The following is a 44,296-nucleotide window of genomic DNA, read 5'->3' on the forward strand; positions in this document are numbered from 1 at the left end:
CGAATGTGAGGGCAGGGATAACGTACTGTACAAGGCCGGCGACGTCTTCTCTGTTGGTCCCGGCAAAGTACACAATGGAAAAAATACCGGCACAGTTACCACAAAATTGACGGCGTTCTTCGTGGCCGAGAAGGGCAAACCGCTGAGCGCGCCGGCAAAGTAGTTAAGAAGGTGACCGCCCGTTCCGGCGTCCACGCGTCAGATGGTAACGGTGCATAACGAAACCTTGCAGCGTGGCGCAGGAATGGATTTGCCTGCAAGTATCGAGAGAACAGGCTAAGGGAACCTTTTAGAACCTTTTGGTCAGGTCTCTTTTGTTGCATTTAGTCCGCTGCACTGATGTACGTGTCCCATGCCGCGCCATCTCCGCATAGGATACGCGAAGGAGTATAACCGTCATTGGACCGAGCGCGGGCACGAGGTTGCAGCGGAAACCATCGGTTCGCGCTTCAAGACGAGAAACGGGATATGATGTCAAGAGAAGAAGGCAAAGACGGGGTAAAATCACCCTGCATCAAGAAGTGTTCGCTCGACCGGAACAAGATCTGCCCGGCGTGCTGTCGCAGTATTGATGAGATCGTCTCCTGGCGCGATGCTGACGATTCGCTGAAGCGAAAGATACTTGAAGCCGTGAAACTCAGGCGAACTCAGGTCAAAGAATAGCGTTTGATTCTCAGGACCTCAAGAACATTTATGGGAACCTCGTACGAAGAATCATACGGGATCAACGGGTCAAAACTTCGATATTGACAGGCATGCAACGAATGAAGATTCGACCCCGTTTTCCTCGATCATATCGACTGGATGTTGAAGCAATGAGGCGGGGCAATCTCGTGAACCCCTACGCCAAACGCAGCGAGGCCATCGGGGAGTTCGCATCGTGCGTGGTACTGGGCAAGGGTGGCATTGATCGTGGTCACGCGAACGCGACGCACGGAGAAAGACCTGATCCGGTCGGGGCCTCGGCTGCGGTCGGCGTCGAATTACTCGTCTTCGTCTGGCTCTCCTGAATCATCTGCTTTATCAGTTTGCGGGGGACCGCCGGTCTTAGAAGATTTCGAAGTTGTCTTTTGGCAGGAAAAAATGAATTGATAGTGATAGCGCTCGACCTCTGAGTCAGATTGCGGTACCATCTTGAGGTTGTTTTTCTGGCAGTAGGAGTTCGCTTTTTTAACAACCTGTGACTTTACTTTAGAAGATAACTTCTTGCTTTCATAATAAATGACAAATTGATTTTTACCATACGATTGAGGCTCTTCGAAGCGGGTTTTAACCCGATGATGACAGGCACTAACAAAGATCGCAAGGGTAAGTAAAAGCGCTATTTTTTTTATCATTGTGACCCCCCTTTGTTTGACAATTTTTTTTATATCATGTTTAGAAAAAAATGTCAAACTCATATTACGTGAAGACCGAGGTCTTCAGCATGAAGTCTCGTTGCCCCCGGTCCATGCCCGTCGGGCTCGCTCTCCCCTGTTTGATCGCGCTTCTTTGTTATGCTATGCTTGCCTCGGAGGGAATGTATGATCGTCGCCGACCTCGATACGATAGAGCACCAGATGACGCTGACGCCTGAACTCCGGCAGGCGATCGCTTTCCTGCGCCGGAAGGACCTCCCGGACCTTCCTGATGGAAAGATGACCATCGACGGTACGCGCGTCTTTGCCATTCTCCAGCGGTATCGGACCGCCCGCGTCGACGCGCCGAAGTTCGAATACCACCGGAAGTTCCTCGACGTGCAGTACGTCCTCTCCGGCGAAGAGATCATGGGATGGGCGCCCGCGGCCGAGATGACGGCCTCCTTCGACTACGATGCGGGCCAGGACACCTGTTATGGGCTGATGCAGCCGGGGACGTGGTCGCCCGTGCATCTCAAGGCCGGTCAGTTCGCCGTGCTCTGGCCCGAGGATGGCCACGCCCCCCGGATCGCAGCGGGAAGTCCGTGCCTGGTGAGGAAGATCGTGGTGAAGGTGGCTTTGTAGCCGCTTCGCGGAACATCTCGGGGGCAGGGCATTCATGTCTTGACTTTCTCACGGCTACGAAAGAGCATCCGGCAATACACAGATCTCCATCTCTTTTCTGGACATTTCGACAGGGTTGTAGTACTTTTGCGATAGCGGCTCCTGCCCGAGCATCCTGTTTATTCTCATACCAAACATCCACCCGGAACCGCAATATCCATCCTCGTTTTACCGGAAGAAGCTCAGTGTGCAGCAAAGGCCAAGAACTCACTGCGGCTCAGTTTATGGCCGCGGCTGCGCAAGTGCTGGCTACGTCTCACGGTGAATAAAGGCCTCTATGAGCAAGTTCACGGATTACCTAGATGGTTTGGCCGATGAGTCCTCGATGCTGGCCAAGGAAGAACTTAAAGAACTTATCATTTCAGCCAAGAACGATGAGTCTGAGTTTGTGAGATTGCAGGCGGTAAATGTCGAACACTGGACCGTCATGCTTGCAGCAGGCGCGTTGACACCTGAAGGTTTTAAAAGGCTAGTGACGAATCTGGATGTTTTTACAGAACTGGAGACCATGAAGCTGGACGCCGCGGCTAAAGCCAGTGCCCGGCGTCTTGCAGACGGCATTCAAAAACATGTGATTGACGGGCTCTGTAAGCTGTTATAGGAGCGAGATCGGTGCAGTACGATTTCGGCACATTTATGAACGGGTGGGCATCTTATTTGCTAAATCCGCTGATACCGTATTTCGTATATCAGTCTTGCACCCTCAGTTGCATCCGTACCGCTAATAACATGTTGGCGCGCATGACCAAGACCCGCCTCACGACAGGAGTGTTTCCGTGAGAAAACTCATCGTATCTACGTTTGCGTCGCTTGACGGAATCATGCAGGCACCCGGCGGACCGGAAGAAGACCCCACTGGCGGTTTTACGCTTGGCGGTTGGATGTTCGGCTACGGGGACGAAAGCATGGACATCTCAGCATCAGGTTTCGACGGCAGGGATCGTGAGCTGGTGCTCGGGCGCAGGACCTATCAGATCTTCGAGGCGTACTGGCCTTATCAGCCGAATGACCACCCGATCGCGAAGACGCTCAATGCAGCGAAAAAGTATGTTGCTTCGCGCACGTTGACGATGCTCCACTGGAACAACTCGACCCTGCTCCACGGCGATGTCGTCTCGGCAATCATCGCTCTCAAGGCCCAACCGGGCCTCGACCTGCAGATGATTGGCAGCGGCAATCTGATTCAAACGCTCCAGGCCGCCTCACTGATCGACGAGTACAACGTGTGGACCTTTCCTGTGGTGCTTGGGCGGGGCAAGCGCCTCTTCAGCGAGGCTGCCAAGCCATCGGCGCTGCGGCTCGTTCGTTCTCAGGTTTCGACCACCGGCGTTGTGATGAGTACCTATGTACCAGGCGGCGATATCCAGCCCGGTTCGTTCCCGGGTGCCGAGCCGAGCGATAAGGAGTTGGCCCGACGCAAAAAAATGGCGAAGGGGATGTGGTGATGTGAAGAGGACAGTGCGCGCCAACCATTCATGCAAGCCGACGCCACTTCGCGGCGCGGCTTAATTCAGGCGTTGCATGTCAATCGACCGGCCAAAACATGAGGAGAGTGTATGATTAAGATTGGGTCTCCTGACCAAGAAACAGGAGAATTCAGAGAAAATGATTTGGTATGCCATTGTTTTCAATTTACAAGAAAACAGATAGAGAAAGATTACCTTGATAATGGCCGGTCGGTGATTCTCGAAAAAATTACCTCCGAGAAGAAAGCTGGTGGGTGTGATTGCGCTCAGAAAAATCCAAAAGGTCGCTGATGTTCAGGTGATGTCCGCCAGGTGGTGGATAACATTGCAAAGAGGGCCATATGACAACCGCATCGACTCGGACTGGCAATTCCGCTGCGCTCCATCGCAAGCCGGTTATGCGGACCGTTGTGTCCCGCTTAACATCCTTTTATCCAATCAGCAGATGAGGAGCCGGCCATGATCAACGTCGTAGCTTCGATCCGGGTGAGGACAGGCAAGCTTTCCGACTATCTCGCGATCCTGAAAGCCAATAGTCACGCAGTTCAAAAAGAAAAGGGATGCATCGCATATGTCCCTACGATCGATGTTGACTCAAAACTGCCGCCGCAGGTCTTCGATAAGGATTGCGTCACTCTCCTTGAGAAGTGGGAGAGCCTGGAAGCGCTCCATGCCCATCTCGGATCGCCTCATATGCTGGCATACCGGGAAAAGGTGAAGGACATGGTCGAGAGTGTAACGTTCAAAGTGCTGCAGGAAGTGAAGTAGATCAGCGGACCATCCCTGAAGGGACTTTCGGGATACAGAAGAGCAGTGAGAAGACTGCAGGGGGACAGAAATGAAACAGGGAGACAGCGCATCCGATCGCGGTGATCCCTATGATCTGGGCCGCTTCATCAGCGCGCAGGAAGGGGTCTATGACCGTGCCCTTGCCGAACTGCGGAGCGGGTCGAAGCGCACGCACTGGATGTGGTTCATCTTCCCGCAGATCGACGGACTGGGGCACAGCCCGACGACCAGACATTATGCCATTAAGAGCCTGGAAGAAGCGCGGCGCTATCTCGGCCATCCCGTTCTGGGGACACGGCTCGCGGAATGCGCGGAAGCGGTCCTTGTTGTCCAGGGGCTGTCGGCTGCGGATATCTTCGGACACCCCGACGACTGGAAGCTTCAATCATCCATGACCCTCTTCGCTCTGGTGGCCGGACCGGGTTCGGTGTTCGAGCGCGTCCTTGACAAGTATTATCAGGGAAAGCGGGATGCAAGGACACTTCAGATCGTGGGCAACGGGTCGTAAGAGAAATGGCGGATGCGTGTCTGACGGGGACATTTGGATGCAGTAGTCTCACCATTTTCCGGCATGAGGATCCCAGGGGCGGGTCTTTACTGTCGGCATTGCCCCTTTTCCTGCCATGGGCACCCAGGCAGACCGGCGTTGTTGCCCCGTGCAGGGGAATCAGCCTCAGTGTCGCAGCCCTTGAACTATCACCGTCTGCGTACCCGCCATTGCCGGAGAACGATCTCTCCGGCATGTTGCTTCCGCAGCAGGTGCGATGCCGCGCACAGATTCCTGCACCGGATGTATACTAAGTTCAGGAGGGCAACATGGCGCGGCAGGAAGCACAGCGACTCGATACGCCGTCTCCGGCGGGCGTCGAAGCGCGGACCCGGGAGATCGCGGGAGCGATCTACGCCTTCCTGAAAGAGGAGCAGCCGTCCTTCTTCGCCTCCGGCGGCTGGCGGAAGAGCGTCATCGAATGGTCCATGCGTGACGAGCGGTTCCGCACGCAGCTCCTGCGGTTCATCGACGTGCTGCCGTCCCTCCGCACCGACGCGCTCGTCCTGCGCATCTTCAGCGAGTATCTCCGGGAGGCCGGGGCCCCGGCGTCGGTCCTCCTCAGGAGCGCCGAGGTCTTCTCCCGCACGGTTCCCGCGGTCATCGCGGCGCCGCTCATCCGGTCCGCTGTCCGCACCCTCGCCCGGGAGTTCATCGCCGGGTCCGATCCGGCGGACGCGAAGCAGGCGATCGATCAGCTCCGGAAGGACGGGGCGCTCGTGAGCCTGGACCTCCTGGGCGAGGCCGTGGTCTCCGAGGCGGAAGCGGCGCAATACGGGTCGCGCTACCTGGGTCTCATCGACTTCTTCGGGCGGCATACGGCCGGGCAATCGGGCTCCCTCGATATCTCCCTCAAGCTTTCATCGTTCTACTCCCAGACGGACCCGCTCAACTTCGAAGGGTCCATCGAAAAGATCGTCCCTGCGCTCCGGCCCGTCATCGAGAAGGCCGCTCCTGCCAAGGTCTCGCTCACCTTCGACATGGAGCAGTATTATCACAAGGACCTGGTCATTGCGGCCTTCAAGCGCGTCCAGTCCGAATGGGGCGGGGGCGTGCGGCTCACCATCGCGCTTCAGGCCTATCTTCGGGACGCGCGGGACGACCTCATCGGTCTCATCGCCTGGGCGCGGGGAGAGCGGCAGCGGATCGGCGTCCGGCTCGTGAAGGGCGCCTACTGGGACTACGAGGTCGTGAACGGCCGCCAGAAGGGCTGGCCCGTCCCGGTCTTCCTCTCGAAAGCCGGGACGGACGCGAACTACGAGGCGCTCACGAAGCTTCTCTTCGAGAATCTCGACGCGGTCAGGCCGGCGGTCGCCTCGCACAACCTGCGGAGCGTGGCGCATGCGCTTGCGCTGGCGGAGACGCTCGGCCTCGGGCCGGAGGACCTCGAGTTCCAGTCTCTCTTCGGCATGGGCGGTCCGCTCCGGCTCGCGATGAAGCACGCGGGTTTCGCCTCACCCGTCCGGGTCTACTGCCCCATCGGCGAGCTTCTGCCCGGCATGGCCTATCTGGTGCGGCGCGTGCTCGAGAACACGTCGAACGAGTCCTTCTTCCGCAAGACCTTCAGCGAGGGGCTTTCGCTGGAGGAGCTCACGCAGAAGCCGGTCCCGAAGGAGGAACCTGCGGCAGAACGCATTGATCAATTCCGGAACGAGCCGCTCACGGACTTCTCGAAGGCCGCGAACCGGGAGGAGGTCCGACAAGCGCTTTCGCGGGTCCGGGGGACATTCGGCAGGAGCTATCCGCTGATCATCAACGGGGAGGAGATCTTGACCCGGACCGAAGCGCCTTCCGCGAACCCGGCGAAGCCTGACGAGGTCATCGGCAGGATCTCCCAGGCGACAACGGACGACGCTGACAGGGCGGTCGAAGCGGCACGGAAGGCCTTCTCCAAATGGAGAAACACCTCACCGGAGAAGCGGGCAGAGCTTCTTGTGCTGGCTGCAGAGGAGATGCGGAAGCGGCGCTTCGACCTCACGGCACTGGAAGCCTATGAGGTCGGCAAGACCGTTGCCGAAGCGGACGGCGATGTCGCCGAAGCGATCGACCACCTTGCATACCACGCGAGCCGGATGCGGGAGCTCGGGACGCCTCAGCGGCTCGGCAGCTATCCGGGCGAGATCAATGAATACCTCTACGAACCGAAAGGCCTTGCCGTGATCATCCCGCCCTGGAACTTCCCGCTCGCCATCCCCGCGGGCATGACCTCTGCCGCCCTGGTGGCCGGGAACTGCGCCATCCTCAAGCCCTCGGGCCTCTCCCCGGTGATCGCCTGGCAGCTTGTCGAGATCTTCCGCGAAGCAGGACTCCCTGACGGCGTGCTGCAGTATCTTCCGGGACCGGGCAACGAAGTGGGCGAGTACCTCGTCTCGCATCCCGGGATCGACCTGATCGCCTTCACCGGCTCGAAGGAGGTGGGGCTCAGGATCGTGGAGAAGGCGGCTGTGACCCGTCCGGGCCAGCGGAACGTGAAGCGCGTCGTTGCGGAGATGGGCGGAAAGAACGCGGTGATCGTGGACGAGACAGCGGACCTGGACGAGGCGGTGCGCGGCGTTCTGGAATCGGCTTTCGGGTACCAGGGCCAGAAATGCTCGGCCTGCTCCCGGGCGATCGTGCTGGATCACGTGTTCGATGCGTTCTCGCAGAGGATCTCCGGGGCCGCGAAGAGCATCGAGATCGGCCCGGCCGAGGAGTTCCGCACCTTCCTGGGACCGCTGGTCGACGGGAAGGCCGCAGGCAAGGTCCGGCATTACATCGGGCTCGGCACGCAGGAAGGCAGACCGGTCCTCATCCGGGAGGCAGAGCAGGAGCAGGGCTCCTTCGTCGGCCCCGCGCTCTTTGAGACCGGCCCCGACGCGAAGGTCGCGCAGGACGAGATCTTCGGGCCCGTGCTTTCACTCATCCGGGCAAGGGACTTCGACGAGGCGATCCGGTTTGCGAACCAAAGCGAGTATGCATTGACCGGCGGCGTCTATTCCCGGAGCCCCGCGAACATCGCGCAGGCGAAACGGGAATTCCAGGTCGGGAACCTCTACATTAACCGCAGGATCACCGGTGCGTTGGTGTGTCGGCAGCCCTTCGGCGGGTTCGGCATGTCCGGCGTGGGGTCCAAGGCAGGGGGCCCCGATTACCTCCTGCAGTTCATGAACCCCCGGTCGATAAGCGAGAACACGATGCGCAAAGGATCCGCGCCAATCGGGGACGGCCGGTGAGAGTGGCCGGAGAGTCGTTCCGGTGAGGTCCTGCGGTTTGGAAGCGCTATCATAGACCTGTCATCGATCACCAACCGACAACACGTCACGTCTCAGCCTGTGCGTGATGATACCGGAGCGGATGAAGCTCAGATCGGAGCAGCCATGAATCTGACTCGGGAACAGTACCGCTATTTTCTGAAAGATACCGTGAGGCTGACCATCGATTTCAGCGACACGGATCAGAGCAGGGGGAAACCCGCCCCGCCGATCCAAAAGCCCGTTCCTGCCGGAGCGAAGCGCTTTGATCTGATCCCCGCGCATGATTGGAAGGGCATCGGGAACGTGGACATGACCACGGCCATAGCGGAGCGGCAAAGCATCCGGAGATTCACTGCCGAACCGCTCACGGTCGATGAACTTTCCTATTTGCTTTGGGCGACCCAGGGGGTCAGGGAGGTGGCGTCGCCGTCGACCGCGTTTCGCACCGTGCCGTCAGCCGGCTGTCGCCACAGTTTCGAGACCTATGTGTGCGCGATGAACATCGCGGGCCTTGAACCGGCGATCTACCGGTACCTGCCCTTGCAGCATCAGCTTGTCCTGGTGTCGAGGGTTCCTGACATCGGACCGCGCATTGCGCAGGCCGCGCTGGGACAGCCCTTCGTCGGGAAATCTGCCGCCACATTCGTATGGACCGCGGTTCCCTATCGCATGGAATGGCGCTACGGTCTGGCCGCGCATAAGGTGATCGCGATCGACATCGGTCATGTATGCCAAAATCTGTATCTTGCGTGCGCTGCGGTCGGGGCGGGAACCTGCGCTGTTGCTGCGTATCATCAGGCGGCGATGGATGAGCTGCTGGGGGTTGACGGAGAGGACGAGTTCGCCCTCTATCTTGCTCCCGTGGGGAAGGTCGGGTCGTGACCGATGGAGTCATCGATGAGCAATGAGACCGCCGCTCTGGCGGACAGGACTGAAGGCCGGCGACACCCTCCCCTTGGGGAAGGTCGATGATAACAGGAGGATGGGATGACAAAAGGTAGCAGTGCTGCCGATCAGGGCGACCCCTATGTGGAAAGCGCGATGTCAGGACGCTTCAGATCGTGGGCAACCTTTGAAGCGTGGATGAGTTTCAATCGACATGCGACCCTGCGGGAGTCTCCCGGGGCCGATGCGTCGTGACGATACTGCCGGGTCTTCACGTCTCGTATACTTTAGACGTACCTGCTGGGAACAATGAAAAAAAGACGGTGCTAGACTATACATATACAGGAGAGGTTGCTGTTCAGGATAGGGGGTGTAAAAGAAACGTTCCACACTGTTCCATTCCGAGCCCATTCAAATCGCGTGCGCAGTTTGAAATGGTGGAATGGAGATCCGAGGAAAGGAGAGGGTTAATCCCTGAAAACTGCCATGAAGACCAGAGGACAGATATATAAAGAGATGGAAGAGGCGTTCGGGCTCGTCCCGAGTTTCCTCAAAACCATACCGGACTCGACGCTCGAGAATGAGTGGGAGCTTTTTAAGAAGATTCAGATGGAAGACGGCGCCATACCGAACAAATACCGCGAGCTTATCGGCCTGGGGCTTTCGGCTGTTTCCAAATGCCGTTACTGCACGCTCTTCCATACCGAGATGGCGAAGTTGTTCGGCGCTACTGACAAGGAGATCGAAGAAGCCGTACACTATGCCAAATCTAGTGCCGGCTGGAGCGCATACTTGAACGGCATGCAGGTTGACTATGAGGGATTCAAAGACGAACTGAGGCGTGCCGGAGAGCATGTAAAGGGAAAGATGAAGAAGGCCGCGTGACTCAGCCAGTGGAGCCTCCCCCGGCCGGAGCCGGGGGATCGCAAGTCGCGGGATTCAGTCGTGAAGCCAAAAAGAACCCTGAGCAATTTGCTTTATGTTCAGGGTTCTTTGAGAACCCCAATCCGCGAGGGTCAGGCATTGCGGCCTGACAATCCGTTAATTGCGGCGATTATGGTCGTGCTTCATGGACGGCGCAACGCCACCATAAAAGACCTAACAATCAGGATCTCACGGTTTGCTCATGAAATAGCGGAAGCTGTCATCGTAGGACCGGATCACGTCCTGCAAAGGGAAACCGAGCTGACGCACAAGCCTTTGCACCGCAAGCGCAAGCTGGGCAGACTCGTATTCGTCTAGGCAAAGTTCATTCGCAGCCTGCGTTTCGACCGTAGGTGTTCCCCGCAATATCGGTCTTTCTTCGTCAAGGTAGTGCACCCTCATGAGTGTTTCCTCCCGCATAGGTCTGCCCCTTTCAGAAGTGATGGTTATCTCGGCTGCCTGCGTGACAGAGCAATGAACAGCGGGCAGTCACCATGATCTTCCGTGTAACAATAATCGGCGGTCCAGCGGTGATTGACGGCGACTGGCATTGTCGCAGCGGAACAGTGTTCGAGCACCGAACTGGCGTAGAGACAGACGGCTTTGGGTTCTGCGTGGCGGTTCCTGATCGTAAGGGTTGAAGTTTCGAGTGTCTGCATGAGTACCTCCTTAAGACCCAGTATTGCACAGCCACGTTACAACAATATTACAGATACTATTATTTGGAATTTTGCGGCGGCGTGCCGCACCCGGGTATTCGATACACAATAAAACAGGGGGAAGCACTGATCAGCGCTTCCCCCTGTTCCTCATGAATGACTATCACAGCTCCCCGGTATGAAGGATGAGGGGCTGCTATGATACATGTGCAGTCTTGTTATTATGTTTTTTCCGATAGATGTTCTTGCTCGCCCTGTTCTGCTCCCGGTTGAGCTTTGCCCGCTCCTTGTTCGTCAGTTTTCCGTCCGCTTTCATGCGTTCTTCATTCTGCGTGATCTTTGCCTGCTGCCGATCAAGCTTTCCTGCTTCCCTCGGGGTGAGCCGGCCGCTCTTGACGCCCTGATCTATTCGTTGTTCCTGCCTTTGCTCGCGTTTCTGTATTCCCGGATCATCGGTCGGGCCGGCATACAAGGCGCCAGCCGTCAGCAATACCGCTGAACCCACGCCCAGAGATATCCTGGTGAACCTTTTCATTTTACGTCTCCTTTCCGTCCAATGAATAAGTGTTTCCCATGAGCTATTTTGCGCGTTGTTCTTCCTTATTAGTATTAGTATCACCACCTTCTCCATCCGCTTGATGAATGAGACAGTAGGTAATACAAAAGGTTGAATAGCAGAAGTAACTTATTGTTAATATTGAGAAGTGATGGAAGGGATTTAGACGAAGAGCATCGAGACCCGGCTACTTTGCCGGGGTAGCTCGCTCGGCGCTCAGACCGACCCAACCTGCAGGGGTTATTTTTTTCTGCCGGCTATGACAGTTCTATGAATCCTGTGCAGTTCCAAAAAACTTATCTGCCCGAATGCACAACGATCACGGGGACCGCTGCCTTCAGGATCGTTTCCCGCGCGGTGCTGCCGAAAAAGGCATTGAGCATTGCGTTTCTGCCGTGAGTTCCCATGACCACGAGCGAATAGCCGCTTTCACATTCCTGAGACACCGCGCACAGGGATGTCAGCGCCTTATCTTCCACTTTGTAGCCACAGGGCACGCCGTGTTTCTGAAAGAAGCCGGCTTTCCGTTTCATGGCATCAACGGCATCATCCCGTGACTCGGCGATGATCTCACCGATATTGAATGCGGCCATCCCGGAGTATGCGGTGTTGACCATGATTGCATAGATACTGTCCCACAGGCAATGAAAGAGGGTCACACTCGCTCCCATGCGTTTTGCAAGAGAGAGCGCATATCGCTCGGCTGCCCTGCTGTTTTTCCCGAGATCGGTCGGCACGAGTATCTTTTGCTGCTTCTGACCCGAGATATCCCGGCCCATTTCCTGTGCTGTTGGTCCGATCACCATTACCGGACGTCTGGAGTGGCGGATCACTTCTTCCGCAACACTTCCGAGAAGCAAACGTTTCACTCCTCTCCGGCCCTGCGTTCCCACGACGACAAGCTCCGGGGCTGACCTGGAACGTAATACTTTCAGGATCTGTTCCGCTGGAGAACCGCTTTTTAGGGAACAGGAAACCGGTACGGCAAATTGCCTGCCAAGCGCCTCGAGTCTTTGCTGATGAGCAGAGTGCCATGCCGGGAATCGGAATGAACCGGGTTTGCCCGATGGATAAGCTTTCAGGTCTTCTGAATACAGCAAATCGATGCCGGTTTTGAGCCGTTGAGCCAAAAATGAAGCAGCGCTCCCTATTGCCTGGGAACGTCTTTTGCCGGAGTCGGTCTGATTTTCAATGTCGTCAGCAACTAAAATCGAGCGTTGCGGCATATTTTTTTATCTCCGCGGGATGTCGCTTTGCGCCACGTCGTAAGGGTATGCAGCTGCATTCGAGTTGGTCGATAACGATCCCATGCTTTACATCGATAGCTATAGTATAACTTATCACGTGAATGATGGTTTATCAAGATAGGCAAAAGGATTTCGTGAAAAGAATGTGAAAATGAAGAGCCATGCAGCCGGTTTTGATCGGTGCATCGGAAGCAGTGCTATAATCTTGCTATAGGGGTCTCCCCTCATTGAAATCAGGGAGAGATCGCGGCAGAAACCGATACCTCGCGAGCTTCAGGCTTTTCAAGGAGCTGTTGTATCCTGGCCCATTCTCAGATGGAAGCTTCCACAAAACAAAACACTGCTGTCATCATCCGGAGGGGCAACAATCCGTCTGCAGCCGCGCACATCGCCTGGCTGTGTAAATAGGGAGAACGGCGGTGAAAGGGATCCTCAAAATCGCGTATAAGCTGCTGGTGAATGACAAGGGCAAGTTCGCCGCCCTGCTCGTCGGCATAACTTTCGCGGTTTTTTTGATGGTCATGATGACCTCGATGTTCGCCGGCATCCTGCACCGGTCATCCGCCACGGTCCTCAACGTAGGCGCCAAGCTTTGGGTGATGGACCCGGCGGTCAATACCCCGGCGAACAGCATCCCGATGCCGGATTATATATTGGACGCGGTAAGGAGCATGAATGGCGTCAAGTACGCGGTACCGCTCTATTACGGCGGGGCGCTCGTGAAGCTGCGCAGCGGCGTCTATCAATCGGTGACGGTCCTCGGGCTGGACGACTCCAGCCTGTACGGCAGGCCTGAGCTCATCGAGGGAGATATCGATGATATCTATGCAGAAAATGCTTTTGTTGTGGTCAAGGATGCGGAATTTCGCAAGCTCGAAAATCCCAAGGTCGGGACCGAATTCGAGATAAACGATCACCGGGGAGTCATTGTCGGCATTGCAAAAGTCACTACCAGCGGCTTGTTTGGAGTGCCGACCCTCTACACGACCTATAACAGGGCCATCAGCTATATACCCTCCATGAGATTTACCGCCGCATTTATCCTGGTCGAGCCGAAGAGCAGCGACGCTGTGCCGTACATCAAGGAGCAGGTAACGCAGCTTGGATACCTGGCGCTGACGAAAGACGAGTTTATCCAGAAGACTTCCGATTTTTACAAATACCAGACGGGTGTGGGCACCAACGTGCTCATCATGACGGTGATAAGTTTTATCGTGGGTTTATCCATTTCAGGCCAGACCTTTTACACCTTCATCCTGGAGAACCTGGAAAAATTCGGCGCTTTAAAAGCGATCGGAGCGAAGGGGAAGGAACTCGTCTTTATGATCCTTTTCCAGGCGACATTTACGTCTCTTACCGGCTACGGCCTGGGCATTGGCCTCGCCTCCCTTCTGATCACAATCGCAAAACTCAGGCTGCCGAGCTACGCAGCCAGAGTAACCTATGGAAATCTCGGTTTTGCCTTTGTCATGGTCGTGATCATTGCCGCTCTGTCATGTTATATCGGCGTAAGAAAAGTGCTCAGGATAGAGCCGTTCGACATTTTCAGAGGATAATATGGCCAGGCTGGCGGTAAAAGCTGACGAACTGATCAAATGGTTCGGCGAAGGGGAAACAAAAACGTATGCCGTGCGGGGCGTCAGTTTTGAAGCCGGCTTTGGGGAGATGTTTTACATTGAGGGCCCCTCAGGGAGCGGTAAAACAACCTTGCTCAGTTTGATCTCGGGAATTCTCAGGCCGAATTCGGGCTCGGTGGTGGTCGAGGACAAGGATATCTGGAACATGACGAGCGACCAGATCGCCGATTTCAGGTTGAACAAGGTTGGATTCGTGTTTCAGGATTACCACCTCTTTCCGCGGCTGACAACGGTCGAAAACGTGGCAATCCCTCTTATTCTGAAACGGCATGACTGGAATGAATCCATAAACAGGGCCATGGAGTATCTTGAAATAGTAGGGATCAAAGATCGTGCATTTCTCCAGCCGGTCAAATTGAGCGGCGGTGAGCAGCAACGGGTGGCGATTGCACGAGCGATCGCAAGCAGCCCCGATATCCTGGTATTCGACGAGCCGACCGCATCGCTGGACGGCGACACGGGGAGAAGAATCGTGGATTTCGTCAAGAAAAATGTCCTGAACGAGAACCGGTGCATCATCATCGTTACCCACGACAGCAGAATATTTGAATACGCAGACAGGATCATGAAAATGGAGGATGGCAGGATCATTGGCATCGAAAAAGGAGGTCCCCGTGAGGAATAAGGTGATATTCATCGCTGCGGTCATCGGTCTGCTGATCGGCATCGTGGCCTCCTACATATCCGGCATAGAAAAAAAGCCCCAGCCTCCGGCGTTCAATCCGGCTTCCAATCCCTACGCTAAAGGCATTTATGCCAATGGCATCGTTGAAAGTTATCAGCATAACGGTGCGAACATTAATATATATCCTGAGGTTCCCGGAACGATCAAACAAATCCTCGTTTCCGAGGGACAAAGCATAAAAAAAGATACTCCCCTGATCCTGATCGACGATTCTGTGCAGAGGGCAACGGTCGAGCAGCAGAAGGCGCAGATAGAGTTCGCGAACGCAAGTCTCAAAAGCTCCCAGGACCAGCTGGATAAACTAAGGCAATCATATGCGCTGGAGCCGAGATCCGTGAGCAAAAACGATCTGGATAATGCGGAAAACGTGGTCAACATGGCAAAAGCAAATATCGAAGTAGTGCGGAAACAGTACGAACTCGCCCAAACGCTGTTGTCCAAGTACACTATAAAAGCGCCCATGGATGGCGCGATCCTGTCGATCAATGCTGCGGCCGGCAGTTACGTATCTGCGCAGGGCTCGTACGATACTTATACGCAGGGATTTGCACCCATCCTGGTCATGGGCAGTTCGCAAGCCTTTATCGGGGTCAGATGTTATATCGACGAGATACTCGTGCACAGATTGCCGAAGGCATCGCTGATGAAAGCAACAATGTTCATACGGGGCACGGACATCAGCATTCCCTTGGAATTCGTGCGGGTACAGCCCTATGTATCGCCCAAGATCGAACTTTCAAGCCAAAGGACCGAACGGGTGGATGTCAGGGTATTGCCGGTGATATTCAGGTTCAAGAGGCAAAAAGACATTGATGTTTATCCAGGTCAGTTGGTGGACGTTTATATTGGAGATAAAGAGAAAGAGGCGAAAGGTACCGGCACTCTGCAATGACCGCGAGAAACATTTCCCGGAAAGGTCAATGTCCTTGTTTCGACAAAAACTGACAAGTTGCTCGAAAATACGGAAGACGATAGGCGCTGACAGGGCGGGTATGCGGTCGCTCAGGGGGCTGTGCGTAGTGTCTCTGTTCTGTATGCTCGGTTGTGCTGTGGGGCCGAATTTTGAGCGTCCCAAACCGCCGTCGATCGAGCGCTACACCCCTGAAGCAGGGCCAGCCGCGACGATACCTGCAGACGGCAAGGCGCAGCACTTTGAACAGGGTGCCAGGATCGTTGCCGACTGGTGGCGTCTTTTCAACTCTCCCCAGCTCGACACCGTCGTCAAAGAGGCCATCGCGAACAATCAGAACCTGCAGGCGGCGCAGGCCAGTCTGCGCCAAAGCCAGGATATTCTCCGCGCCGGCTATGGCATTTTCTACCCGCAGATCGATGCCGGTTTTGACGCGACACGCCAGAAGTTCTCCCCGGCCGGCGTCGGTGGCAGTGCCCCGAGCAGCATCTTTAATGTGTTCACCCTTTCGGCGACAGTCGGCTATGCCCTCGATGTCTTCGGTGGCGAGCGCCGTGCCGTGGAAAGCCTGCGGGCCCAGGTCGACGTTCAACACTACACGGTCATCGGAACGTACCTTGCGTTGTCTGGCAATATTGTCAACACTGTCATCGCCCAGGCAGCCTACCAGGAACAGATCACGGCAACCGAGGAGATCATCAGCTTCCAACGGGATCAAATAAAGATCACCGACGCGCAGGCACGAGCCGGGCTAGTCCCCTACGCGAACCTGCTCAGCCTCCAAAGCCAGCTGGCCGCCCTCGAGGCAACGCTCCCTCCGCTCCGGCAAAAGCTCAGCCAGACCGAGCACCTGCTTGCCTCCCTGGTAGGCCGCACACCAGCTGAATGGATTTCGCCTCAAGTCGATCTGGCAGACCTCACGCTTCCCGGCGAACTGCCGATAACGCTGCCTTCCGAACTGGTGCGCCAGCGTCCCGATATTCTTGCGGCTGAAGCCCAGCTGCATAGCGCAAGCGCCGACATTGGAGTTGCCACAGCATCGTTATTCCCGAGCTTCACGCTGAACGGCGCCTACGGCTCGGAGAGCGGTGCTACGAAGGACCTCTTGAAAAGCGGCAGCAATGTCTGGAGCCTGGGCGCGAACGTCACTGCGCCGCTGTTCCATGGCGGGACGCTGTGGTACAAGCGCAAGGCTGCCCTCGAAGGCTACCAGCAGTCCCTGGCCTTGTATCGCCAGACCGTCCTCAGCGCCTTTGCCCAGGTCGCCGATACTTTGCGTGCGCTGGAACATGACGCCGAGTCGGTGCATGCCCAGTCCCAGGCGCTCAGTACGTCGGAGGAAGCGCTGCGGCTGATCTTGGCAAATTACCAGGCAGGCACGGCCACCTATGTTCAGGTCCTCATCGCGAACGGCCAATACCAACAGGCGAAGATCGGTTATCTCCAGTCAGTAGCCCAGCGCTATCAGGATACGGTAGCCCTTTTTGTCAGTTTGGGCGGCGGTTGGTGGAATGATGAAGAAAATGCCGCAGGCACCGTATCGAAAAGAAACTAGGGGCCGCTCTTGCGAGGACCCGCCAAGAGCAGTGGCGGAGAGGAGAGGCTGTGGATCAGACGAGGTGACCGTAAGGCGACAAGGTGACGATAAAGCGAGCGAGACTGTAAAGATCGGCCGACACGTCAGCATCGCTACGCGGTGATGTGGTTGCAGACTTGCCGTGTCAGGCCGCTTTCTTTCGCGCTCTGAAAAGGGCGCCTGCCGTGAAGGGAGAAGTGCGGAAACCCGTCATGCCGGTGAACAGAATGTCTGCAAAGCCCGCCCTCCGGAGCGTCAGGAGATGGTCCCCGACCGGGACCGCGCCGCCGATTCATTGCGACCACGCTTCAGCGCTGCCTGCCATGCCCTGGGGCAGTTCCTGCTCCAGAACCACATCGGCGAAGCCGAGCCTGCCCTCCGGCTTCAGCACCCGGTTGATCTCGCGGAACAGGGTCTCCTTCTCCGGCGAGAGATTGATGACGCCGTTCGAGATGACAATATCGAAGGTGTTATCGTCGAAAGGCAGGCTCTCCGACTCGAGTTGCTGCACCCCGGCCATCTCGATTCCTGCCTTCTTAAGGTTCTCGCGCGCCCGCTCCACCATGGCTTCGGTCAGATCGACCCCCTGCACCCTTCCCTGGGGGCCGGTCAATCGCGCCGCGATGTACAGGTCAAAGCCCGCGCCGCATCCGACATCGAGGACGATCGACCCGGGCTGGATCGGGAACAGGGAAAAGGGATTGCCCACGCCGCAAAAGGATTCGAGCAGGCCTGGATAGGCAGCGTTGACCAGCGCGGGATCATAGCCGAGCAGCTGTGCGCCTTCCTTACCCGTGGGGTAGGAGAACTTCCCGGAGACCGATTGAGCGACCGCGGAATATTTGCTCCGCACCGCGCTCCGGATCTCTTCCGTCTGCAGTCCCTCCTGGCGGCACCCGCCCGTGCCGCTCGCCGGCGCTCAGGACGAGCCAGCCTGGATGTGCTTCTGCTTTTCCTGCATGGGTCACCTCTCGTTTTTCAAATACGCTATGCAGCGGTCGACAGAATTTTTTAAAGACTCCTTGCCGGTATCAACGAGCAGACGATCGGCATTGATCGGTTCCGCTTTATCTCTCAGATCTAAATATAATTTGTACGTTCTGTTGGCGGCAGGATGCGCGCCCGCACGTCGATCGTTCTCGAGCCTTTGTCTGGCAACGGCGTCATCACAGACGCATTCAATGATGACAGGTTTTACCTCGAATGATTCGGCCCGTGACAGGAGCTGTTCCGTCTGGTACGATTGAGAGAATGTTCTCCCGTCAATAACAATGGTTTGTTCCGGGTTTGCTCTCAGCAGATATCCTGCTATGAGATAAACGACCATCATGCAGAGATCATCCTGCTCGCGGGAAAAATCGATCTGCTCATTTGAAAACAACTCTGCGCGGATTTCGTCCTTGCTCAGGACCAGTGCGTGCAGTCTTGTTGCGAGCTGCCGGGCAATGGAGCTCTTCCCTGTTCCAGGCAATCCCGCCATGGCGATCAACAATCTTTTATGTGCTAAAAGTTTATTCCCCATACTTCCGATCGGTCATGGAGTTCATGTTGGCCGGAGCGCAGGAGGTCAGTTGCCGTTTTATGCCTTTCTCATTTCCCCGCCGAACACTTCCACAACCTTCCTCACCAGAGCAGGCAGCGACGGGTCCCGTGCTCCCATGAGAAGAACGCAGTCTTCCGGTTTCGCATCGGCTTTTAACCTGGCCAATAATTCATCGCGGTTGCTCAGCGCTTTTGCATGGAATGCGACGGGACCAAGGCCATTGATGATATCTTCCGAGGAAATATCTTTTTGTGCCGTGCCTCCCGCATAATAGATCGGCAGGAGGTAGAGCGAGTCCTGCCGCCGGAAGACGGTCCGGAAGGTCGCGATGTATTCATCCTTTAAGAACCGCGTCGGACCGAACCCGTGGGGCTGATATACGGCAATGAGGCGCTCCGAAAGGCCCCGGCTGGCGCGGACAACGGCCGCTATCTTTGCCGGATTGTGCGCAAAGTCATCGACCACAGAGACGTTCTCTTTTGTCCTGGTCACGGAAAAACGCCGGGCCACGCCCTCAAAATTCCTTACCGCTTCAGCGAGCGCTTCCGGCTCGCATCCCAGATGTTCGCACACGCAAAGCGCCGCGCACAGGTTCTCAAGATTATGCTCGCCGGGAAGCGGCAGATCATATTCAACGCCGCCTTTGACCAGCTTGACCGAGGTGGGTAGGAGCTGTATATGGTCCGGCCGCCACGAGGACGAACCATTCCGGCCGAAGCGCACGGTTGCGGGAAGGGAGGCGAGGATCGGATCGTCGGCATTGGAAGCTGTCCAGGGTGCGTTTAAAGCCAGCGTCTCGAAAAGCTTTGCTATCTCATCAGTGCTCTTGTGGTCCTTGGAAACATTCAGGATGACCGCGGTCTCGGGACAATATTTGACGAGCGTTCCGTCGCTTTCGTCCGCCTCCACTACCAGGAGATCGGAACCGCCGCCATAGGCATTGCCGAGAAGCCCCTGTTTCTCCAGCCTGCGCAAACCGGCGCCGCTGATGAGGGAGGGCGATTTTTCGCAGGCCGTCAGGAATTCGAATATCATTGCGGTCACCGTGGACTTGCCGCTCGTGCCGGCGACTGCGATCGTCTTTTTTGTCGCGATGATCGCGCTCAGAAGGTCGGAGCGATGGATGATGGGAATGCCGCGGCTGCGGCTCGCGGCGATGTCGGGATTCGAATCTTCGATTGCGGTTGAGACGCAGACGACATCAATATCCTCACGCACGCCCGAGCCGTCCTGGGGAACAATAGCGCACCCGAGCCCTTCCAGTGATCGCCGGATGGAGGCGGTATCCTCGCTTCCATGGAAACGATCGGAGCCGGAGACCGCGATCCCCTGAAAGCGCAGGTACTGCGCCAGCGCGCTCATGCCGCTGCCGAAAATGCCGGTAAAATGGATGCTGCGGCATGGGCGCCCGTTGATAACGATGGCTGGAGGATCGACGTACACGAGCGTGCCTTCCTTGACCATATCAAACAGGCGAATGATGTCGTGATTACGCAGGCACACGCACCCGTGCGAGAGGGGGGTGCCGATCAGGTCCTCCCGGCCGGTGCCGTGTATGTAGATGTAACGCTCGTAGGAATCCACGCCCGCGCCCCTGTTGATCCCCTCCTCAAGGCCTTCGAGCCGGAGAATACGTGTCAGGATGAGGTTGTCTCCGGTTTGATGATGGTCCCAGTCCATGCCCGAATCTTCGCGGTCCCTGAAAATGCGGCCAGCGGGAGCGTCGGCTCCGAACTTCTCCCTGATCCGATGGAGACCGAGAGGCGTTTTGAGCGAGTTCTCCCGATTGCCGTTCCCGAAGCGGGACGTGGAGGCGTTGTATCGCTCGACGATGGTGCTGTTCGCGCAGACGAGGAGTGTTTGCGTCTCGATGGACACGACGAGATAAAGGTCTCCCGGGTCGATCAGGAACTGACCTATTTTATTGTAGATACGGCGTAATCGAGCAGTTTCCATAGATTGCAAACAATGATACTGAAACCACGGGTTCTGCTGCGCAGAACACATTGATATACACAGGTTAGATAAGAGCCAAAAGATTGAATCTGGTTTCACCCTGTGCGACGAAGTCGCCTGTGGTTATACCAACACATAATAATGGCGGCGATGGCTCATGTCAAGACGATAGCGTCAGCCTGGGTGTCCCCGCGGTCGCAGCGGGCGCCTGACCCCGGTCAAGGGATGCCGGCAAGGTCCCTTGTTCTGGAGAGAACCCTTGGCATATTTTTGCCAGGTGAGTTAAAATGAGTGCAGAGGAGCGGGGTATGGTTACGCATTTCCACAAGACCGTTGATCCGGCCAGCGCCGGGAAAGAGAAAAAAACAGCCACGCCGCCAGCGGGGGCAGGCAAAGAAGACACCTGCAGGTGCGAAGAAGTCTCGGAAATGAAGCCCCGGCAGCTTCTCGGGCTCATGCTAAGCGACCTGGCCTTCTGGAAAAAAGCGAAAAAGACGTGATCCTGAAGAGGACAGTAGTAACCACGGATGAACACGGTTCAAACCCAAAAAACGAGAAGAAGGGTAGAGAACATTTGCCAGATGGGTGAGCAGCGGATTTGATTTCTTTTTTTGAAATATCCCTGTTCATCTGTGGTTAATTTCCGGGAACTCAAAGGAGAATTGATCAATGGGTGAGAAGCAGGTATTCCAGCCCCTTACCAGGGAAGATAAAATAACGGTCGTGCTCTACCGTGTTGGTATCGTCATAGCCGCCATCGCGATGATCGGGCTGGCGTTCCTCCTGAAGACGGCATCTTCAAATCCCGACACGGCACCAGGCGGCCTGTCGGCAGACATCTTTATGTATGGCCTTTATGGCTCCGTCGGTATGAGCGTATTTTTCATTCATCTGTATGTGGGCAAGTTCAAAATCTATCTGAAAAACCTGTTCTTCATCAGCCTCGGCTGTCTCGCCGTGCTCCTCTTTATCGGGAAAGGGTCCTTGTCCGGTGCGCTGATGCACGGCCCGTACGGCCCGCTGCTCCTGCTGCCGCTTTCCGGATGCCTGGGATTCGTGACCGCAAAAGAGGCTTTCTGCTTCAAGCTCGTCGAGGGCTACATCCTTGCCATGATCATGCCGATCTACCTGCTTCTTGTCTCGAGCAGCAATCTCACTGGCCAGGGCGCGTCCTATGGCCTGGCCCTGATCGCAGTCCTTTTTGTCCTCTTCACGCTGCGAAAAATATTCATGCCACTCGCCTACGATATCGGCGACAAATCAGCCTATCATTAAAACTAAACAATCAGCAGTTTGACCTCGAAGCACGCGACAGAGATCGGGGAGGGGCGCAGGCTGCCGGTCTCCCAGGTAAAACCGACAGGGCATAAAAAAAGGCCCTCCGAATTGACGGAGAGCCATCTTTGTGCAAACAACAGGGATGTTACTTGTGCTCGGGAGCGGCGGGCGCCGTCGAGGTCATCGTCGACGTCATCGTCGTGGAAGACTGCACAGCGGGTTTCGGAGCCTCCTGCTTCTGGCATCCGGCAAAAGCGAACACCGCGGCGACCATCGCAACGGTGATGATTGCAAAGATCTTCTTCATGATTCTTCACCTCCTTTCATATTAAGTTAAGTGAGTAACAGCAGCGCGCTCGTCTCGATAGAAATGAATTGGGCGAAAAACGCGCAGCCGGAATGAATTGCTCTCGTGCCGGCACTGCCCGGACAGACCAGCGCAAAACGGACGGATTATATGCCTTTTAACAAAAAAATCAAGCAAGAAATATCTGACATTGAATCTTTGTTGTTTGACCTCATCCTCTCCGACGCCTTGCGATTTCTCTATCAAATTTTCTCTCTTTTTTCTCATGAACAACTCCAGAGGGCAGGTTGAAATTGACTTGTCTCTAGACGGTCTGATCATGCTGATACCTTTGCCTGACTTCACGCGCCTCCTTTGCTCCGTTCACATAGCATCTTTCGGCCCCGGAGGCAATCCAGCCATAGATCCAACTTTCCAACCGGTACAATAAGTCGGGATCGGTCACTAGCGTCAGCTTTCTGCATCAGTTTGAATTATTAAAAGCGTGACAACAGGAACATTACCGTGTGCCGCTTCTCCTTTAGCAGCAGGAGAAACATGAGACTTGAAAAAATATAATAAATATGAATATACGACTGGAAAATCCGTCGCTGCTCCCGGGGAGTAGTATAATGTTAATAGGTAGGTAATGCGAACAAAAGGAGGTGTTCTATATGAAAAAGACATTACTTATACTAATGGGAGTGGCCCTTACCTTTGCTCTTGCGACGACCCTCGCAGCAGCTGCGGGAGATATGAGCAAAGAGCCGTCGAACGGGGTCACATGCTTTGGACCGGGCGTAGTTGCGCTCGATGATGCGGCAATCCTTCCGATTCAGCCGCATGTTGAAGCAACGCTTTATGCAGAAGGTTCGGCGGCAGGAGGACCGCGTGAAAGCGTGCTGACCTATAACGGAGCAACGTGTTTCGGACCGGGCGTTGTCGCGCTCGATGATGCGGCAATCCTTCCGATGCAGCCGCATGTGGAGGCGAACCTGGCGGAAGGTTCGGCAGCAGGAGGTCTGCGTGAGGAGAAGTTGCCCTACAACGGAGCCACGTGGTTCGGACCGGGCATTGCCTCGCTCGATGATGGGGCAATCCTTCCCGTGAGATGACGGTCCGGAGAGTTCAGGTGCAGAAGAACCGGGCAGGGAAATCTCAACGAGTGTTACCGTGTCTCGTGTGGGGGTTGGAAGAGAAGGGACCCAGTAACAAAGTCTGATGTGCAGGCACAATGGAAAATCGTAAGCAGGCTGAAGAGGCCTGCTTTTTTAATGATGGGCGGCGCGCGCGGGAGGAGCAGGGTTTCTGGAGGATGCCGAGGCTGCTTGATAAACAGAGTTGGGTCTTTTGAGTTTAACTTCATCCTCTCCGAGCACCTCTGCGATTCTCCTTTCATTTTATCTTTTCATACTCACAAGGCGTATCTTCAACGAGCAGCTCGAAGATGACTTGTCTCTCGTTGGCTTTATTCGGCCGGCACCTTCGCTTGACTTCACGCGCCTCCTTTGCTATGTTCATCACATCTTTCGGCCCAGGAGGTGCTCCCCGTGCTCCCCGACGAATCCCTTTTAAACAGGAACGACACCCTCTGCACGATCAAGGCGCGCCGCAGCGTCCGGACCTTCACGCGGGACGAGGTTGCTGACGAGGAGATCAAGACCCTCCTGCACGCGGCCAACGCCGCCCCATCGGCGCACAACCAGCAGGCGTGGCGGTTCACCATTCTGCGCGGGAACAAGAAGCAGGAGCTGGCCCAGCTCGTGACCGCGGAATCGGCCCGATTTCCGAAGCCGGCAGCCGCGCTTCTCCGGATGGGCGCGAAGAGCGTCGCCTCCGCACCGGTGGTCATTGCCGTGTCGAACACGGGCGACCTGATCCGGCACGGCACCGAGCTGTTCAAGGTCGAGAAGGAGACGGCCCACGATTTCTTCCGGACCATGGAGATCCAGAGCTCTGCAGCGGCGGTGGAGAACATCCTGCTTGCGGCCGCGTCGCTCGGCCTGGGCGCGGTTTGGCTCGGGGTCCTCTACCTCATCAAGGACCCTGTGCTCCGGTTCCTCGGAGAGCCGGAGGGCGAGTTCATGGCCGTGGTGCCGGTCGGCAGGCCGGCGCGGCCCGGGAGCAGTCCGAAGAAGGAGCCCGTGGAGATGAAAGTGCGGATGCTGGAATGATTCCGGCTCAGGGAAGGAGGAGAGAGATGAAGGGATATGGCATGAATTATATTTCTCTGGCAGTTCTTGCATGTTGTCTGACCGTTCTTCCCCCGGGAGCCTTTGGCCAGGAGCACGGCTCCCATGCCGGGGCCGGGCCGGAACCGTCCCATCACAGGGGCGACCCGCTGCGCGAAGAGATGAAGACGCTCGACCGGGTGTTCCGCGACGTTGTGTCAGGCGTTGCCCTGGGTGACGGCGCGCGCGTCCACGGGGCGCTCGAGCAGATGCACGGAGCGATGGAGCATACCCACGAGGGCCTGCGCGAGGGGAGCGTGAAGCTCGGGAAGAACGCGGACCGCGTGAAGGAATTCGTCGCCTGGGACCGGCAGTTCCATGCCAGGCTCGAGGACCTCGCTTCTGCCGCGCACGCCGATGACCAGCAGGCCATGCTGAAGCTGACGAAGGAACTGCTGGACCGGTGCGTGGAGTGCCATCGCGTGTTCAGGGGCCGCTGACAATCACCATCGCTGCCGGAGAGGCCGTATCAGCTCCTCTGCAGGGTCGTCCGGGATCCGGCGCCTTCTCAGTCCGTTTTCCCGCCTCGGAAGAGCGGATCCACGACCTTGAAGGGTAGGTCCAGGATGCCCTCCATGATGTCCAGCACATGCCCGCCCACGGCCTTGGGATCGAGGAGGATGATGTTGGGGTTGTTGAGATCGCCCGACACGCGGACGGGCACGGTGATCAGCTTGTTTGCAAGGACCGATTTCAGGAGCGGGATCTTGCCCAGAATAGCTTCGATGGTCTTGAACGGCGCGACCAGGACCGTCATGTCAAGCTTGCCTGCGGCGATATCGATCTCCCCGTCAGCCACGAGGTTCAGCGTCTCGCCTTCAATAATTGCTTCCTTGAGCGCCAGCCTGCCGTTCTTGATGTCTCCCTTGATCCTGACCGACTTGTAGGCAAACCCGTCCCTCCCCATGTCCGGGAGCTTTCCCCTGAGCAGTTCGGTCAAATTCAAGAAAGCAAATATTCGCGACAGCAACGGATTGGTATAGAATCTTCCGTCCTTCGCGGAAAACGAGGCCCATCCCTCCAGGGAACGCAGAAGCTCCTCGTTATTTCCCCGGGAGTGGAGCCCGCCGAGAAAGCTGTACGTGCCGGTGACCCGCCTGTTGGTGGAGAAGCAGTCAAGCGCCGGTTCGAGCGGCTGGTCGATGACCGCGGGATTCAGGTCCAGTTGCACGCCGCTGTGCAGGATCTCAATGCGGCCCGGAACGGAGATGCCGCAAAGCTTCGACTCGATGACCTGTATGCCGACGCTGCCCCTCTGGTCGACGGAGATCCTGGCTTTCACCGGGCTGAACCGGAACTTGTCGATCGAGAAGTCCTTTGCAGCAAGGTTGATGATGCCCCGGACCGGAACGGCAGGGGCAGCCCCGGCTTTTGGGCTTTCGTTCTTGTTACGGCTGAAGGCCTGCTGGAGCATCGCCAGGGACAGGCTTTCCGCGGCGAGGTTCGCATCGAAGCGGAATCCTCCCTCTGACACGGTGACCGTGCCGGTGAGATCGAAGGGGTGGTCTCCATAGAGAAAGGACCCCTCCTTCAGGGTCAGCACCTTTTCGTCCACGCCGAGTTTGATCTGCCTGGCTGTGACCGCTACGCCGTTGCCGGGCCCATACGAGAGGTCGCCTCCCTCGAGTTCACCCCGCGCCGTGGATTCCCCGGGCTTGTCCAGAAGGATATTGGCGCGCAGGTCTCCCCGGATCCAGCCATGATGACCGGATGATCGTTCGAATATCCTGTTGAACGTATCTTCGCTCACTTTGCCCTGATAGGTGATTTCCATCTGTTCTGACCTTTTCCGCAGTGCCAGCGATGCTTTGTCCTTGCCATCCTCTACGACGAGGCGCTTGATGTCGAGTGCATGAGGGCTTTGGCGCAGGTCAACGGACACACGGGGGCCGTTCTGGATCGTCGCCGCTCCTTGGACGGTATACACCGGCCCCTTTTCCCAGGTGAAGCGAAGGGACTCAAGCGAGAGCGCCGCGCGAGGTATCAAATCAGGGGGCGGGTGCAGCGTGTGTGCTGCCCACACGATGCTGTCGTGCCCGATCCTCCCCCGCAGGGACAGGTCCATTGAACTCATCCCGTGGACCGAGCCGGCGAGCTTCAGCCCCGTCGTGATCGAGGAGTCCAGGAAGTCCGCGTCGAGGTTCTGCAGGGTCAGGGTCTTCGTCGTTGCTTTGAAGGAGCCGGTCCTGATCCGTACGGGGCCGGGGACGAGGGCGGATTGCACCTCGATCCCCTCCAGGCTGCCTGCAGCGTTCATCTCCCACCGCTCCTCGTGCAGCAGCGGGCCCGTGAAGGTCATCTCCGCAATCCTCACAACTCCCTTCATGCCTTGCACGTCCCGAAGCTTGTCTCCCAGGCGTCCCAGCCGCTGTCTGCGTTCGAAAAGGTCCTCGAGATAGATGATCGCCCCGCCCGACTCGATCCTGAGATAGGGGCTCCTTCTCCAGTGGAATGACGCGGTCACGCCCGACAGGGAGGACCGGCCTCCCGCCAGGTAGAGGTCTCTGACCGCGATGCCGCTTTTCCGCGTGAAGATCGCTCCCCTCAGCGATACCGGGCCCAGGTGCAGACCTTTCGCGGTGACCCCGATCTCGAACCCCCCGGGAATGAGGGCGAGGGAGCCGGCAATTTCGTCCGCCCTGATGATCTCGCTCCCGCCTTTGCGGAGAACGATCGTTCCACGGTTCACCTCGGCAACAAAAGCGGGACCCACAGATTCTATCGATGTGGCAGCGGTTTCGATATCGCTCCGCGTTTCCTCGAACAGAGCGCGGGGTTCCTCGGGAGCTGCCTCCGGTTCCTCCTTGAGGTCCATGCTTAAGGCGGGATCGTCCAATTTAACCTTCGCTATCCTGACCCTCCCCGTGAGAAGCGGCAGCACTTCCGGGTAGATGCGGGCACGAGGGATCGTGATGTCCATGCTCCCGGCAACGTTCACGCGGACCTGGTACAGCGCCAGCCGCGGCCGGGGAAGCAGCGAAAGACGCAGGCTCCGGAAAGTTACCATATTACCGGTTCTTTGCTCAACGCCCTGGCGAACCCTGTTCTGGACCGGCGCCCGGTTAATAAGCCACGTTGTTGTCAGCACCAGGATGATCAGAAGAAGGGGGATGGACAGCGCAGTTGCGGCGATCCTCCGGGCAGTCCGGCTCTTTTTTGTGTTCTCGACACTCATGGGAGGAGGTGGTCCTTTATTTTATTACTATACGTCGTCCTGGCCGTCTTTGCAATGCATCGAGTCGAATCGGGACCATCTCCCGCGTTGAACAGGGGGAGGGGCGGTTGTTGCGCCTCCGAGTTCGCAAAAAAAGCCGCGGTGGACGACCGCGGCTTTTGGGGAAGACTGCGAGGAAAACCTAAAAATGGTAAGCGGCACCGAATTGCATGCTGAAGTAATCGTCCGAGATCAGGTGGATGCTTGCAACGGCGAAGGCACTGACCTCGGGACTGATGGAGAAGTCGACCCCGGCACCCGGCGTGATACCCAGATTCACTTCGCTCTTCGAATGCTTCCCCATGAACAAATCGAAGGTGTCTTTTTTATCGACGCTTGTTTCAACACCGGCTTGGGCGAAGAGTTTCAACTGGTCGGCCACCGGGAAATAGTAGCGTGCGCCGATTGTGATCGGCATGCGCGTAAAGTCCAGTCCTATTCCGAAGAAATCCCGGCTGAAATTGTAGTAGCCAAGGTCGATCCGAGCCTGGAGATTCTTATCGATCGAGTCCAGCATATACCCGGCGCCGAAATTGGCGCCGAAGCCGGCATCGAAGTCTCCCGACCCGCTTCCGAACCCGATCGAGCCGTCTATTTCATAGGGGCCCGGTTTGGAGCCTGCCGCTGCCGCGGTCGTGGGAATCACGGTCGTGACCGTCAACACGAGGGCAAGAGTAAGTACTGCGGTGATCGTTCTTTTCATTGATCATTCTCCTTTCAGTGTCAACACCCTGTTTTGGTGAGCACAGTTCCATTTTTTCTCTGCGTGCCTTGAAAAAAAGCTTCTGAAGCCACAATGACCTGCGCAAGATCCTTTCGGACGTCACCAACCAGGTTCACCCCAGGAATGGTGAACGTAACCTGTCAGAAGATAGCGCTCGTTTCTTCTTTTGTCAAGAAATAGTTGTTAGGTTTTTGGCGGCCTATCGGCTTAGATATTTTGACTCGACGTATTCTTTTCAGTATAATAAGCACACAGGAAGTAATGGAGTAATCCCGTTTCGCGCTCACCTAAGGAGGTCCGTATGAAGTTGATCCCGCTGCATGATTGGGCTGTAATAGTGCCGGCGCAGGCGGCTGCCATGACTGCCGGCGGACTGTATATCCCCGACTCGGCGAAAGAGAAGCCCGAGGAGGGCGTGGTCGAGGCGATCGGTCCCGGCGCCCTGGAGGAAGAGAAAACAGGCAGGAAAAAGGTTGCACGGGAGGAGCGGAAATTCATCCCGACGACCGTGAAACCCGGCGACCGCGTTCTCTACGAGCGCTGGGCGGGCAGGACCCATACGCTGGGGAAAGAAGAGCGGGTGCTCGTGCGGGAGCGGGATATCCTTGGCCTGCTCGAGAGGCCGCTCGAGATACCGGCGGTCACTGCTTCGGGAAAGCCGACGGCGATCGTCGCCCGGCCGGTCCCGCCGGTGCCGACGAAGAGGGCGCAGGACCTATTAGCCACGAAGGTCAAGGAAAAGCCAAAAAAGAAGGCGCCGAAGCCCGCCGCAAAAAAGAGCGCAAAGAAGTCGGGAGGCAAGAAAGCAAAGAAAACAGCGAAGAAGGCCGTTGTCAGGAAGAGCGCTGCCAAGGCCGCGCCGTCCAGAAAAGGGAAGGCCGGGAGCAAGAAGGCGGGAAAGAAGAAATAAGACGCCGGGAAGTATTGGTGAACCATGGAAGACGAAAGCGTGGCACGTGAAAAGAAGATCATTGCGATACTGAACGAGGAGATCGAGGACGGGGCCGATCTCGCGGCGGAAGCGCGCCGCATGGTGGAGTATCTTCTGCTGGAAAAGAAGGGCTATGCGCGGGAAGAGGTCCGGAAGAACGTGGTATTCGATGTGGTCCTCGACAAGGAGCGGCTCACTTCATCCGTGGATTTCCTGGTGACCGTGGAGGGGAAAAAGGCGATGATCATCAAGTGCGCCGCGGGATCTCTCGCTTCCCGTGAGCGCCAGGCCCTGGCGGCTGCACGGCTGATCGGCGATCCGCCGGTCCCGATCGCGGTCGTCGCCGACCCGGAGACGGCGGAGGTGCTCGATGCCGGCACGGGCGAGGTCATCGGCGAGGGGTTCGGAGCGATCCCCACGCGGGACCAGATCGCGGGCCTCCTGTCGGAGAGGCGGCCAGTAACGCTTTCGCCGGTGCGCATCGAAAGGGAGAAGCGCATCCTCCTGGCCTTTGATGCGATCCGGTGCAGCGTGCCGCGCGGCGCAGACGGCGGGGTCCGGATCGGGCCGGAGCCGGGGAAGGACAAGTGCTGATGTCTCGCTGGCAGCGCCGGGGCACGTCGAAGAAGGGCACATAAATGAATATTCTTTTTGTGCCCTTCGTGTCTCGGGTGGCCCTCTTGTTGGCCACTGTGTGATACCGCGCTTACTTTATTATCGTCCGGTCTTTCTAGCCTGCCGCGTCATTCCTGGTTCATCTGCGGCCCCTGACATTTTCCATCTCCATGACCCAGATCACCGAAGAAACCTTCGAACAGATACTCAAATCCTTCATCCGCTCGGAAACGATCGACTTGAGCAGGGTCTCCTTCATCGACCCCTACGGCATGCTGGCGCTCCTCGAGATAGGCGAGCTCTGCCAGCTCGAGGACGTCAGGAAGACGATCATCCTTCCCCGGTCCGCTGATGTTCTTTCCTACCTCGACCGGATGGACTTTTTCACTCATGCCCGGCGAACCTTCTCCCTGGAAGAATCATCCGGCCGGGCTGCCGGGAAGCCTCAAAAAAGCATTGATTCGGACGTGCTGCTCGAGATAACTCCGATCGAGAAATCGAACGACATCCATTTCATCGTCGGGAAGGTGAGGGACCGCGCCCAGGCCATCCTCGCGGCCCACCTGCACTATGATGAGAGGGCCATCAGCGGGTTCATCGTCGCCCTGTCCGAGGTCTGCCAGAACATCATCGAGCACAGCGAGAACAAGGGCTTTGTCGGCATCCAGAAGTACCGATTCCCGAAGCTGGACAAGAACGTCGTCAAGATAGCGGTCATGGACATCGGCATCGGGTTCCGAAGATCGCTTTCCGGCAGGTTCAAGCTCAGGGGCGATCTCGAGGCCATCGAAAAGGGGCTGCTCCACGGCGCGTCGCGCTACGAAGACGAGGGCAGGGGGCACGGTCTTGCCGCGGTGCGTCGTTTTATCACGCAGTGGAACGGGAAGCTTTCGATCCGCTCCGGCACCGCCAGGCTTTCCATCGTTCCGAAATGGGCCCGGGGCAGGGAGCAGGAGCACGGCCTTACCCTTTTTCCGGGAGCGCAGATCAATATTCTCCTGCCCGAAATCCATTCGCAATAACCGTCATTCCCGCGAAGGCGGCAATCCCAGGCCTCAGGTACATAAAATTTCCCCTTGACAAAAGTCTGCATATATGGTTCAATTGATTCAATTGAAGCATGGTGGGTCTTTATGGCAAAGTATGACCTTTTAAAACTTCTCAAGGAGGAACTCGGCAACGGCTCGAAGGACCTCGTGACCCGGCCGTCGGGGCAGGCGATCCGGGAGCGGATCGAGCGCGACATCGAGAAGGAGCCGGAAGGATCGGTGATCGCCCTCGATTTCTCGAAGATCGGTGTGATCGACTACTCCTGCGCCGACGAAGTGATCGCCAAGATCGTGTCGCGGCTGCTCTCCAACGAGTACGGCGACCGGTACCTGCTTTTAACGGGCCTGAACGAGAACCAGCTGGAAAACATCGAGGTGGCGCTGGAACGCAAGGACCTTGCCGTGCTTGCCGAGACCCGCGACGGGGCCAGGACCGTGCTGGGGAACCTGAACAATTATCTGAAAGACACTTTCGACGTGATCGCAAAAAAGAAAAAAGTGACGTCCAAGGACCTGGCCGATGCGCGGAAACTCGAAGCAAACACGAGCGGCACCAGGCTCTTGAACCTGCACAAGAAGCGGCTGGTGAGACGGGTCGAAGAGGTCCGGACGGACGGAAAGATATGGGTGTACGAGACACTGTGAGACACCGGCCGGCCTTTTCCATTGACCGGCTGCGAAAGGCAATGATAGAATGAACGCCGCTGAACAGACGGAAAAGGGAGGATTGAGAAGGGGACTGATCCTTTTCCTGGCGCAGGGCGCCTGGTCGGGGAGGTCTCCCTTCGCGCCGGGCACCGCGGGGACAATGGTTGCCGTTCTCCTGTACCTGCTCCTTGCCGGTCTGCCCGCTGCCTGGTATCTCGCCGCGTGCGCCGCGGTGACCGGGATCGCGATCTGGATTGCCGATGAGGCGGAACGGATGCTGGGCAGGAAGGACGACGGGTCGATCGTGATCGACGAGATCGCCGGGTATCTCGTTTCGATGGCCCTGGTGCCCGCCGGGTGGCTGTTCATCGCCGCGGGGTTCTTCCTGTTCCGGGTGTTCGATATCATCAAGCCATTTCCGGCAAGACGGCTGCAGGACCTGCACGGCGGCCCGGGCATCGTGCTGGACGACATCGCGGCGGGGGTGTATACGAATATCGTGCTTCGAGTAATCTGGTACTTTGCGAATTGAGGATCCGTACCGGACGGGTGTTTGAATACCGGTATGTGTGCGGATTGCGGGATGTGAAGCAGGAATTTTTTCTATCCGTGTTTATCCATGGTTGCCTAGAGGGTGCTCATGCGTGCTGAGATCATAGCGACCGGCAGCGAACTGCTCTCCGGCGTTCCCGAGACGAATTCCCTGTTCCTGTCCGAGGAACTCCTGTCCCTGGGGATCGAAACGGCCTTCAAGACCGTCGTGGGGGACGATGAGAAGGACATGGAAGACACCTTCCGCAGGGCCATGGACCGGGCCGAGGTGGTGATCATCTCGGGCGGGATAGGCCCGACCGAGGACGACATCACGCGCAAGGTGGTCGCCAAGATCGTCAAGAAGCGGCTCGTGCTGAATGAGGACGCGCACAAGGCGATCCATGAACGGCTTGCGGGCAGGGGAAAGGACGTCCTGGTCGCGAACGACCGGCAGGCCCTGATCCCGGTCGGCGCCCGGCTTCTGCGCAATCCCGTGGGCATCGCGCCGGGTTTCTTTCTCTTCGAAAAGGACTCCTTTATCGCGGTGCTGCCCGGCGTTCCGCGGGAACTGTACGCCATGTTCCGGGAAGAGCTGAAACCGGCGCTCGCGGAGCGGGCCTCGGGAAGGCTGTTCCTCAGGCGGAAAGTGCTGCACACCTGCGGCATTTCCGAGTCGGCAGTCAACAAGGCCATCCAGGACATCATGCGCAGGGCCGAGCCGAAGGTGGGCCTGACCGCGAAGGAAACCGGGGTGGATATCCGGATCATTGCTCCCGGCACCAGCGCCGACCAGGCCCAGTCTCACGCGGACCGGACCGAAGCCGTGATCAGAGAAAGGCTCGGCGACGCGGTCTACGCCGCGGACGGCCAGACCATGGAAGAGGTGGTCGGCGCTCTCCTCAAACAGCGGAGGCTCACGCTCGCCGTGGCGGAGTCATGTACCGGCGGCCTGATCGGCGCCCAGATCACGAACATCGCCGGAAGCTCCGGGTATTTCGACCGCGGTGTGGTGACCTACAGCAACACCGCCAAGACGGAGCTGCTGGGAGTGCCGGCGGGCCTGATCGACCGCCACGGCGCGGTCAGCAGCGAGGTCGCAAAGGCCATGGCGAAGGCCGTCAGGGAATCGGCGAACGTGGACATCGGCCTTTCCGTCACCGGCATCGCCGGCCCGGGCGGCGGGAGCGAGCAGAAGCCCGTGGGCCTGGTCTACACGGCGGTCGCGACAGACCGGGGAGTGCAGGCGGTCGAGCACCGGTTCCTCGGCGACCGTGAGCAGATCCGGCTGAGGTCCGCGCAGATGGCGCTGGATATGGTGAGGAGATACCTGATCGGGTGAGAGGACCGAAGACAGAGGGCAGACGAGAGGCAGAGACGGGGGACGAGAGACAAGGACGGGAGAATCGAACGTCAATTTGTATTCTGAACGGTGGTCATCTGTACCCTGATAGATATGCGTTCCTTCATCGCCATAGAGATACCCGAGGCCATCAAGAAACAGATGGCCGAGGCGCAAGACCGGCTCAAGGGTTCGGGCGTGGAGGCGAGCTGGACCAGGCCCGAGGGCATCCATCTGACGCTCAAGTTTCTCGGAGAGATACCGGCAGCGCTGGTCCCGGACATCGAGCAGGCGCTCTCGGGAGCGGTCTCGGGCAGGGGAAGGTTCCGGCTTGCCGTCGGAGGGGTGGGCGCGTTCCCGAATGCGAACAACACGCGCGTGGCATGGATAGGCCTTTCGGGGGACCTCGATCAGCTCACGCGGCTGCAGGAAGCGGTCGAGGACGCAATGGCCCGGCTTGGCATGGATCGCGAGAACAGGGCGTTCAAACCGCATCTCACGCTCGCGAGGGTCAAGTACATCCGGTCCCGCGACCAGTGGCGCAAGGCGCTCGACGAGATCAGGGACATCAAACTGCCGGAGTTCGAGGTGACCGGCGTCAGCCTGATGAAGAGCGAGCTCAACCGGAGCGGCGCCGTGTACACGGAGATTGCAAAAGTGGGACTGCGATAAAGGGACAGTCGCTGAAACAAATCAATTCGATCAGCCGCGCTGCGGCGAAAGGAGATACACCATGGCGGACAAGGAACGGTTGAAAGCGTTGGAACTGGCGGTGGGACAGATCGAGAAGCAGTTCGGCAAGGGCTCGATCATGCGGCTGGGCAGGGAGGAAGTGCCGGCCAACATTCCCGCCATTTCCACGGGCTCCCTGGGGCTTGACATCGCGCTCGGCGTGGGCGGCGTGCCGAGGGGAAGGATCGTCGAGGTCTACGGGCCCGAGTCGTCGGGCAAGACCACGCTGGCGCTCCATATCATCGCCGAGGCGCAGAAGGCAGGCGGCCAGGCCGCCTTCATCGACGCCGAGCATGCGCTGGATGTCATCTACGCGCGCAAGCTTGGGGTGCGCACCGACGACCTTCTGATATCACAGCCGGATACGGGCGAGCAGGCGCTCGAGATCACCGAGACGCTGGTCCGGAGCGGCGCCATCGACGTCATCGTCGTGGATTCCGTGGCGGCGCTCACGCCGCGTGCCGAGATCGAAGGAGAGATGGGCGACGCGCACATGGGGCTCCAGGCGCGCCTCATGAGCCAGGCGCTCCGCAAGCTGACGGGCGCCATCAGCAAGTCCAACACCACGCTCCTCTTCATCAACCAGATCCGCATGAAGATCGGCGTGATGTTCGGCAATCCCGAAACGACCACGGGCGGCAACGCGCTCAAGTTCTACGCCTCGGTCCGGCTCGATATCCGCAAGGTGTCGGCCGTCAAGGAAGGCGAGGAAGTGACCGGCGGAAGGGTGAAGGTGAAAGTGGTGAAAAACAAGATAGCCCCTCCCTTCCGGGCCGCTGAATTTGATATAATGTTCAACGAAGGAATCTCGAAGACCGGCGAGATCATCGACATGGGCGTCGAGAAGAACATCATCGAAAAGAGCGGCGCCTGGTTCTCCTACAGCGGGACGCGCATCGGCCAGGGACGGGAGAATGTGAAGCAGTTCCTGAACGAGCACCGGGACATGATGGCCGAGATCGAGCTCAAGGTGCGGCAGGCAGCGGGCCTCCCGGTCAGCGGTGCAGACGCACCGGCCGCGGAGAGCGGCGCGCCGGCGAAAGACAAGGAAGCCGCGCCGGCTCCCGAGAGGGTAATAAAGGCCGCGAAAGGCCAGAAATCAGAGAAGCATGCGGAGGCATAAATGAACCTGAACGAACTGCTCAAAGTGACCTTTGAAAAGCGGGCTTCGGACCTGCACGTCAAGGTCGGCGTTCCGCCGATCCTCAGGATCGACGGGAAGCTGACGCCGCTCGAGACCGAAAAGCGGCTGACCCAGGAGGACGTGCTCGCCACGGCTCAGGGCATCATGAACCCCGTCCAGAAGGCAAAATTTACCGAAAAGAACGAGCTCGATATGGCCTATGCCGTGCCGGGCCTCGGCCGCTTCCGTGTGAACGTTTTCAAGCAGCGTGGCAGCGTGGGCATGGTCTTCCGTCTCGTACCGGCCAAGATCCTGAACTTCGAGGAGCTCAATCTCCCCGTCGTCCTCTCAAAGATTGCCGCCGAACAGCGGGGCCTCATTCTCGTGACCGGTACGACGGGCAGCGGCAAATCCACGACGCTCGCTGCCATGATCGACTTCATCAACACCAGCCGCACGGCCAACATCGTCACCATCGAGGACCCCATCGAGTTCCTGCACCGCGACAAGAAGAGCATCGTGAACCAGCGCGAGATCGGCGCCGACACGTTCTCCTTCGGCGACGCGCTCCGGAGCGCGCTCCGCCAGGACCCGGATGTTATCCTGGTCGGCGAGATGCGCGACTTCGAGACGGTCTCCACGGCGTTGACCGCGGCAGAGACCGGCCACCTCGTCCTCTCCACGCTGCACACCCTGGACGCGGCGGAAACGATCAACCGTATCATCACGGTCTTCCCGCCCTACCAGCAGAAGCAGGTCAGGATGCAGCTCGCCTCGGTGATCAAGGGCATCGTATCGCAGCGCCTCGTCCCGAAGGCGGACGGGAACGGCCGCGTCGCCGCCGTCGAGATCATGCTGGGGACCCTGTCGGTCCGGGAGGCCATCATCGACGACAACAAGACGCGCCAGGTCCCGAGCATCATCGCCGCGGGCCAGATGCATTACGGCATGCAGACCTTCGACCAGTCGCTCCTCGGACTGTACAGGAAGGGGATGATCACCTACGAAGAGGCGATCACGACGGCAAGCAACCCGGACGACTTTGCGCTGAAGGTGAAGGGAATCCAGTCGACGAGCGATATCGCGGCCGACGAGGACGAGGCGCGGAAGCGCGGCGCAAAGCCCGCAGGAGGCATTCCCGGCAAGGTCGGCGGGGCCGCTCCCGGCTCGACGACCGGAAAGCCCCTCGGGGTTCCGTCCCGCTACGGGAATACGCCGCCGGCGGACAGTCAGAAATCCGGAGAGGCACGCGAGTACACCGGAGGGTCTACGGACTCGGACTTCAAGATCGACCGGTTCGGCGACAAGTAGCCCGACAGGGAGCGCGGGATGCCGAACGAGGGACGGGATGAAAAGGAACTGAAGCAAGCCAGGAACACGGCCTACCGCTTTCTCGCCATCCGCCCGCGAAGCAGGGCCGAAGTCGAGAAGAAGCTCCGCGAGCGGGAGTTCCCTGCCAATACGGTCAGCGCCGTTGTCGAACAGCTCCTCCGGTTCGGCTATCTCGATGACCCGAAGTTTGCCCGTCAGTGGGCCGCGGCGAGGGTGCGGACCCGCGGGTTCGGCAGGCGGAGGATAGAGCTGGAACTCCGACAGAAGGGCATCGGCCGCGACACCGCCCATGAAGCGCTTGCCGAAGCATTCGATGATTCATCGGAATCCGAGATCGCCCGCCGTGAAGCGGAGAAGAAGCTAAGGACCCTCGCCCGCTTCACACCGGATGTGCGGAAACGGCGGCTTGCGGGATTTCTGGGACGGAAGGGGTTTTCAGGCGAAGTCGTCCGGGAAATGCTCCGCATGGTTCCCCGGCAGGAGACAGCGTAGGCCGGGGTCCTCGTCGTGACGCAAGCGCTCTGTTGCCGGTTGAAAGACAGCTCGTGATCCCTCCCTGTTCAGGCCTGGTTGAAGAAGCACCTCAATAATCTGTTGAATTATTCCCCCTTTTCTGCTATTTTCCTCTCTGTTCCTGCCGTCACCCTGAGCGAAGCGAGAGGTCCTCTTCCGGGAGATCCTTCGCTGCGCCCGGAATCAAGCGCCCGGGGCAATCTACTTCCATTTCAACGAGGTGTGTTGTGAAAGCCAGCGACCTGCGCAAGCTGTTCCTCGAATATTTTGCCGAGCGGGGGCATAAGATCGTCCCCAGCTCTTCCCTCGTTCCGAAGAACGACCCGTCGCTTCTGTTCACGAACGCGGGCATGGTCCAGTTCAAGGGGGTGTTCCTCGGCGAGGACGTGCGCGACTACAAGCGGGCAGTGACCTCGCAGAAGTGCGTGCGCGCCGGCGGGAAGCACAATGACCTCGAGAACGTCGGCCACACGGCCCGGCACCATACGTTTTTTGAGATGCTCGGGAACTTCTCCTTCGGCGACTATTTCAAGAAGGAAGCCATCGGGTTCGCCTGGGAGTTCCTGACCGACAAGGTGAAGCTCCCGAAGGACAAGCTCTGGGTCACGATCTACAAAGACGACGATGAGGCCTTCCAGCTCTGGCAGCGGGTCGCCGGCGTCAAGCCCGACCGAATCGTGCGGCTGGGCGAGAAGGACAATTTCTGGGCAATGGGCGACACGGGTCCGTGCGGGCCCTGCTCCGAGATCATCATCGACCAGGGGCCGGAGATGTCCTGCGGAAAGTCCACCTGCGCCGTGGGCTGCGACTGCGACCGGTTTCTCGAGATCTGGAACCTGGTGTTCATGCAGTACAACCGCGACGCGACGGGCAAGCTCACGCCGCTGCCCAAGCCTTCCATCGACACGGGCATGGGGCTGGAGCGTCTCTCCGCCGTGTGCCAGAACGTGCGGTCCAATTTCGAAACCGACCTGTTCCAGCCGATCATCAGGGAGATCGCAGCCATGGCGGGCGTCCCGTACCACAAGGACGAGCAGACCGACATCTCCTACCAGGTATGCGCCGATCATCTGCGCTCGATGACGTTCCTGATCTCCGACGGCGTGCTGCCGTCGAACGAGGGCAGGGGATACGTGCTGCGCCGGATCATCCGGAGGGCGAGCCGCTACGGGAGGCTGATCGGCATCCAGAAGCCGTTCCTGTACCGGCTCACGGGCGCGGTGGTTGACGCCATGCGCGCGGCGTACCCGGAGCTCGTGGACTCGCGCGAGCACGTGGCCAAGGTCGTGCTGCTGGAGGAGGAGCGGTTCGGACAGACACTCGATTCCGGCATGGCGCTCCTGAATGAGGCGGTCATGAGGCTCAAAGCCGGCAAGAAGAACAGGATCCCCGGCGACGTGCTGTTCAAACTCTACGATACCTTCGGGTTCCCGCTGGACCTCGTTGCCGACATGGCGCGGGACATGCACCTGGAGATCGACGAGGAAGGCTATCACCGGGCCATGCAGGAGCAGCGCGACAAGGCGCGGGCTGCCTGGGCGGGATCGGGCGAGGAAAAGATCAAGCCGGTCTACAGGGAGGTCGCCTCCGGAGTCAGGAAAACCGTGTTCAACGGCTACGGGCTGCTCGAGGGAACCGGAGAGGTTCTCGCGATCATTCAGGGCGATCGCCAGGTGAAGGAAGCGCGCGAGGGTGACGAGGCAGAGATCATCCTGGACCAGACGGTCTTCTATGCGGAGTCCGGGGGGCAGGTCGGAGACAAGGGTGAACTGCTTGGGGAGGCTGCCAAGTTCGAGGTCTCCGACACGGTGAAGCCGGTCGAAGGGCTGTTCATCCATCGGGGCAAAGTGAAGAAGGGCGGCTTCAAGGTCGGCGATGCGGTGCTCGCGAAGGTGGACGCCGGAGACCGGATGGACACGGTGCGCCACCATACGGCGACCCACATCCTGCATGCCACGCTCCGGTCGGTGCTGGGCGAGCACGTGAAGCAGGCGGGGTCGCTCGTGGCCCCGGACCGCTGCCGGTTCGACTTCACGCACTACACGGCGCTCACGGAGCGCGAGAAGGAACGGATCGAGGAGCTGGTGAACGAGCGGATCATCGAGAACCACCCCGTCGAGGTCGTGGAAATGGACATCGACCAGGCGATCTCCACGGGCGCCATGGCTCTTTTTGATGAAAAATACGGAGACAAGGTGCGCGTCGTGACCGTGAAGGACGTGAGCAAGGAGCTCTGCGGCGGCACCCACGCAGGTGCCAGCGGCGACCTCGGGCTGTTCAAGATCGTTTCGGAGTCGGGCATTGCGGCCGGAGTGAGGCGGCTCGAGATCCTCGCGGGCAGGCGCGCGTACCAGGCGGTCCGGAAAGAGGAGCAGAGCCTGCGAGAGATCGGTCAGATGCTGAAGGCCTCGGACCCGGACGTGGCCGGTCGCGTGGAGAGGCTCGTGAGCCAGTTGAAGGAGACGGAGAAGGAACTCGACCGGTTCAGGCACAAGATGCAGGCTTCCCAGGCGGGGGCCATCATCGAAGATGCCAAAGTGATCAGCGGTGTCAGAGTGCTGGCGAGGCGCGTGGAGAACATGGACCCGAAGGACCTCAGGGACTTCGGCGACAAACTGCGCGACAACATCAGGAGCGGCATCCTGGCGCTGGGGTCGGCCAAGGACGACAAGGTGAGCCTGATCGTTATGGTCTCGAAGGACCTGACTGGCCGCTTCAACGCCGGAACTATCATCAAGGAACTGGCTTCCATCCTCGGCGGGACCGGTGGCGGGAAGCCGGACCTGGCCCAGGCGGGGGGCAAGGATCCGGCCAAACTGGACGCGGCCCTGGACGCGCTCTATGGTATAATAAAAAAGGGATAGGTCTTTCGGCGGATACTTTAACGGAAATCACAGCCAAGGAGGGTACCATGACGGTTGCGGAGATCATCAAAAAGGCGATGCTGGCAGGTTTGGGTGCACAGGAAAAGGCAAAGGAATTCGTTGACGAACTGGTCAAGGCCGGCGAGCTCTCGAAGAGTGACGCCTCGTCTCTGGTCAAGGAGTGGGTCTCCAAGGCGGAGGACGGCCGCAAGGAATTCGACCATAAGATCAAGGACGCCGTCTCAGCGACATTCGAGAAACTGAACATCCCGTCGCGGGATGACATCGAAAAGATGGAAAAGAAACTCCAGAATATTTCCGCACGGCTGGCGAAGCTCGAGAACACGGAAGAGAAGGGCGCGGCTTAACCCGTCGCCCAAAACGCCCATGTCGCTGCTGGGTTTCTGGAGAAGACACTACCGGGACATTCCCCGCGTCAGGCAGATCATCCTGGTGGCGACCCGACACGGGTTCGGTCAGCTGGTCGAGCAGCTCGGACTGCAGCGGTTCGTATCGTTCGGGAGAAGGGTCCTGGCATTCAGAAAAGGGCCCCCCTCTGCTGACGAGCGGCGGACCACGCCTGAGCGGTTGCGCATCATGTTCGAGGAGCTCGGACCATCCTTCATCAAGTTCGGGCAGGTTCTTTCCTGCAGGCCTGATCTTCTTCCCGTCGAGTACGCACGCGAACTCTGCAGGCTCACCGACTCCGTTTCACCCTTTCCCTTCGAACAGGCAAAAGAGATCATTGAACAGGACCTCGGGGCTCCGCTGGAAGCCCTGTTCCTCGAGTTCGACCCTGTGCCGGTCGCGGCCGCTTCGATCGCGCAAGTGCACCGGGCCGTCCTGCTCGACGGCAGCGAGGTCATGGTCAAGGTCCAGCGCCCCCATATCGACCGGATCATCGACCGCGACATCAGCATCCTCCAGGGGATCGCAGAACTGATGGACGCCTACGTACCCGAGATCGCCGTTCATAATCCGAAGGGAATCGTCATCGAGTTCGCCCGCACGATCCACCGGGAGCTCGATTTCTTCATAGAGGCGTCCAATGCCACGCGGCTCCGGCGCAATTTCGAAGGGAGCAACGTGATGTACGTTCCCCGGGTCTATTCTCCCTTGACGACCCGGCATGTCCTCGTGCTCGAGCGGATCGAAGGCATCCGGATCGATGATCTCGACGCGATCGACCGGCAGGGCTTCGACCGTCATAGCATCGCCAAGGCGGGGGCGGATGCCTTTTTCAAGATGGTCTTCCAGGACGGCTTCTTCCACGGCGACCCTCACCCGGGCAACCTCTTTATCCTGCCCGACGGCAGGCTAGCGCCCGTGGATTTCGGCATCGTGGGCAGGGTCACCGAAGAGAACATGAGCTACTACAGCGATATCCTCATTGCCATCGCGGAGCGCGATTTTGACAAGCTCATCGACCAGTACGTGAACATTGGGTTCCTCTCCGACGAGCGGATGGACCGGGACACGCTGCGCCGTGAGTTGAAAGAGGACCTGGAAGAATTTTTGGAGCCTTATTACGGGATGTCGGTGAAGCAGGTGGATCTGGGCGCTTACCTGGACCGTCTGACGCAGATTTCCATCCGCTTCAAGCTGCGCATGCCCCAGAACCTGTATCTGGTGAACAAGACCCTGCTGACGATCGACGGCATTCTCCGGCAGCTCGAGCCTGATTTCAACCTCGTCGAGATGGCCGAACCCTATGTCGCACGGCTCATCAGGAAACAGAAGGATCCGCGCCGTGCGGCAAAGGCGGCCTGGAACAGCGTCAAGGAGTTCCAGAACATGTTCACGTCCGTCTCACATCAGTCGCAGACGCTGATCCGGAAACTGGTGCGGGATGATCTGCATATCAACGTGAGGCACGAGGAACTCGACCGGTTCATACGGGACGTGGATAAATCGAGCAACCGCCTTTCTTTCAGCATCCTGACGGCGGCCATCATCATCGCCTCTTCCATCGTGATCCATTCCGGCCTCGGTCACAGGATATTCGGCTTTCCCATCTTCGGCGTGATCGGATACAGCATCGCGGCAATCCTCGGGTTCTGGCTCCTGATCGGCATCCTGCGGTCGGGCCAGCTGTGAATCGCTCTTCTGCCTAAAAAAACCATTTCAAAATGATGGCTCCTGCGTTATAATAATAAAGTATGAAGATTGTCGACCTTGTTCGAGAGGCTCTGGCGTCAGGTGCGAGGGGGGCCCGGAAACATCCCTGGCCGTCCTTCCTGTTCGCCACGTTCACGCTGATCATAGCGATTCATTTCTACATCGCGCTTTTCGTGCCGCCGACCAAGGAAAAGGTCTGGAAGGAAGTGCAGGTTACGGAGGGCATGAGCTTCAAGGCGATCGCGGCATCTCTTCAGAAGGAAGGCGTCATCCGGTACCGCGGCTATTTCGAGATCATCGGCAGGCTGCAGGGCATCAGCCGGAAGGTGCGCGTGGGGTATTACGGCCTGCACACGAATATGCGTCTGTGGGACGTGCTGGAGGCGCTGAGAAAGGGAAGGATCATCGAGTATGAGGTGGTCATCCCCGAGGGCTATAATCTCTACCAGATCGGGTGGACGCTCTCGAACACTCCCTTGCTCTCCGATCCCCAGCAGTTCATAAAGCTGGCGAAGAACCGTGAGTTCGTGCGATCACTCGGGGTCGAAGCGGACACGCTGGAAGGTCATCTCTTCCCGGACACCTATTATTTCCCCAAGGGCATCAAACTCGAAGACATCCCGAAGAAGATGGTCCAGCGGTACCAGGCGGTCTTCGTCGGCAGCTACCGGTCCCGCGCGGAAGAACTCGGGATGACCGAGCAGCAGGTGCTCACCCTCGCATCGATCATCGAAAAGGAGGCAAAGGTCTCGTCGGAGCGTAAGCTCATCTCGGCCGTATACCACAACCGGTTGAAGAAAGGGATGAAGCTCCAGGCGGACCCTACCGCGGTCTATGGCACAAAAGCCTGGATCACCAAGGTGACCAGGCAGGACCTGAAGCGTAACTCACCCTACAACACCTACCTCCACAAGGGGCTCCCTCCGGGACCGATCGCTAACCCCGGCGAGGGAGCGATCCTCGCAGCGCTCTATCCCGAGCCCGTGGACTATCTCTTCTTCGTCGCCCAGGGGGACGGCAGTCACTATTTCTCCAATGATTACGGGACCCATGAAAAGGCCGTGGGCAGGTACCGCACGAACAAGAGACAGGCGAAGCTGAACCACAACATGAAATCCACGAAAAAGCAGAAGCAGGAATAAGGAGCTCCTCAGGCGAAGCAGGACCAGGATGAGCTACTCAATCTGGATCGTGAACCCGGAAAACTCACTGAAGGACAGCATCGCATCCGCGAGACCCGCTTTGTCGAATTTCCCATAGGCCAGAGAGTCGTCGTGGAGCCTGATTGTTTTCCGTGCCCTGTCGATTTCGAATTTCCCGCCGCCCACAATGGTCCAGGCCGTATCATAAATATCGAACCGCTTCCGTTCCGCATCGTAGCGTCCATCTATCCCCTTGTCCATGCAGAACCGCTCAACGATGTTCGCGTGGTATTTCGTAAACTCCGTGGGTGAAAAAACAAGATAGAGCGACGCTCCATTCCTGATCTGGACGAACTTCCCGCCGGTCACCGCCGGGACAGCGGTCCTTGCGACCTCTTGATAGTAGAGCTGCATATAATCGATAAAAATGATAGCCACTCATATAGTATAGCCGCAATTGTAGAGTGGATTGGGGTGGGAAAGAGGAAAAGCACTGAGAATGGTGCACTGTCAAACATCTTTTGACCGTCCCCCTTCATCTGCTATGATACCGTGCAAATTGCCGGGAGGAGGGATGCCCCTTTTTTCCTTTGAGATTCTGGTCTCGCCAAAGTGAATCTTCGCCTTGCGATAATGAGCTACCAGAGCCTTAACAACACTCCAACCTATCTGGTTTCTTTCCGCCATCCTGGTAATTTCCTCCAAGGCGGTCCTGTTATCGTACGAACGGAGTCTATAGGGCCTCGGTGAAACAAGTGCATCGTACACGTCACAGGTGGCAATGATCTCCACCATGTGGTCATTCAGATGAATGCCGCGGGGATATCCCGAAGCGTCCCTCCGCTCGTGATGATCTCTCGATATCCTGGCGGCAAGGCTCTGCGTGTCATGCAGGTAATGGCAAAGCAAAACATATCCTGCAGCCGCGTGATGTCTGAGGATTCTGAGTTCATTGCGGGTGAGGGGGCTATTTTTCTTCAAGATGGGCA

The 44,296-nt window shown here is 58.1% G+C and carries 47 protein-coding genes; 35 read left to right on the forward strand and 12 right to left on the reverse strand.

Annotated elements, in window-relative coordinates:
- The first annotated feature begins 471 nt into the window (after window positions 1-471).
- Window positions 472-663, forward strand: coding sequence for a DUF1289 domain-containing protein (locus VL197_10885; GenBank protein ID HUJ18482.1), 192 nt, complete (start codon window positions 472-474; stop codon window positions 661-663).
- A 152-nt stretch (window positions 664-815) separates the two neighbouring features.
- Window positions 816-1,010: a hypothetical protein gene (locus VL197_10890; GenBank protein ID HUJ18483.1), complete on the forward strand. Its 195-nt coding sequence runs from the start codon at window positions 816-818 to the stop codon at window positions 1,008-1,010.
- On the opposite strand, the gene VL197_10895 is transcribed toward VL197_10890, so the two are convergent.
- On the reverse strand, window positions 984-1,337 hold the full coding sequence (locus VL197_10895; protein HUJ18484.1) for a hypothetical protein: 354 nt from the start codon (window positions 1,335-1,337) through the stop codon (window positions 984-986). The genes VL197_10890 and VL197_10895 overlap by 27 nt on opposite strands.
- Before the next feature lie 186 nt (window positions 1,338-1,523).
- Here VL197_10895 and VL197_10900 point away from each other — a divergent pair, with 186 nt between their 5' ends.
- The 10 genes from VL197_10900 (at window position 1,524) to VL197_10945 (ending at window position 10,183) form a co-directional block, all read left to right on the forward strand.
- Window positions 1,524-1,982, forward strand: coding sequence for a YhcH/YjgK/YiaL family protein (locus VL197_10900; GenBank protein HUJ18485.1), 459 nt, complete (start codon window positions 1,524-1,526; stop codon window positions 1,980-1,982).
- Between the two features lie 316 nt (window positions 1,983-2,298).
- Window positions 2,299-2,622 (forward strand): hypothetical protein, encoded by a 324-nt coding sequence (locus VL197_10905; protein ID HUJ18486.1) that lies wholly within the window; start codon window positions 2,299-2,301, stop codon window positions 2,620-2,622.
- 175 nt (window positions 2,623-2,797) lie between these two features.
- Window positions 2,798-3,466 (forward strand): dihydrofolate reductase family protein, encoded by a 669-nt coding sequence (locus VL197_10910; GenBank protein HUJ18487.1) that lies wholly within the window; start codon window positions 2,798-2,800, stop codon window positions 3,464-3,466.
- A 111-nt stretch (window positions 3,467-3,577) separates the two neighbouring features.
- On the forward strand, window positions 3,578-3,778 hold the full coding sequence (locus VL197_10915) for a hypothetical protein (GenBank protein HUJ18488.1): 201 nt from the start codon (window positions 3,578-3,580) through the stop codon (window positions 3,776-3,778).
- Between the two features lie 168 nt (window positions 3,779-3,946).
- Complete coding sequence (locus VL197_10920; protein HUJ18489.1) at window positions 3,947-4,255, forward strand: putative quinol monooxygenase; 309 nt, start codon at window positions 3,947-3,949, stop codon at window positions 4,253-4,255.
- A gap of 70 nt (window positions 4,256-4,325) precedes the next feature.
- Complete coding sequence (locus VL197_10925) at window positions 4,326-4,784, forward strand: DUF1810 domain-containing protein (GenBank protein ID HUJ18490.1); 459 nt, start codon at window positions 4,326-4,328, stop codon at window positions 4,782-4,784.
- Window positions 4,785-5,092: 308 nt separating this feature from the next.
- Window positions 5,093-8,035, forward strand: a complete 2,943-nt coding sequence (gene pruA, locus VL197_10930) for an L-glutamate gamma-semialdehyde dehydrogenase (protein HUJ18491.1) — start codon at window positions 5,093-5,095, stop codon at window positions 8,033-8,035.
- Window positions 8,036-8,179: 144 nt separating this feature from the next.
- Complete coding sequence (locus tag VL197_10935; protein HUJ18492.1) at window positions 8,180-8,938, forward strand: SagB/ThcOx family dehydrogenase; 759 nt, start codon at window positions 8,180-8,182, stop codon at window positions 8,936-8,938.
- 489 nt (window positions 8,939-9,427) lie between these two features.
- Complete coding sequence (locus VL197_10940; GenBank protein ID HUJ18493.1) at window positions 9,428-9,826, forward strand: carboxymuconolactone decarboxylase family protein; 399 nt, start codon at window positions 9,428-9,430, stop codon at window positions 9,824-9,826.
- Between the two features lie 60 nt (window positions 9,827-9,886).
- Complete coding sequence (locus VL197_10945) at window positions 9,887-10,183, forward strand: hypothetical protein (GenBank protein HUJ18494.1); 297 nt, start codon at window positions 9,887-9,889, stop codon at window positions 10,181-10,183.
- Between the two features lie 128 nt (window positions 10,184-10,311).
- On the opposite strand, the gene VL197_10950 is transcribed toward VL197_10945, so the two are convergent.
- The 3 genes from VL197_10950 to VL197_10960 form a co-directional block, all read right to left on the reverse strand.
- The gene (locus VL197_10950; protein HUJ18495.1) at window positions 10,312-10,524 is read right to left on the reverse strand and encodes a hypothetical protein; all 213 of its coding nucleotides are present in this window, start codon (window positions 10,522-10,524) and stop codon (window positions 10,312-10,314) included.
- Window positions 10,525-10,720: 196 nt separating this feature from the next.
- Complete coding sequence (locus VL197_10955) at window positions 10,721-11,059, reverse strand: hypothetical protein (protein ID HUJ18496.1); 339 nt, start codon at window positions 11,057-11,059, stop codon at window positions 10,721-10,723.
- Between the two features lie 317 nt (window positions 11,060-11,376).
- Entirely contained in the window at window positions 11,377-12,306 is a 930-nt protein-coding gene (locus tag VL197_10960; protein ID HUJ18497.1) for a universal stress protein, read from the reverse strand.
- 440 nt (window positions 12,307-12,746) lie between these two features.
- On the opposite strand from VL197_10960, the gene VL197_10965 reads away from it, so the two are divergent.
- From VL197_10965 to VL197_10980, 4 genes are all read left to right on the forward strand, one after another.
- The gene (locus VL197_10965) at window positions 12,747-13,883 is read left to right on the forward strand and encodes an ABC transporter permease (protein ID HUJ18498.1); all 1,137 of its coding nucleotides are present in this window, start codon (window positions 12,747-12,749) and stop codon (window positions 13,881-13,883) included.
- Window position 13,884: 1 nt separating this feature from the next.
- Window positions 13,885-14,589 (forward strand): ABC transporter ATP-binding protein, encoded by a 705-nt coding sequence (locus tag VL197_10970; protein HUJ18499.1) that lies wholly within the window; start codon window positions 13,885-13,887, stop codon window positions 14,587-14,589.
- On the forward strand, window positions 14,579-15,541 hold the full coding sequence (locus tag VL197_10975; protein HUJ18500.1) for a biotin/lipoyl-binding protein: 963 nt from the start codon (window positions 14,579-14,581) through the stop codon (window positions 15,539-15,541). Before VL197_10970 ends, VL197_10975 begins: the two co-directional genes overlap by 11 nt.
- 127 nt (window positions 15,542-15,668) lie before the next feature.
- Window positions 15,669-17,114: an efflux transporter outer membrane subunit gene (locus VL197_10980; protein ID HUJ18501.1), complete on the forward strand. Its 1,446-nt coding sequence runs from the start codon at window positions 15,669-15,671 to the stop codon at window positions 17,112-17,114.
- A 313-nt stretch (window positions 17,115-17,427) separates the two neighbouring features.
- Here VL197_10980 and VL197_10985 read toward each other — a convergent pair whose 3' ends face one another.
- The 3 genes from VL197_10985 to VL197_10995 all read right to left on the reverse strand — a co-directional run bounded on the left by VL197_10985 (window position 17,428) and on the right by VL197_10995 (window position 20,634).
- Entirely contained in the window at window positions 17,428-17,988 is a 561-nt protein-coding gene (locus VL197_10985; protein HUJ18502.1) for a methyltransferase domain-containing protein, read from the reverse strand.
- A 111-nt stretch (window positions 17,989-18,099) separates the two neighbouring features.
- Complete coding sequence (locus VL197_10990) at window positions 18,100-18,657, reverse strand: ATP-binding protein (protein HUJ18503.1); 558 nt, start codon at window positions 18,655-18,657, stop codon at window positions 18,100-18,102.
- Window positions 18,658-18,714: 57 nt separating this feature from the next.
- Window positions 18,715-20,634, reverse strand: coding sequence for a L,D-transpeptidase family protein (locus VL197_10995; GenBank protein ID HUJ18504.1), 1,920 nt, complete (start codon window positions 20,632-20,634; stop codon window positions 18,715-18,717).
- Window positions 20,635-20,942: 308 nt separating this feature from the next.
- Here VL197_10995 and VL197_11000 point away from each other — a divergent pair, with 308 nt between their 5' ends.
- The gene (locus VL197_11000) at window positions 20,943-21,134 is read left to right on the forward strand and encodes a hypothetical protein (GenBank protein ID HUJ18505.1); all 192 of its coding nucleotides are present in this window, start codon (window positions 20,943-20,945) and stop codon (window positions 21,132-21,134) included.
- 169 nt (window positions 21,135-21,303) lie between these two features.
- The gene (locus tag VL197_11005; GenBank protein ID HUJ18506.1) at window positions 21,304-21,909 is read left to right on the forward strand and encodes a DUF2301 domain-containing membrane protein; all 606 of its coding nucleotides are present in this window, start codon (window positions 21,304-21,306) and stop codon (window positions 21,907-21,909) included.
- Between the two features lie 148 nt (window positions 21,910-22,057).
- Here VL197_11005 and VL197_11010 read toward each other — a convergent pair whose 3' ends face one another.
- Complete coding sequence (locus tag VL197_11010) at window positions 22,058-22,219, reverse strand: hypothetical protein (protein ID HUJ18507.1); 162 nt, start codon at window positions 22,217-22,219, stop codon at window positions 22,058-22,060.
- A 653-nt stretch (window positions 22,220-22,872) separates the two neighbouring features.
- Between VL197_11010 and VL197_11015 the strand changes: the two genes are divergently transcribed.
- From VL197_11015 to VL197_11025, 3 genes are all read left to right on the forward strand, one after another.
- Window positions 22,873-23,313: a hypothetical protein gene (locus VL197_11015; protein ID HUJ18508.1), complete on the forward strand. Its 441-nt coding sequence runs from the start codon at window positions 22,873-22,875 to the stop codon at window positions 23,311-23,313.
- A gap of 435 nt (window positions 23,314-23,748) precedes the next feature.
- Window positions 23,749-24,372, forward strand: a complete 624-nt coding sequence (locus VL197_11020; protein HUJ18509.1) for a nitroreductase family protein — start codon at window positions 23,749-23,751, stop codon at window positions 24,370-24,372.
- Window positions 24,373-24,413: 41 nt separating this feature from the next.
- On the forward strand, window positions 24,414-24,869 hold the full coding sequence (locus tag VL197_11025) for a hypothetical protein (protein HUJ18510.1): 456 nt from the start codon (window positions 24,414-24,416) through the stop codon (window positions 24,867-24,869).
- 68 nt (window positions 24,870-24,937) lie between these two features.
- Here the strand turns inward: VL197_11025 and VL197_11030 are convergent, their stop codons facing one another.
- The gene (locus VL197_11030) at window positions 24,938-27,604 is read right to left on the reverse strand and encodes an AsmA-like C-terminal domain-containing protein (protein HUJ18511.1); all 2,667 of its coding nucleotides are present in this window, start codon (window positions 27,602-27,604) and stop codon (window positions 24,938-24,940) included.
- A gap of 181 nt (window positions 27,605-27,785) precedes the next feature.
- Window positions 27,786-28,346, reverse strand: coding sequence for an outer membrane beta-barrel protein (locus VL197_11035; GenBank protein HUJ18512.1), 561 nt, complete (start codon window positions 28,344-28,346; stop codon window positions 27,786-27,788).
- Window positions 28,347-28,668: 322 nt separating this feature from the next.
- On the opposite strand from VL197_11035, the gene VL197_11040 reads away from it, so the two are divergent.
- From VL197_11040 to mltG, 14 genes are all read left to right on the forward strand, one after another.
- Window positions 28,669-29,277, forward strand: coding sequence for a co-chaperone GroES (locus VL197_11040; protein HUJ18513.1), 609 nt, complete (start codon window positions 28,669-28,671; stop codon window positions 29,275-29,277).
- A 24-nt stretch (window positions 29,278-29,301) separates the two neighbouring features.
- On the forward strand, window positions 29,302-29,892 hold the full coding sequence (locus tag VL197_11045) for a type I restriction enzyme HsdR N-terminal domain-containing protein (GenBank protein ID HUJ18514.1): 591 nt from the start codon (window positions 29,302-29,304) through the stop codon (window positions 29,890-29,892).
- 191 nt (window positions 29,893-30,083) lie between these two features.
- The gene (locus tag VL197_11050) at window positions 30,084-30,935 is read left to right on the forward strand and encodes an ATP-binding protein (GenBank protein ID HUJ18515.1); all 852 of its coding nucleotides are present in this window, start codon (window positions 30,084-30,086) and stop codon (window positions 30,933-30,935) included.
- Window positions 30,936-31,046: 111 nt separating this feature from the next.
- A complete protein-coding gene (locus VL197_11055; GenBank protein HUJ18516.1) occupies window positions 31,047-31,607 on the forward strand; it encodes a hypothetical protein in 561 nt (186 codons plus the stop codon).
- A 49-nt stretch (window positions 31,608-31,656) separates the two neighbouring features.
- Window positions 31,657-32,142 (forward strand): phosphatidylglycerophosphatase A, encoded by a 486-nt coding sequence (locus VL197_11060; protein HUJ18517.1) that lies wholly within the window; start codon window positions 31,657-31,659, stop codon window positions 32,140-32,142.
- A gap of 108 nt (window positions 32,143-32,250) precedes the next feature.
- Window positions 32,251-33,483 (forward strand): competence/damage-inducible protein A, encoded by a 1,233-nt coding sequence (locus VL197_11065; GenBank protein ID HUJ18518.1) that lies wholly within the window; start codon window positions 32,251-32,253, stop codon window positions 33,481-33,483.
- Between the two features lie 114 nt (window positions 33,484-33,597).
- Entirely contained in the window at window positions 33,598-34,155 is a 558-nt protein-coding gene (gene thpR / locus VL197_11070; GenBank protein ID HUJ18519.1) for an RNA 2',3'-cyclic phosphodiesterase, read from the forward strand.
- A 61-nt stretch (window positions 34,156-34,216) separates the two neighbouring features.
- A complete protein-coding gene (recA, locus tag VL197_11075; GenBank protein HUJ18520.1) occupies window positions 34,217-35,338 on the forward strand; it encodes a recombinase RecA in 1,122 nt (373 codons plus the stop codon).
- Window positions 35,339-36,649 (forward strand): type IV pilus twitching motility protein PilT, encoded by a 1,311-nt coding sequence (locus VL197_11080; protein HUJ18521.1) that lies wholly within the window; start codon window positions 35,339-35,341, stop codon window positions 36,647-36,649.
- 18 nt (window positions 36,650-36,667) lie between these two features.
- A complete protein-coding gene (locus VL197_11085; protein ID HUJ18522.1) occupies window positions 36,668-37,162 on the forward strand; it encodes a regulatory protein RecX in 495 nt (164 codons plus the stop codon).
- A 248-nt stretch (window positions 37,163-37,410) separates the two neighbouring features.
- A complete protein-coding gene (gene alaS / locus VL197_11090; protein ID HUJ18523.1) occupies window positions 37,411-40,047 on the forward strand; it encodes an alanine--tRNA ligase in 2,637 nt (878 codons plus the stop codon).
- Between the two features lie 47 nt (window positions 40,048-40,094).
- Window positions 40,095-40,415: a phasin family protein gene (locus tag VL197_11095; protein ID HUJ18524.1), complete on the forward strand. Its 321-nt coding sequence runs from the start codon at window positions 40,095-40,097 to the stop codon at window positions 40,413-40,415.
- A gap of 19 nt (window positions 40,416-40,434) precedes the next feature.
- A complete protein-coding gene (locus VL197_11100; GenBank protein ID HUJ18525.1) occupies window positions 40,435-42,144 on the forward strand; it encodes an AarF/UbiB family protein in 1,710 nt (569 codons plus the stop codon).
- Between the two features lie 62 nt (window positions 42,145-42,206).
- Entirely contained in the window at window positions 42,207-43,307 is a 1,101-nt protein-coding gene (gene mltG / locus VL197_11105) for an endolytic transglycosylase MltG (GenBank protein HUJ18526.1), read from the forward strand.
- A gap of 33 nt (window positions 43,308-43,340) precedes the next feature.
- Here mltG and VL197_11110 read toward each other — a convergent pair whose 3' ends face one another.
- Complete coding sequence (locus VL197_11110) at window positions 43,341-43,745, reverse strand: hypothetical protein (protein HUJ18527.1); 405 nt, start codon at window positions 43,743-43,745, stop codon at window positions 43,341-43,343.
- 72 nt (window positions 43,746-43,817) lie between these two features.
- A partial coding sequence (locus VL197_11115; protein ID HUJ18528.1) for an HD domain-containing phosphohydrolase occupies window positions 43,818-44,296 on the reverse strand: 479 nt, incomplete at its 5' end.

Source organism: Nitrospirota bacterium (assembly GCA_035516965.1).
Classification (GTDB): domain Bacteria; phylum Nitrospirota; class UBA9217; order UBA9217; family UBA9217; genus MHEA01.

Excerpts from the sequence above, each read along its gene's own strand:
- VL197_10905 (HUJ18486.1), top strand. The coding sequence starts at position 2,299 with ATGAGCAAGTTCACGGATTACCTAGATGGTTTGGCCGATGAGTCCTCG.
- VL197_10950 (HUJ18495.1), bottom strand. The coding sequence starts at position 10,524 with ATGCAGACACTCGAAACTTCAACCCTTACGATCAGGAACCGCCACGCA.
- VL197_11050 (HUJ18515.1), top strand. The coding sequence starts at position 30,084 with ATGACCCAGATCACCGAAGAAACCTTCGAACAGATACTCAAATCCTTC.
- VL197_10990 (HUJ18503.1), bottom strand. The coding sequence starts at position 18,657 with ATGGGGAATAAACTTTTAGCACATAAAAGATTGTTGATCGCCATGGCG.
- VL197_11025 (HUJ18510.1), top strand. The coding sequence starts at position 24,414 with ATGAATTATATTTCTCTGGCAGTTCTTGCATGTTGTCTGACCGTTCTT.
- VL197_10995 (HUJ18504.1), bottom strand. The coding sequence starts at position 20,634 with ATGGAAACTGCTCGATTACGCCGTATCTACAATAAAATAGGTCAGTTC.
- VL197_10940 (HUJ18493.1), top strand. The coding sequence starts at position 9,428 with ATGAAGACCAGAGGACAGATATATAAAGAGATGGAAGAGGCGTTCGGG.
- VL197_11015 (HUJ18508.1), top strand. The coding sequence starts at position 22,873 with ATGAAAAAGACATTACTTATACTAATGGGAGTGGCCCTTACCTTTGCT.
- VL197_11010 (HUJ18507.1), bottom strand. The coding sequence starts at position 22,219 with ATGAAGAAGATCTTTGCAATCATCACCGTTGCGATGGTCGCCGCGGTG.
- VL197_11085 (HUJ18522.1), top strand. The coding sequence starts at position 36,668 with ATGCCGAACGAGGGACGGGATGAAAAGGAACTGAAGCAAGCCAGGAAC.
- VL197_11005 (HUJ18506.1), top strand. The coding sequence starts at position 21,304 with ATGGGTGAGAAGCAGGTATTCCAGCCCCTTACCAGGGAAGATAAAATA.
- VL197_11065 (HUJ18518.1), top strand. The coding sequence starts at position 32,251 with ATGCGTGCTGAGATCATAGCGACCGGCAGCGAACTGCTCTCCGGCGTT.
- VL197_11080 (HUJ18521.1), top strand. The coding sequence starts at position 35,339 with ATGAACCTGAACGAACTGCTCAAAGTGACCTTTGAAAAGCGGGCTTCG.
- VL197_11030 (HUJ18511.1), bottom strand. The coding sequence starts at position 27,604 with ATGAGTGTCGAGAACACAAAAAAGAGCCGGACTGCCCGGAGGATCGCC.
- pruA (HUJ18491.1), top strand. The coding sequence starts at position 5,093 with ATGGCGCGGCAGGAAGCACAGCGACTCGATACGCCGTCTCCGGCGGGC.
- VL197_10920 (HUJ18489.1), top strand. The coding sequence starts at position 3,947 with ATGATCAACGTCGTAGCTTCGATCCGGGTGAGGACAGGCAAGCTTTCC.
- VL197_10890 (HUJ18483.1), top strand. The coding sequence starts at position 816 with ATGAGGCGGGGCAATCTCGTGAACCCCTACGCCAAACGCAGCGAGGCC.
- VL197_11045 (HUJ18514.1), top strand. The coding sequence starts at position 29,302 with ATGGAAGACGAAAGCGTGGCACGTGAAAAGAAGATCATTGCGATACTG.
- VL197_10885 (HUJ18482.1), top strand. The coding sequence starts at position 472 with ATGTCAAGAGAAGAAGGCAAAGACGGGGTAAAATCACCCTGCATCAAG.
- VL197_10900 (HUJ18485.1), top strand. The coding sequence starts at position 1,524 with ATGATCGTCGCCGACCTCGATACGATAGAGCACCAGATGACGCTGACG.
- VL197_11000 (HUJ18505.1), top strand. The coding sequence starts at position 20,943 with ATGGTTACGCATTTCCACAAGACCGTTGATCCGGCCAGCGCCGGGAAA.
- VL197_10960 (HUJ18497.1), bottom strand. The coding sequence starts at position 12,306 with ATGCCGCAACGCTCGATTTTAGTTGCTGACGACATTGAAAATCAGACC.
- recA (HUJ18520.1), top strand. The coding sequence starts at position 34,217 with ATGGCGGACAAGGAACGGTTGAAAGCGTTGGAACTGGCGGTGGGACAG.
- VL197_11060 (HUJ18517.1), top strand. The coding sequence starts at position 31,657 with ATGAACGCCGCTGAACAGACGGAAAAGGGAGGATTGAGAAGGGGACTG.
- VL197_11035 (HUJ18512.1), bottom strand. The coding sequence starts at position 28,346 with ATGAAAAGAACGATCACCGCAGTACTTACTCTTGCCCTCGTGTTGACG.
- VL197_10955 (HUJ18496.1), bottom strand. The coding sequence starts at position 11,059 with ATGAAAAGGTTCACCAGGATATCTCTGGGCGTGGGTTCAGCGGTATTG.
- VL197_10935 (HUJ18492.1), top strand. The coding sequence starts at position 8,180 with ATGAATCTGACTCGGGAACAGTACCGCTATTTTCTGAAAGATACCGTG.
- VL197_10895 (HUJ18484.1), bottom strand. The coding sequence starts at position 1,337 with ATGATAAAAAAAATAGCGCTTTTACTTACCCTTGCGATCTTTGTTAGT.
- VL197_11055 (HUJ18516.1), top strand. The coding sequence starts at position 31,047 with ATGGCAAAGTATGACCTTTTAAAACTTCTCAAGGAGGAACTCGGCAAC.
- VL197_10970 (HUJ18499.1), top strand. The coding sequence starts at position 13,885 with ATGGCCAGGCTGGCGGTAAAAGCTGACGAACTGATCAAATGGTTCGGC.
- VL197_11040 (HUJ18513.1), top strand. The coding sequence starts at position 28,669 with ATGAAGTTGATCCCGCTGCATGATTGGGCTGTAATAGTGCCGGCGCAG.
- VL197_11095 (HUJ18524.1), top strand. The coding sequence starts at position 40,095 with ATGACGGTTGCGGAGATCATCAAAAAGGCGATGCTGGCAGGTTTGGGT.
- VL197_10915 (HUJ18488.1), top strand. The coding sequence starts at position 3,578 with ATGATTAAGATTGGGTCTCCTGACCAAGAAACAGGAGAATTCAGAGAA.
- thpR (HUJ18519.1), top strand. The coding sequence starts at position 33,598 with ATGCGTTCCTTCATCGCCATAGAGATACCCGAGGCCATCAAGAAACAG.
- mltG (HUJ18526.1), top strand. The coding sequence starts at position 42,207 with ATGAAGATTGTCGACCTTGTTCGAGAGGCTCTGGCGTCAGGTGCGAGG.
- VL197_10925 (HUJ18490.1), top strand. The coding sequence starts at position 4,326 with ATGAAACAGGGAGACAGCGCATCCGATCGCGGTGATCCCTATGATCTG.
- VL197_11100 (HUJ18525.1), top strand. The coding sequence starts at position 40,435 with ATGTCGCTGCTGGGTTTCTGGAGAAGACACTACCGGGACATTCCCCGC.